The following is a 57,671-nucleotide window of genomic DNA, read 5'->3' as shown; positions in this document are numbered from 1 at the left end:
AGGAATATCGTAAAGATTTAAATGCTGGTAACATTGAGAAAATAAATAGTTGGGTATCAGATGATTTTATTGGTTACTTTGGGTATTACAGTGATAGAGACTATGAGGTATACCGAGGCGATACATATAAAGAAGATAATATTGAAACATTAAAAAGTTATGAAGGACAAAAACCTTATTGGAAATATAAAGATTTAACACATAGTTTAAGAATGGAGAACGAACTGATATTATCTGCTATTGTAGATTTTTATTTGCAGGATAAAAAAGTAGCATCAGTTTTAGCGATGGAAGTTTTTAAGAAAGAAATGGATGGGTGGAAGTTATATAGACAGCATATGGAAAGATATGCGGAATAATTTGAAAGATGCTGATTTTATGTAGATTATCAATATAAAAGTAGTATCTTGAACTATCTGTTACTTATCTACACTTGAAGTGGCGGACTTCTACGAATACTAACAAATTTGTCAGTGTACAACTCGCACATCTTTAATTTATCTTGTTTTTCGCTTTACTTCCATATGTGTAAATGTAGCTTAAGATTTTCCAGTACTAATATCAGTAATACATATTTACCAGGATAATGAAGTTTTAATAATATCACATGATTCGGAACGGAGTAGTTATTATTTATTTGAAAAATGAATGATGATAAAAGAGATAGGACGTAAACGACCCTATAGGAGTGTTTACGTCCTATTTTTTTGTTTTTAATTCTGAATTATAATATATGTTATATGTGGAGTAAAACAATATTTTGAAGGGGAATGAGTTGATAAATTGCCAAGAATAAAAAAAATAGGGCATTTTTGTCCTGTGGATGTTGAAGGATTTATTATAAATGATGCACATGTTGATAAAATTCAGCCTGTGTTTTTGGAGGTAATACAAGAAATAAAGGATACTTGTTGTCAATTGTTGCGGGATGATTTGCATAGTGTTTATATTAGGGGTTCTATTCCAAGAGGGATTGGAATAGAAGGGGTTGCAGACATAGATATGATTATATTAGTTCGAAAGGACCCTAAAGCTATAAACCTAAGCTGGAGAAAGAAGTTAGAAGTCCAAATTGCAAAGCAGTTTAATTGTATATCAGGAGTGGAGTTAAGTTTTTATAGTGAAAAAGAAGTAACAAATTCAGAGTTTTTTTCTTTTGTAGGCTTTATGATCCAGACACATAGTGTATGTATATTTGGTAAAGACGTAAAAGCATATTTACCTAAATATAAAGTAAGTCAGGAGATAGCGTATGAACATCTCATTCATTTACAGAAACAAATTGAACAAGCACACGAAGAGTTAATTCATAATAAGGACGTAGATGATATAGAGGATTGCTGTCGCTGGATTATGAAGATAGTAGTCAGAGCAGGTCTAGCATTAACAATTGATAGAGAAGGGCTTTATTCCAGGGACTTATATCCAGCATATAAGTTATTTAGTAAACATTTTCCCGAGCAAGAAAAGAATATGAGGAAGGCATTACAATATGTAATTGAGCCTATAAAAGATATAGAAGAAATTTCATCGTTTTTAGATACGCTTGGTGATTGGTTAATAGAAAGAGCGGAGGATTATTTGAATAATATACGATTTTAATGATTCATAATTTTATTATGTAAACAAAAGGTATTTAAGTAAAGAAGAGAGGCGAGGGATTTGGATTTTTATATTGTAGATGTCTTCTCACAAGGTAAGTATACAGGAAATCAACTTGCAGTATTTATGGATGGTCATCAAATTTCTAGTGAGGAAATGCAGTCAATAGCAAAAGAAATGAATTTTGCAGAAACAGCTTTTATCATATCTGGTAAGAGAAGAGATAATGGGTATGATGTACGTATTTTTACACCTAATGAAGAAATTCCTTATGCCGGCCATCCAGCTTTAGGAACAGCATTTGTATTACGAAAAGAAATTCTTCAACTTACTACAATGAAAAGTGTGATATTACATTTTCAAGGTGGCTCTGCCGAAGTCATATTTCATAATGACGACGGTGTGTTATGGATGAATCAAAATGAACCTAATTTTGGATCGGAAATTGATAAGGATATTATAGCTAACGTATTAAATATTAATGTTTCTAATATAGACTGTCGTTATCCAGTTCAAGAGGTATCAACTGGTTTACCTGTAATTGTTGTGCCATTAAAATCGTTAGCAGCAGTAAAAGAAGTAAATATAAACAAAGAAAAGTATTTTCATTTAATAGAGAATCTAGCGGCGAAAGGCATCATGGTATTTACTTCTGAAACGTATGAGGAAATAAATGATCTTAATGTTCGTGATTTTGCAGATTATTATGGTATACCAGAAGATGCAGCAACTGGAAGTTCGAACGGTTGTTTAGCAGCGTATCTTCTAAAATATCGTTATTTTGGAACAGAAAAAATAAATATGCGTGTTGAACAAGGATATGAGATAAATAGGCCTTCTTTAATACATATACAAGCTGAAGTAGTAGAGAGTAAAACTAATGTTCGTGTAGGTGGAAAAGTAGAAAGTATTGCAAGTGGGAAATGGATTGTATCATAAGGGGGATTAGAAATGTTACTAAAAACAATATTTTGCAAGGTGGAAGAAGAGAAAAGGGAAATGTTTTCGGAGGCGCAAGAAAAATGGCGTGATTTGCAGCATTTAGATGGATTTCATGGACAATTTGGTGGGTGGAATGAAGATGAGGCGTGTGTATATACTTTATGGGAAGATAGAAATGCATATCAATCGTTCATGAATGATGCTCATGATACAATTTTTCTAAATAGTAATCAAGAAGGTACATATATTTCCTGCAATATTGAGATGTTTCAAACGTTGTATGATATAACAGAAACGCCTTTGAAAGATGTAATTACACAAGGATCATTTGTAAGAGTTGCAATTTGTGATGTGAAAGAAGGGAAAGAGAAGCATTTTTCATTTATACAAGAAACAATTTGGAATAAAGGAATGGAAAATGCAAATGGAATGTTAGGTGGAGTAGTTGGAAAGTCTTTAAAAAATGAAAATCGTTACATAGTGCTAACTTATTGGAAAAATGAAATGGCGCATCAAAATTATGTGGAAGAGATTTTTCCTGAGTTATATAAATTAGCTAACACTCATGAAGATATAGAAGAGATAAAAGGAAAACAAGTGGTTTGTAAGGAAGAATGGCTTGTATATTAAGTGCGCAAAAAGTGCATAAATGAATGTATAATAAAGATATTTTCTTATAAACAAGAAATTAATAGAAGACGTCATATACCCTTTCATGTTAATATATTTAAGTTAAAATAGGAGGCTTACCCTTTTGTATTGTACGGTAGAAGCAGTGTGAGCTTGAAATTTTTTATGAAAAGGATGTGCCTAACTTGCGTATCAATAAATTTATTAGTGAAGCTGGAAAAGCGTCTCGACGTGGAGCAGATAAGTTAATTAATGAGAGAAGAGTAATTATTAACGGTAAGGTTGCAAAAATTGGAGACCAAGTAAATCCAGGTGATGATGTACGAGTAAATGGAGAGCAACTTCGTATTGCTCGAGACCATGTGTATATCGCTTTAAATAAACCAGTAGGTATTACATGTACAAGTGAAAAAGCAGTAAAAGGTAATATTATCGATTTAGTGAATCATCCTTTACGAATTAGTCACATTGGACGTCTCGATAAAGACTCAGACGGTTTAATTTTGTTGACGAATGATGGTGATATTGTTAATGAAATTTTACGTGCTGAAAACAAACATGAGAAAGAATATATCGTTTCAGTAGATAAGCCGATTACACCTGAGTTTTTAGAGAAAATGGCAGCGGGTGTTAAAATTTTAGGAACAAAAACGCTTCCTTGTGAGATCACACAGTTATCAAAATATGAGTTCAAAATTATTTTAACACAAGGGCTGAATCGTCAAATTCGCCGTATGTGTGAAGCTTTAGGTTATCAAGTATACACGTTAAAACGTACGAGAATTATGAATATAGAGTTGAATAATTTACCAGTTGGACAGTGGAGAGATTTAACGAAAAAAGAGAAAAAACGCCTATTTTCAGACTTAAATTACGAACCACAAGATTGGTAAAATTGAGAAGTGACACCAAAATTTTTTTGGTGTCACTTTTTTAAGTTAAATAAATAATATTATTTAACACTTGCAAAAATAAAATGAATAAGATATATTAAATAACAATTAATGGATGGACTTTTAAAAGCAAAGAAAAGGACACGAGTTATTTTAACCGGTTATACAGAGAAGGAAGGAAAGCTGAGAACTTCCTAACGCAGAAAAATAACTTACCACCTTAGAGCTGCACTGGGGAAATCAAGTATCTAGTGCCGTGTAAGCGACGTTATCGCAAAAGAAGCCATTATGTTTTTTGTGATGGGAATCTGGGTGGAACCACGGATATAAGCATATTCGTCCCTATATTTAGGGATGAATATGCTTTTTTGCATTCAATTTCATAATAAGCGAAGAAAAGGACACGAGTTATTTTAACCGGTTATACAGAGAAGGAAGGAAAGCTGAGAACTTCCTAACGCAGAAAAATAACTTACCACCTTAGAGCTGCACTGGGGAAATCAAGTATCTAGTGCCGTGTAAACGACGTTACCGTAAAAGAAGCCATTGTATTTTTACGATGGGAATCTGGGTGGAACCACGGGTATAAGCACGCTCGTCCCTATTTTAGGGATGAGTGTGCTTTTTATTATGAAATGGAGAGATGAAAAATGAAAGAACAGATGATTGAAATTAAATTTCCAGATGGTAGTGTTAAAGAATTTGTGAAAGGAATTACTTTAGAAGAAATTGCAGGCTCGATTAGCAGTAGTTTAAAAAAGAAAGCAGTCGCAGGAAAAGTTAATGATAAGCCTTTTGATTTATGTCGAAACATTGAAGAAAATGCGAAAGTTGAAATCATTACTATGGATTCAGATGAAGGGGTGAAAATTGCAAGACACTCTGCGGCACATATATTAGCGCAAGCTGTAAAAAGAATTTATGGTAATGTAAACCTTGGAGTAGGGCCTGTTATTGAAAATGGATTTTATTATGATATGGATCTTCCAAGTAGTGTAAACGTAGAAGATTTACCGAAAATCGAAAAAGAAATGAAAAATATTATAAATGAAAATGTAAAGATAGAACGAGTTGAGGTCTCTCGAGAAGAAGCAAAAAATTTATTTCAACAAATGAACGATCACTTGAAATTAGAGCTTTTAGAAGCAATTCCTAATGAGGAAAGTGTAACACTATATAAACAAGGTGAATTTGTAGATTTATGTAGAGGACCACATTTACCATCTACAGGTTATTTGAAAGCATTCCAATTAACTCACGTTTCAGGTGCATATTGGCGAGGGGATAGTAACAATCAAGTGCTTCAACGTATATATGGTGTTGCATTTGCTTCTCAAAAAGAATTAGAAGAGTATTTGCATTTTGTTGAGGAGGCTGCGAAGAGAAATCATCGAAAATTAGGTAGTGAACTTGAATTGTTTATGTTTTCTGAAGAGGCTCCGGGAATGCCGTTTTATTTACCGAAAGGGCAGATTATTCGAAATGAGTTAGAATCGTTTCTAAGAGAAATTCAAAAAGAGTATGATTACCAAGAAGTGCGTACTCCCTTTATGATGAACCAAGAATTATGGGAGAAGTCAGGGCACTGGGGACATTACAAAGACAATATGTATTTCTCAGAAGTAGATCATAAAAGTTTTGCATTAAAACCGATGAACTGCCCAGGGCATATGCTTATGTTTAAAAATAAATTGCATTCTTATCGCGAATTACCGATACGCATGTGTGAGTTCGGTCAAGTACATCGACATGAATTTAGTGGCGCTTTAAACGGATTATTAAGAGTTCGTACTTTCTGCCAAGATGATGCTCATTTATTTGTAACACCAGAACAAATTGAAGATGAAATTAAATCAGTTCTGGCGCAAATTGATTACGTCTACAAAACTTTCGGGTTCGAATATGAAGTAGAGCTTTCTACTCGTCCAGAAGATTCAATGGGAGACGATAAATTGTGGGAGCAAGCAGAAGCAGCATTAGAAAATGTATTACAATCATTAAATTATAAATATAGACTAAATGAAGGTGACGGTGCATTTTACGGACCGAAAATTGATTTCCATATTAAAGATGCTTTAAATAGAAGTCATCAATGCGGAACAGTCCAACTAGATTTCCAAATGCCAGAGAAATTTGATTTAAATTATATTGATGAGAATAATGAAAAGAGAAGACCAGTTGTCATTCATCGAGCAGTTTTAGGATCTTTAGACCGCTTTTTAGCAATATTAATTGAGCACTTTGGGGGCGCGTTCCCGGCATGGGTGGCACCAGTTCAGGTGAAAGTAATTCCAGTTTCAAATGCAGTCCATGTACAATATGCAAATGAGGTTGCAGATAAATTAGCTCAAGCTGGTATTCGTGTTGAACGAGATATGCGAGAAGAAAAATTAGGATATAAAATAAGAGAAGCGCAAATGCAAAAAGTTCCTTATGTTCTTGTTATTGGGGATAAGGAAATGGAAAACAAAGCTGTAAATGTGAGAAAATATGGTGAGGAGAAGTCAGAAATTGTTGCACTAGATGTATTTGTGGAAAGTATGAAAAAGGAAATAAAAAATAGAAAATAGAATTGATAAGAAAACACACCATTATAAAGTGGTGTGTTTTCTTTTTTACCTTACAAAAATGTAAGGTAAATGTAAGAGAAATCGAATGAACGAGTTTTAGAAAAGTGAGAAGATGAAGTAGGAAAAAGGTTCATGCTACTTATGTATCTCTTTGTGTTTGAAAAGTTAAAAAATTCTTAAGGATTTACATGAGAAAAAGATAAGAAATATATGAGAAATTAATATTATACAAAAGGGATGGAGTGAAAGAGATGTCAACAAATGTAGTTACTGTAGAAAGTGTAGAAAAAACGTATGGAAAAAGGAATGAGAATCAGTCAAAAGCGTTAAGGGGTGTATCGTTAAGTATTAAAGAAGGAGAATTTGTCGGGATTATGGGTCCTTCTGGATCTGGAAAAACGACATTACTTAATGTGATTAGTACACTTGATCAAGCGACAGGTGGTAGCGTTACAATAGCTGGCACAAATATTACTTCTATGAAGGGGAATGCATTATCGGATTTTCGCTCTCAAAAATTAGGGTTTATCTTTCAAGATTTTAACTTACTAGAAAACTTATCAATTTATGAAAATATCGCTTTACCACTTTCTCTGCAAGGCGTACCGTCAAGTGAGATTACTGGAAAAGTAAATGAGGTTGCAAAGAAATTAGGGATTACTGAAATATTAACAAAATATCCGACTGCTGTTTCTGGAGGGCAAAAGCAAAGGACAGCGGCAGCACGTGCTTTAGTACATAATCCAGCAATTGTATTAGCAGATGAACCGACCGGCGCACTTGATAGTAAAAATGCAAAAAGTTTATTAGAGGCAATGCAAGATTTACATGAAAATCACAATGTAAGTATTTTAATGGTTACACATGATGCGTTTAGTGCGAGTTATTGTGAGCGTATTTTATTTATTCAAGATGGTCTTCTATATAAAGAGTTAAAGCGTCAAGGAACACGAGAAAATTTCTATCAAGACATTTTAGGTGTGCTTGCTCATATGGGCTCAGCTGCTGAGTCTAAGTAAGGGGGCAAGACTATGTTATTCAAATTATCACGTCATAGTATGAAAAAGATGTTAAAAGATTATATGGTTTTACTTATTGGTCTAGTCATTAGTATTAGTATATTTTACATGTTCCAAACGATGGCAATGAATAGTGAATTTACAAAAGATAATAGTCTCATTAGTAGTATTAGGCTCGTCTTCTGGGTTGGTGCAATATTACTTTCTTTCATTACAGTTTTTTACATCATATATGCCAATTCTTTTTTACTTACATTAAGAAGAAAAGAACTCGGTATGTATATGATGCTTGGAGCTAAAAAGAAAAAAGTAGCGCAATTATTATTTGTTGAAACTTTTGGTATGGGTATTGTCAGTATTATTATCGGTATTCTAGTAGGAATAGTACTTGCTAGTGTAGCGGGGAATTTTCTAATGAACGGAATGGAAATTTCAGCAAAAGGTAATTATGCATCTGTATACACACCAGCTATATTAGTTACATCTATTTTCTTCTTAATATTATTTTTCATTACTGGTTTAATGAATAGTTTCCGATTATTACGTAAAACAGAATTAGAGTTAATACGTGAAGATGAAACGCAAGATGAAGTGAAGAAGAGTAAAACCCGTATTGTTATTATGACAGTATTAGGTGTATTACTAGTAAGCACAGGATATTATTTTATGGTGAATATAAGAAAATTTGCTGAGCTAGGCTTTATAATAGCGACAATCGTTACGACATTAGGAACATATTTCATTTTCAGCTCATTACTCCCACTTTTTGTGATGAAAGTTAAGGGGAATAAAAAACGAAATGAAACTGGTTTAAATAGTTTTACATATGCACAGCTACGATTTCGAGTAACTAGTTTATCGAGAGTACTAGGCACGGTTGCGATGTTAATTGCATTAGGTGCAGGGGCAATGACGGCAGGTATGGCGTTTCAAAAAAATGTCGGCATTATGACAGACTTCTCACGTGTATATGATGTCGTAATTCATGATCCAAATGAACAAGATAAAGCTGCATTAAAAGAAATGGAAATTGTTGAAGAAAGCAAGTACAAGTATAAAGTAGATGGAGAAGCGGTTTATTATTTACGTAACGACTTAACTGCGAAACCACCACTTGTTTCCGACCACTTTGATACAAAAACTTTAAAAGAGCCTGTTCGTAAACGTGTGGCTGAGCCTTTAACAGAACCTGTATATACTGCTTTGGAAGCTCCTGAAGTAGCGGATAAGCTTCCTCGTATGCCAAGAGATTGGGAAGATGCGATTGTAAGAGAGATACAAATTACACATAATCAATTTAACGGAAAACCTGTAAGAATTGCAGATGAAGAGCATTATAAAGGAATTCAAGGAACGGAACATAGTGTAACATTAGCAAAAGTAGACGATATGAAAAAATATAAACCTTTATTAATAGAAATAGACAAGAGACAAAAAGAACAAATTGAAAAGACAACAGGTACAAAAGTAGACTTATTTACGAAAATGACAATTTATCAATTTATGAACAGTTTCATGAGCGGGACAATGTTTATGGGATTCTTCCTTGGAATTGCCTTTTTAGCAATGATGGCAAGCTCCCTTATGTTCAAAATATTAACAGGTGCTTCTCGTGATGTACGACGTTATGAAATGTTACGAAAAATCGGTGTGAGACGTAGTATGTTAACAAAAAGTATATATAAAGAGATTTCATATTTATTTATCTTCCCAGCGATCATTGGAATTTCCCACGTGTTAGTAGGTCTTAACTTATTTAGCTTTATATTAGTTGACCCGTTTGTAAAAGTATGGATGCCAATAGGAATCTTTTTAGTAATTTATTTCATTTATTATTGGATTACTGTCCAACTTTATAAAGGTATGGTAATGCCGAAAGAAGAGGTAGCGAAATAGTTTAATAAAAGAGTCCTTGTTATGAAAACAAGGGCTTTTTTATGTGTGTTTATATAAAGACGTGTACGTGAGATGTTATCAAGCTCTAATGATTTAAATCCACGGGTGATATTGAATATTCGGAAAATATTAAGGGTTATTGTAGTAAAAAGTTAAGAAGTGTATGGGAAATTAATAATGTACAAAAAGATTGGGATGAAATAAATAGTTAGAATAATTAGCGAAAAGGTTTAGAGATTTTAGATAAATATCAACTCCAGCTTCGTGAAGCGAAGAGAAATGCAAAGACTCTTGTATTAATGAACAAGGGTCTTTTTTTAGGTTGTTTTTTATAAAGAAGGAAAAGATTGGATAATGGTCGAAAAAATATAATATGACTTCCGAGAAATGACTAAAATAATAATATTTTGTCGAGAGAAAGGATATTACGTATGAAAGAAATGCTACAGTTATTTCGCAACAAAATTTATGTACGCTTTTTTCTAGCAAATATTTTAGAGCGAATCGGTTCTATGATTGCTGGAATATCTTTAATGTTTTATTTGTTAGATCAATACGGAAAACAGCCAGTTTACGCAACGACGACGCAAATTATGATTGCATTACCTGCACTAATCTTTTTTCTATTAGTAGGGACAGTAGTGGATAGATTTGATAGACAACGTATTTGTACGGTAAGTAATATATGTTGTTCTCTCTGTAATATTGGAATTCTAATTTCGCTTTATTACGGGATGATTATACTTGTCTTTATATTTTTATTTTTGGAAAATGCATGTATTCAATTTTTCTCCCCATCTGAGCAGGCTATGATTCAGGGAGTAGTAGAATCAGATCAATACGGTGCAGCAGCAGGTATTAATCAAATGGTAACTAGTTTGTATGCTTTATTTGGTGTAGGAATTGCAACAATGGTATATTGGACATTTGGAATTTATGGGAGCATTTTAGTTAATACATTCACCTTTATTGCGAGTGGTATTTTAATTCAAACAATTTCAATTCCAGAAAGTGTTCGTTTGCCGAATGGTAGAACAAAATGGAAAGAAGTTAGCTTGAAGATGTTAATTACAGAGTTTAAAGAAGGTATCAAGTATATATATCAAAATGAAACTTTAAAAAAACTACTTTTAGGGTTTATCGTATTTGGATTATTAAATGGTATTTTAAGCGTATCCTCTACTTACATATTAAAATACAAATTAGCTCCAGAAACGTATGAAAGTTTAGCAATGGTTGGTGGAGTAGTTGGAGGGATCTCATTACTAATCGGAAGTGTAGTAGCAACGAGTATAGGTAAGAAATATGCACCAAAATCTATTATTGTTTTTGGGATGGCCGGCTCAGGAGTTTTCTTCGGTATGTGCTACTTTGTAAATCACGTATGGTCTTTTTATGTATGTATAGCTTTTGCGACTTTCTTTTTACCGTTTATTAATATTGCATTATCGGGCTGGATGTATAAAATTGTAGAAGAGTCATTTATGGGGCGCGTTCAAAGTTTACTTAGCCCATTAACGACCGGATTCCAACTGTTATCTCTTGGCGCAATAGCAATGTTGTTTCCGAAATGGATTGGTGCAGATACATTGTATATTATTTTATTTGGTTTATTATTATTTGTTACGTGTTTATATCAAGCTATTTTACCTAATGGGAAAAAGCGAGTGCAGGATGTAACTGAAGAGATGTAATATATCTGGTTTTTTATTTCTGAATATTCTATCAAGAAATCAAGGGGTAATAGTTATGTTGATGCGAATTGTTAGATGGTGTGGGATTACTTGTTTACAGTTATTTGCTGCAATTTTGTGTATACTCTGCCTAGGTGCACTCCCTCGTTTATTTAAAGGATTGCAAATTGATTTAATCGGTTTTGGGAACACGATTGTGTTTCTTGGAGGGAAGTTACTTCAACCGGGTGAAATTACATTTGGATTTCGAGACTCAAGAAAATTATTTCCACAAATTTGGATTCATTATACTGAAACGATGATCGTATTTCTCTCAGCTTTTTTACTGTCTTTGCTTATAGCATATGTACTTGTCGTTTGGGTATTGCAGCGTTCTCATATGAAGCAGAAAGTGTGGAATGGGGTTTTTCTTACTCTTGAAAGTATACCGGATATTTTACTTATTTTATTATCGCAACTTCTTGTCGTAATTGTTTTTCAAAAAACAGGACTTATGCCAATAAAACTTGCTGGAATAGGAGAAGAGAGAGTACGGTTGTTACCCATTATATGTCTTACGATACCAACAACGTTACTATTTATAAAACTATTGTTATTACGATTTAGAGAAGAAATGGAAAAAGATTATAGTATATTTGCGAAGAGTAAAGGGCTAAGTTTACGACATATTTTAACACATCATATTTCAAGAAATGTCTTGTTAACAACAATCTATTATGCAAAAACAAATATTTTATTCATGTTATCAAATTTATATATTATTGAATGGATATTTAATACGTACGGCATGTTTGTTTTTGTAAAAGAAAATTCAAAGTTAGAAATATTTACAGTAAGTTTAATAATATTATACGTACCGCTTTTTATACTATTTCGTTTATTACATACGTTCTTACAAAATGTTATAAAGGAGCGTGTGTAATATGTGGCAAGTTGTAAAAAAAGATGTGAGATTTTGGCTAGGTATTACTTTTTTAAGCGCACTTATGATTGTTAGTATTGGGAATACGTTGTTTTTCGATGGGAATATTCGTGAACTTACGATGATGTATAACGAAAAAGGAGAACTAGAGGCAGCTCCGTTTTCACCATCGAGTAAATTTTGGTTCGGTAGTGATGCGAAAGGACGCGACCTTGTCCAGTTAATAATAGAAGGAGCGAAATGGACAGTCGGTGCAAGTATCGTTATCGCATTTTTACGTGTGGCAATTGGTGGAGTTATTGGCTTATTACTAGGAATGTACAGTAAAAGATCATTTCCAGTTATTTCATCTTTTTTTGATCCTTTTAGTATTGTACCAATGGTTATGATTTCCTATTTTATGTTAAATGAAGTTTTAACGTTTGATAGTGGAGAAGAAGTTGTGCCGTTGTATTTGCGAGTGGCATTTCAAATTATAGTTCTTGCATGTCTTGCTGTACCAACAGTTATGTTGTATATAGCGCAAGAAGTAAAACGTATTAAGAAAGAAGAATTTATATTGGCAGCCACTGTGCTCGGTGGAAGTAAGTGGCAGAGGTTGAAGCGCCATATATGGCCGCATATGTTACCATCATTTCTTTTATTAGTAGCCCAACAATTTGTGAGTACGTTATTACTTCTCTTACACCTTGGTTTGTTGCAATTATTTTTTGGTGGAACAATAACCTTCAGTGGAATGGATCCAGATAGTGTAACGAAAGAATGGACAGGCTTAATTGGTCAAAATTTCCGTCACTTAACTACACATACATGGATTGTACTTATACCAATCGCCTTCTATAGTATGACAATCTTGTCAGGAAATCTTATTAGTAATAGTATGCAAGATGCGATTAAGCTAGGAAATGTTAGAAGAGCGAATCGGAAGAAGGAAGAAGTGAAAGTAGAGAAACAAATACAACCTACTGTGAATGATTTTTCTTTCTATAGAGAGGTACAAAAATAAAGAAAGATAGCTGAAGACAAATTGTTTTCAGCTATCTTTCTTTTATATTTTAAAGTGGTGGTAGATCAATCTTACCTTCTTCAAATAATTCTTTTATCATATGTTTCGTATAACCGGCCGCTTGACCAAATGTGATTTTTGCTGGCATTGGTGCTTCATTTACATCTACTACTACATCAATAATACACGGTTTATTTTGTTTTACTGCGTTTTCAAAAGCAGGGAGTAGTTCATCTAAATTCTCAACTCGATATCCAATTCCACCGCAAGCCTCTGCGTATTTAGCGAAATCAGGATTCGTTAAGTCTGTGCCGAATTCGATATTACCCATAACTTCTTGTTCGAATTTAATCATGGCGATCTTATTATTGTTTAATACGATGACAACGATTGGCAGTTTATATTTAACAGCTGTTACAAAGTCGTTCATTGTCATTCCAAACCCGCCGTCACCACAAACTGCAAACACTTGTTTATCCGGGAAAGCAATTTTTCCAGCAAGTGCACCAGGTAAGCCACAACCAAGTGTGGCAAGCCAGCTAGAAATGATAAATTGCTGGTTTGTCATACGGAAGTGCCTTGCTGTCCACACTGTTACATTTCCGACATCGACAGATAAGATTGCATCATCTTCTGCTACTTTCTGCAGAGCATGCATAACTCGCTGTGGTTTAATTGGGGTCGAAGAATCTTCTTCTTGATTGTGTAATTTTTCTTCCCACTTTTTCATCATTTCTTGGTGGTGTTCTAAGAACGAATGGTCTTCATGATTTTCTACATTTGCAATTAACCATTTTAATGTCTTATCAGCATCACCAGCTAATCCGATATCTGTCGCATAACGTTTCCCGATTTGAGCAGGGTCTGTATCAATATGAAGTGTTTTTGCTTTTTCGGGTAAGAACCCAGTGAACGGATAAGAAGTCCCAACCATAATTAAAGTATCCGCATGTTTCATTGCTTCATATGAAGGTTTCGTTCCGATTAACCCTAATCCGCCAATACAAAGAGGGTGTTCATCAGGGATGATTCCTTTAGCGGGTAATGTAAGTACGATTGGAGCACCGATATGTTCAGCAAATGCAAGTAAAGACTCTCTCGCATGTTTTGCGCCTTTACCAGCTAAAATAACAGGTTTTTTCGCTTCGTTTAATGCGTGTTTTGCTAAAGTTAAATCTTCATCTTGCGGAAATAATTCAGGTAATGTGAAAGAAGAGTTTGTAATACGTGCTCCATTTTTCACTTCGAATTTTGGGACATCATCTGGAATGGTAAGAACAGATACACCTTTTTTCGTATATGCCATTCGAATCGCTTGATTCACTACAGCGGGTAATTGTTCAGCGGACATAATTCGTTGATTATAAACCGCAACATCATCAAACATTCTTTCTAAGTTTACTTCTTGGAAAAATCCTGTTCCAAGTAAATCGCTTTCAACTTGTCCTGTAATTGCTAGTACAGGAGCTTGATCGAGTTTCGCATCATACAAACCATTGAGTAAATGGATTGCTCCAGGTCCAGCAATAGCCATACAAACGCCAAGTTTTCCCGTTAACTTCGCATAGGCTGCCGCTGCGAGTGCGCCAGCTTCCTCATGACGAACTTGAATGAATTTGATTTTATCTTGTTTTTTTCTTAAAGGCTCAATAATAGAGTTAATGGAATCTCCCGGCATACCATATATATGCTCTACACCCCAATCAATTAATAGGTCAACTAGTGCTTCACCGGCTGTTTTTCCAAACATAATCGTTCCTCCTTGTAATAGGTAGATACTATTATGTTTTGGAGAAAAAGGGAAAATATACAAATGATAAAACATATTTGTTTTAATGATGACCAGTAAAAAGGGCGAAGACTGTTATAAGTAAAAAGCCACTAATAGACCATGATAGAAACGCAAGGAAAGTTAACTGTTTTTTTGCTTTCCAAAGCATTTCATGAAGTGTGACATAACCTAGGGAACCAATTGCACTTCCCATAATCAGTCCTTGTAAAAGGGGAGCTTTCCCGTCCATCATAATGCCAAAAACAGTACCGGTACCTAGAATTAGGGAAAGTAATAAAGTAGTTAATAAAAATGAAATGTATTTATGCTTTGTAAAAAGAAATGGAATGATTAACGCTAATCCTTCTGGAATATGGTGAATAACAATCGCAAGTAAGAAAGGAATGGCAGAGTCATTATGATTTATAAAAGCTGTACCTAACGCAAAGCCACTCGGCATATTATGAATAAATATAGCGAAAGAAAGAAAAAGGAAGGTTTGCCATGCTTGTTGATCTTTTTTATGTATCATTGGATGATGGCAATAATTATCTAATAAACTCATAACTAATACTCCGATAGCAATCCCAAGTATAGGGCCAATTATTTCATAGCTTGAAAATGTTTCAGGAATAATTTCAAGCGATAATAATCCAAGTAAAATACCACCACATAATGCATATAAACGATGCATCTTTTCTTCAATTAGTTGACGTGTTGCAAATCCAACAGCGCCTCCTAATAATAACCCACCGAACGAAAAAAACGTAACGATCATTGGGATCCATAAACGTTCCATATTATCACACTCCGATTCTTCCACTTATTTTTAGCTTACGAAAAGGAAAGTTAGATTAGTCCAAGTAATTGTGTTTGATTATAGAGAAAAAACTAATAATTCGTTATAATTTATATATTAAATTTAAGTGGAAATATGAAATGGGGAATAAGTTTGCAAACTAAGTGGAGTCTATCAGAATATGAAAATCCAAAACGATATGATATAGAAAATAAAAGTTTGTCAGATTTTCCGTTTTTACTATCATGGGCACAAAAACTAAGTATACAAAATGAATGGATTCTAGATATTGCTTGTGGAACAGGAAGGGTTACAATTCCATTTATAGAAAGCGGATATCAAATGATTGGTGTAGATATACATGAAGGAATGCTTGCTGAAGCGAAGAGAAAATCTACGGAGTGTAAAAAAGTAAAATGGCTACAACAAGACTGCTTACAATTGAAGATTGAAGAAACGATTCCGTTAGCATTTATGGTTGGCCATGGATTCCAGCACTTTCTTATGAATACAGATCAAAATAAGTTATTAACATCTATTCATCATGTGTTAACTGAGAATGGTATATTCATATTCGATACACGATTTCCTTCAAAAGAAGAATTAATACAACCATCTACAGAAGAATATTGGACAACTATTAGTGATGAAAAGGGAAGAAAATGTGATTTATATACTGAAATGACATATGATTCAATTCAGCAATTACAGCACTACATAACAACAAGAAGGTTTTATAAGGATGATGTGCTAGTAGAGGAACTGAAAACAACGATTGATCTTCGCTATACGTATCCGCAGGAGTTAGAAAGATTACTAGTAGCGAATGGTTTTGAATTATTACATATATATAATGATTGGGAAGGAAATGAGTTAGGGGAAGATTGCAATTCTATGGTAGTAGTTTGCCGGAAGAAAAAATAGTGTTATTTTAAAAATATGAGTGTAAAAAGCTTTTAAGGAGAGAAAAAGATGTCTTGGTACTTAGATAATGTTTATGAATTAAATAAAGGAGCGCCATATACATTCTACCTTCCTAGCTCAGAAGTGTTGGAGAAATTAAAGGTTGGAGATTTGGTAAAGTTAATTTTTGTAACTAAAAATGAGGAAGAAGATGGGTTTAATGGTGAAAGAATGTGGGTGGAAATCACTGAAAGAAATAAGAAGAAGTTTGTAGGGAAACTCAACAATAATCCGTATCGTTTAGATTTAAAAATAGGTGATAAAATTTCATTTGGAATTGAAAATATATGTGATACGGAATATCACGATCCAGCTTCAAAAGATTGGGGTTTTTATTTTGATACGAAGGTAATTGTTAGTAATGATGTACTTGAAAAAAGAGAATTTAACTTTATGCTTAAAGAGGATTCAAGAGAAGAAGGTGACTCTGGTTGGTCAATATTAAGTGGCTATGAAAGTGATGACTTTGTAAATGATCCTAAAAACTTTCAAATTATTTCAGTTGGAGTCATATTGAATATAGATGATTCTATTTTAAAATTTCTTGAGGAACCAACTTTATGTGCATATGAAAGAAATGATGAAGGTAGATTCTATAAAATTGAAGACTATGATTGGGATGCTTATTTAAATGGATAGAAGAAGTGACTACGTTTTAAAGAAAGCAATATATATTATTTCGTGCTATGTGCTGGATGAAGGTTTTACAGATAATAATTCAAGAGCGTAGTAGTAAATGGAGGAAATAGTTATGCAGCAAATTAAAAAAATTGGACACTCATTTTGGTATATGACACCTGTTTCGGAGACGGATAGACCTATCTTAGGAATGGTTGTTGGAAAAGAAAAGACTTTGATGATAGATGCAGGTAATTCAGAAGCACATGCACAATTGTTTTTAGAAATGTTAAAAGAGAAAAATATCTCAAATCCTGATTTGGTAGCATTAACGCATTGGCACTGGGATCATATTTTTGGATTGCCTGTACTACAAAATGCATTGTCTATCGCACATTTTGAAACAAAAAAAGAGATGAACACAATTGTTTCTTATGAATGGACAGATGAGGCATTGGATGCACGAGTGAAGGAAGGTACAGAAATTGAATTTTGTGCAGATTGCATAAAAAAAGAGTTCAATGAACAACCGAGAGATATTGAAATTATTCCGCCGACCTTAACGTTCCAGAATCAACTTGAACTAGACCTTGGTGAAGTCACATGTGTGTTAAAACATGTGGGTGGAGATCATTCACATGACTCCGTTGTCATTTATATTAAAGAAGAAAAGATATTGTTTTTAGGAGACTGTATTTATGCAGATATTTTTTCTTCGAAGTGGAACTATACGACGAAACGAACGTTTAAATTGATACAAGAATTAGAGGGATTTGATGCCGAGACATATATTCTTTCACATGGGAAAGCTATAGCTCGAAATGAATTTTTGCAAGAAATTCGTTTATTAAAAACAGTAGGAACATATACGGAGATACATAAAGGTGATGTAGAGAAGATAAAGGCAGCGTATAAACAAGAACTAGATAGAGAATTAAATGAAGAGGAGTTAGAAACAATAACGTACTTTGTAAATGGTTATGAAATGGTTAATCTGTAAAACCTAACTCTAATTAAATTGATGCATATTCTGACCAAATACAATTTAACTACACAAAAAGAGTATTGGAAGTTAATTCAATACTCTTTTTAATAATTAAATATCTAGTCCCAACCAATTTCTAAATCTTTTTGCTGGCTCATCATCTGAATTTATACTACTTTCAGGACTGGTTGTGAAAGGTAACCACTGCCAATCCTCACATCCTACAAATGCTATCCTTGACCAATTCTCAATGAATTCAATGAAATTATTCGCAACTTTTTTTAGCTAATTCAGTAATATAATCGAAGAACACATCACGTTTTACATCATAAACGACATTTACTGGTCGTCCATTAGCAGTTTCCACTGTACGTCCTTGGCTGGATCCGGATATATGAACGATACTATTAATTGTTTGTGTTTTTGCAAGATCATTGTTTCCGACAAACGCAGTAGTTAATACATCCCACAAATAGTAGGTAGAGTTAGTTGAAAAGTGAACGAGAGGGGGGACCATCGCATAGCATTGACCAAGGAAGTCGACACCAATATATTTACGATCTTTTGCCCAGCGTTCACGTACGTCTATTGTTAGCGGAACTTGGTTTGTACTTTCTAGCGTCACTAAATCAATTTTTATTTTTGATCCCCATACATGAGCTACTGCTTCAGGATCCCAAAATGAATTCCATTCGGCTGTTCCATCGTGCTCAGGTTCATGCACATTGCCTGCAGTACGAAATGTACCCCCCATCCAAACTAGACGTTCAATTTTTTCTTCGATTACAGGTGCTTCATATAATGCACGGGCAAGGTCAGTTAGGGGCCCTGTAAATAATAAAGCTGTTTTTCCATCGGTTTGTAGAAGGGTCTCTATTATATGATGATGTGCAGGCTTAGCTGACGTGGGTGTTATCACTTTTCCAAACTCATTTAAAATTGGTAAAGCATCTACATAAAACGCATGCATCCGCCAGTCTTTTGGAAATGGATTTTTCCCACGAGAGTTTGATGCCGCTACCTCAATACTACTTTTACCAAAACGATCGATAATTTTACGACTTGCAGACATTGCTGGTTCTAAATAGCAATCTGCTGGTATAACAGAGACCCCGGTAAGTTCCACATTGTCCATCTGAAGTAATAAAAACAGTGAAACTAAATCATCTACACCACCATCATGATTGAAGTACACTTTTTTCATCATTGTAATCTCCGTCCTATAATATTTAGTCAAGAATTAAATACGAATTGGTGAAAAATCATCTATAATTTCCATCACTTCAATTTTTCCACTAATCAGTAGCTCAGGAAGTTCATTTCTAACATTTCCTTGCCAATACTCTCTAGCTTGTTCAATTTTTTGAGAAAAAGGAATACCATCTTCTTTCGGTAAAAGGTTTCCGTCACCTTCAAAAGAACTGCCGATTACTCGTAGTTTAACAATCTGCAAAACTTCTCGATTGTAAGAATCAAATAGCGCTTTCCATTTCAAAGCATCTTCATAGCTTTTGGCAGCATATAAGCAAGACAATCTTGAAGGGTATTCAGGATATTCTTGTAGTCTAACCATTTCTACAATGGTTTCTCTAACCGCTCTAATTGTTTGATCCATATAATCCATAACCACTTTAGCATTTTCAATATTTATATGTAATTCCTCATTGGTATAATGACTTTTTAAAATGTGAATGGAATCTTCACCATTAGAATTTAATTGTTCTCTTTCAAAAAAGAAGTGATATAGGGTATTAGTTTGATTTTTGTTAAAGTTAATGATTTGTCCGAGGTTCATTTTTTTTCTAGTAACAATGTGATAAACGTACAATTCATTCTCTCTCATAATCTTCCTCCTAGCGTTTTTTCATATACCTAAACGGAAATTATAGAATTATTTTATAAAAAGCTTTACGGATTGCCGTTTCTCTAGGGTCATCAAACATTTGCATACCAACCCGTGTCATTGCATATGAAAAACCAACTCGATTTATTGGATCAGCAAAACATAAAGAGCCACCTGCCCCTGGATGACCAAAGCATGAAGAATTTCCATAATTAGAACCGGTTGTTAACGGCTTGAAAAATCCTAATGAAAATGCCGTGTCGACGGTTTGGACAACATCACGCCAGCCATTTTTCGTTTGGATAGGTGGTTTGGACAATTCATCTAATGTATGTGGGATTATTTCTAAGTGAGGACTACCATTAGCAAATTCGCTATATATTTTGGCCATATCACGTACTACCCCAATACCATTTCCAGATGGGGATTCTACTTCTCGTAATTCTCTTCGGTTGAAATTATCATGAGCTAATAATCCTTTTGGATCTAACATACTACGTTTTGCTAATGATTTTGGATTCATAAATGCCCATAGTAAGCTTTTAGGAAAAGAGCTGAAGTTTTTAAATATATCAAATATAGATTGGATTCCTTTAATAGTCGCAATTCGTTCATCTGGAAGAGAAGAGGGGATGCCAATATACATTTCGGCATGCAAGGGCCCTGAAATTTCTTCATTGAAAAATTGAGTAAGATTTCTTCCTTTTGGATCTACATGACGAATTAACTCACTTATAAACCAGCCTATTGTCCAAGTATGATAACCATGTTTTGTACCAGGTTCCCAAGCTGGCTTCATAGTTTCTAAATGCGGGGCAACGTTTTTTGTATCAAAGTCACTAAGTGTATGTAATGGTAATTCATTAATACAGCATAATCCCGCTGTATGTGCAAGTAACTGCCGGACTGTAATGTTTTCTTTTTCATTTCTTCCAAATTAATTCCAGTAAGTAGATACTTTTTCATCGTAATCTATATACCTTTTTGAATGAGCTAAAGCTAATGCAAGAGCAGCAAACCCTTTTGTCCCAGAAAATATGAGAACTGCTGTATCTTCTGTCCAAAATTCCTTAGTTTGGTGATCACGATAACCACCCCATAGATCAACAACACACTCACCATTGTAATAGATACAACATGCCGCCCCTAATTCTTCACGAGTTGTAAAATTTTCTATAAATGCATCCTTAACTTTTTCAAACCCAGGTTTGACGAAACCGTCAATATGAATGGTTTGTTCCATTATTTAATCTCCTTATTTTTAAGTATTGATATCGAAAAAATGTTATATGTAGTAATACAACATTGGGATATATAAAACCTTTATGAAAAATAAAGTTATTAAACATGAGAATTTTGAGTAGAAAAGGGGAGATGTCTGAAATCGCTTTGAGAACATTCACAAAATGTTCACTTACGAAGAGGTTTCTACTATCGATATAATGACAAAGACTTAAACAGAAAGGATTATATAAATTTGTTTTGTATGCCGTTGTGAAAAATTAAAATTTTTAAAGGATAATGTATGTGTAGAAAGAATATATTTAACAAGAATATACGTTCGGCGTTATTGTTAGCCCCATACTGTAAAGGGAGCGAATACAATGGATAATAAATTAATACGGATAGGAACTACATACTTACCTGTAATTGATACGGTTAATGCATCAAAATGGTATGTAGAAAAGTTGGGTGCGGAGTTAAGCTATCAGGATTCAGTCAAAGCGATTATTAATCTAGCAAATATAAGTGTTTTTTTAGTGAAATCAAAAGAGAATCAAAGCTCGAATTTTTATGATATTAATGGTGAGGAACGATTTTCAATTACATTTGAAGTGGATGGATTAGATGCTTTACATGCATTGCATCTTGATTTTATTAAAAAAGGGATAAAAGTTGGTGAGATTGAAAATAGAGGTCATGTAGGTAGAAACTTTGTTTTTTATGATTTGGATGGTAATAAATTTGATGTATGGAGCGAGTTGAGTTCAAAATTTAAGAATAAACAAGGTATCTAGTCGTTAGAAGAATAATAAATATAGTAAAAAATGTTGTTTCTACATAAGTTAGCAATTAGCTTAGTTGAAAAATAAGTAAAAAAGACCTCGTAAAAGTGAGGTCTTTTTTGTATACGATATAATATATAAGCTATAGATTGATCATTTTCCAAATCGCAAATGAACAAACTTCAACATCTTTATTAAATTTACAATCCGCATCATTATACGTGTACTACCATCCCAATTTTTTTTTGTAGGTATATCTTTAAAGAAGGGGGAGCAGCTTAATACTTTTATATTAGAAGACCACTTTTCTATTGCCTTCGGATTATTGACATGAAAATGCATCATAGCACCGTTATTACCAGATTTTTTTACAGTAGCATTGGAAAGCTTTAGAGCAAACTTTGATTCCGCATCGAAATATAACTCTCCTTCAGGAAAACGCTTTGCCATAGCGACAATGATTTTTTTTAGTTCCTCTTCTTTAAAGTAATAAAAAACACCTGCGGATATAAAAAGGATTCCGTCCTTTGGATCATACTTTACATCGTCGAACCAAGAAGTATTAAAAAATGATTTAGCGATGCTTATATTTCGTGGTGAATCATCAATTAATGTTTTACGAAAAGAGATTGCATCGGGCAAATCAAGGTTATACCAATGTATTGTACCGTTATCAACTCTTGAAAATGTAGTATCTAGTCCAGCACCGATATTTACAATAGTAGCATTCGGATGTTTACTAATAAATTGTTTTATAGTATCATCAATTTTTCGTGCACGGGCAATGTAAGTTATGCATCCGTATTCACCAAAGGTGTCAGCTATTTTAGAGAAATCAAAATCGCAATCTTTAATAATTCGAATAGCCTCCATATCATCTAAAATATCTTTATTTTTTTCACTTCCGTTCGCTCGTCCCCAAAGTGGAATAAGCATAGTACCTTGGACTGAATGTAAGTCTATTTCTTTAATCATGAAACATCCTCCGTTTAATAATAAACAATAAATTATTGTATCCGTTTAGTCGTTATTTAGCATTTTCGAGAGCATTTTATTTGTTTTATAAAGTCCGTAAGTTAAATCACGTTGATCTTCTTCATTTAGTTTTTCAAGACTATCTGTGAAATTATTATAAATTTGTTTCCATCTCTCATAATGTACTTTTTCAGCTTTTTCTGTTAGGGAAATTAAAACGGCTCGTTTATCTACTGTGTCTTGTTTTTTTACAATGTATCCATTTTGCTCTAAATTACGAACTGTTACACTTAATTGCTGCTTAGGTATGTTTAAGTAATTTGCAATCATTTTCAAATTTACAGCGGCTTTTTGCTGGGCAATATACTCAACTACGTGTTGCTCTAAATGTGTAAATTCAGAGGATTTCTCAGATAACAGTTTGAAAGTACCTGACATATTTAATAATAAATTCATGTATTCGTTTAATAATTCTTTATTGGTCATTATTTTTCGTGTCCTTCATTTATTTAGTAATTATTTTATTACTATTTTTGCTTAAAATCAAATAAAAACATCTATTTTAGTAATTGTTTATTTACTAAAATAGATGTTTTTAAATCGTGAGAAATGCTGTAGAGGAAATGTTAAAGTATTTTTATGTGAGGAGAATGTAAAGATTATAAAATATTACTTTATACATAAACAACTAATGAATCTAATGTCTCTTTCAGATATTATGCTGTAAATAATTTTATGGTAAAATCTTTTACATAATTAAATAAAGGGGCAGTATTCAATGGGTAATTTCTCGAATAGTTTATTGGTATTGTTTGTTCTTATAGTATGTAGCTGTATAATATTTGGTGGATAATATAATGATAGATTGATAAAAAAAGAAGGCATCTCAAAGGTGAGATACCTTCTTTTTTCTTATAATTGTAATTTAGATTCAGCATTAGGTGATTGCTGAAATGTATATTTTGTATACTCACCATTGTTGGAGGAAGATTGTAAAATGTTATTTTCTTTCGGTATTCCTTCAAAATAAGCGCCGATACATCCAGTAGTACATCTATGTCCTGAAAGTAGGATGTTACATTTGGTATCATATTTTAATTCTAACTCTTGCATAAAGTAAAATACCCTTGCAACAAAGCTATGTATGTCTTCAACACCTTTATATATAGTTGAATCAGGAACCATTCCACTCATTTGAACTTCATATTTTTTCAACGTGTCTGCTTCTCCTAAGTCAAAAACATTTAATCTTGTATCTGGAATAGCTTTTATATTAGTAGCCATTTCTGCAGTTTGAATCGCTCTTGTTTGCGGGGAAGAAAACACATAGTCAAATTTAATATTCTGTAGTAATACCCCAAATTGCTCTGCTTGCTTTATCCTAAGCGCATTTAATGGTAATTCGGATTTTCCTTGTAATCGATTTTCTTATTGAACTTACTGGCAATTAAGTTGAAGAAGGGAAACTTATAGTAACCATAGAAAATATTAAATGAATTAAAATTCTTATGAGGTGAAAGTGATGGCAATAAAACAAACTGAAATTAAAGTAGTAGTTGGAGCAGGAGCATTTAACAATAATCCAGGTTGGATTCAAACTAAAGAAGATGAACTTAACTTATTAATTGAAACTACTTGGGAAGAACGATTTGAATATAATTCCATTACAGCCATTTTAGCTGAGCATGTATGGGAACATCTTACTTTTGAAGAAGGTGTAAAAGGGGCTAAAATTTGTTATGAATTTTTAAAACCATCAGGCCATATTCGTTGTGGTGTCCCTGATGCATTTTTCCCAGATGAAACCTACCAAAATATCGTTAAAGTAGGCGGACCTGGACCTAAAGACCATCCAGCTGCAAGCCATAAAATCGTTCATAATTATAAAACATTAACTGAAATGTTTGAAACTGCTGGATTTGAAGTAGTTTTACTTGAATATTGTGATGAAAATGGACAATTTTATTACAACGAATGGGATGCGAACGATGGTGTTATTTTCCGTTCAAAAAGGTATGATTCTAGAAATAAAGGAGATAAACTTGGTTTTCCATCGCTAATTGTTGATGCGATTAAACGATAAGTAATTCAACTAACACATGCGTTAGTTCTATAAGTTCATGAGTCGCAAATGCGGCTTTTTTTGTTTGTGTTGTAATTATTGCGGTAAAGATTCCTCCATTATGCTGCCCTATTAATATCTCTCAATATTCTAGCTAAAAATAATGTGCAATTTTTAAATATATAATCACCATATTAATACTAGACGTACAAACGTGAAAATTCTTGTTTTCTTCACTTTCGCATCCATAGATATGTTTATGCTAATTTTCTAAAAGAGTGATTGTATTAGGTTTGCTTAAGGGTCTACATCAATTAAAAGCACTCGCTCACCATGAGAAGCTAGATAGTATCCAATTTCTTTACAAGGAGTCTTTTCCCTTTGCCACCTTTTATATTAAGAATGGTTATTACATGTCTCATATGTCAGTTCCATTTATCTACTATTACTGAAACTAAAATTTCGTAAATCTTGATATACCTTTTTCAACAAATTAAAACCGATAATTACACTCAAGATATACTAAATAAACAATAAATAGAGAAATATATATGGAATCAATTGTATTTAGTTCATTGTGTTTTTAAACAGAAGGAATTTTATTTTTACTTATTGAAGTATTGTTCTAGTCAGTTTAACGCCGGTCAAAAGAGTTTTTACAGAGTAATTTAGTGGAATAGAAATCAAAGGATAATAGGGAGTATTTACATGAAAACTATTTTAAAGTACACAATTGAACCCCTTAAAGATTTTAATGAATTATTAGCCTTGTATGAATCTTTGGGGTGGAATTCTCTTAAATTAACGGTTAACGAGTTAGAACGAATGTGTATACAAAGTTGGTATGCAATTTATGTTTATGATAACAAAAAATTAGTAGGGATGGGGCGCGTTATATCAGATGGTGTAATTACTGGTATTATTTGCGGAGTATGTGTATTACCGGAATATCAGTCCAAAGGAATTGGAAAGGAAATAGTGGAACGATTAAACAGGTACTGTGAACAAAATAGAGTTATTCCTCAACTTATGTGTGTTGAGGATTTGAAGCCGTACTATGAATCTATTGGATTTGAGGAATTTTCGATTGGAATGACGAAATATATTAAACGATAGGGGGCTTTATTTAATAATTTTTTTTGTAGTCAAAACTATTTTTAGAGTTCAAAAATCTAATTATAAAGGGGACTAAAGTTATGGAGATTGCTAAGGGAGTAGAGATGTTGCATCTTGAATTTCATGGGTATATTATTCATCCAATTCTTTTGTGGGATGATGATATGGCAGTTTTAATAGATACTGGATTCCCTGGACAAATTGAAGATATACGAGTAGCAATGGATAAGGTTGGAGTGCCGCTTGATAAACTTAACGTCGTGATTTTGACGCATCAGGATATAGATCATATAGGTAGTCTTCCTGAACTATTACAAAACTGTGGAAGCAATATTAAAGTTTATTCTCACGAGCTAGATAAGCCTTATATTGAGGGGGATTTACCTTTATTGAAGGGTGCAAACGTAGAGAATCCACCGAAAGGAAAAGTGAGTGATACTTTGATTGACGGTCAAGAACTTCCGTATTGTGGCGGGATTCTTATTATTCATACCCCGGGACATACTCCTGGGCATATTAGCTTATACTTGAAACAAAGTAAAATTCTTATCGCTGGGGATTCAATGTATAGTGTAAACGGTGTTCTAGGGGGAGTTCATGCCCAAACTACTTTGGATATAAAAGAAGCACAACAGTCTTTGAAGAAATATTTAGATCTAGATATTGAATCAGTAGTTTGTTACCATGGAGGGCTAAGTAGGGGGGGAATTAATGAGCAAATCCAAAGATTATAGGGACTGATAATAACAAATTATCATTTCTTGTGAAGTTATTATTAACAATGAACAACTTTTTATATAAAGAAACTTATTAATTACAATAAATAAGAGCATGTTTTGAACATTACTTTTCAATAACATGCTCTTTTATCTAAGTTAACGACATTTAATTAATCAAATCATGTTTTAAGCAAACAGTTACTTTTGTATTAAGTAAATCTTAAACTATTTTTAATTCGATATTAGTTACTTAATCCATTCCAATAAAACGAAACAATTTGTTTTGCTAAGTCATCTATTTCTATAAGAATAGGATTGTGATTCTCATCCTTATAATTTCCAATCGATAATAATGCTACGAAAGCATGAGCAGCTAATTTAGGATTTCCTTTTTGTATTTCTTCATTGTGCATTGCGTTATAGATTACTTTTTCCAATACTTCATACATTTTATCTTCGGCATTTTTCAATTCTTTCAATTGTTCCTCAGATAAAGAGAGTTTTGCATCTTTCATAAAATTTTTCATATCAATGTCCATCGTTGCGTGTAAGTATACTTTAGCAAAGTCTAATAATCTTTCTACCAAAGACTTATTTGTAGAGAGTATTTGATCCATATTTTCTCTTATACGAACCATCATTTGAATCATTGTAGCGGTAAATAAATCAGCTTTTGTTGAGTAGTAATAGTATACAGTTGCCTTTGTAACGCCACATTCTTTCGCGACCTCATCCATCGAAACAACTTGATAATTTTGAGTGAGAAATAATCGAGTTGCACCTTCTAAAATCAGTTCCTTTGTAGCCTTTGTATTTTTATTTTGACGGGGCCTTCCGAGAGGGCGTTGTTTTTGTTCCAAATACATTCGCTCCTGACATTAATTATTGAGGTTATTATAACATAATTTTTAGTCATTCTTGATTAATTAACTGACCAGTATATATAATTAATAGTGGGATAAAAAGGAAGGTGGGTTTTTATGAAAAAACACCAGTTAAGCACGTTAGGGAAGCTTGTAGCAGGGAAGCATACGCAATGGATAACATTAGCGGTATGGATTCTTATTACATTAGTACTTTCATTTACGTTGCCCCAAGTAAATAGTACAAAGGATCCTAATCCGAAGAATCTACCTGAAACAGCTATGTCACAACAAGCTGAAGCACTTATGAAAAAAGAGTTTCCTAATAATGCAGGAAACCCGTTGTTAATTGTATGGCATAGAGATGGTGGATTGCAGTCAAAAGACTACAAATTAATACAGGACGTTTATAAAGAGTTAAAAACGGACCCTTTAAAAAAGCAATCATTGTTACCACCATTTGATACAATCCCTGAGCAAGTACTTTCGAAAAATGCATCAAAAGATGGTACATCATTTGTCACACCAGTATTCTTTAATAAAACTGCTGGAACGGATGTATTAAAAGGTAATTTAGAAGAGTTACGAAAAATAGTGAATAGTAAGGTGGATGAAGATCCATTCAAACGAAAAATTACCGACTCTGGCTTACATGTTCGATTATCTGGACCTGTAGGTATTCAAACGGATGCGGTAAGTTTATTTAGTCAAGCTGATGTGAAATTATTAGTTGCTACTGTACTACTTGTGTTGGTTTTATTAATTTTATTGTATCGCTCTCCAATTTTAGCAATCTTACCTTTACTTGTTGTTGGCTTTGCATATGGAATTATCAGTCCGACACTGGGCTTTTTAGCAGACAATGGATGGATTAAAGTTGATGCACAAGCTATATCGATTATGACAGTTTTACTATTTGGAGCAGGAACGGACTATTGTTTATTTCTTATTTCAAGGTATAGAGAGTACTTATTAGAAGAGAAAAGTAAATATAAAGCATTGCAACTTGCGATAAAAGCATCAGGCGGAGCGATTATCATGAGTGCACTAACTGTAGTACTAGGGTTAGGAACATTATTACTTGCACATTATGGAGCTTTTCATCGATTTGCAGTCCCATTTAGTGTCGCTGTTTTCATAATGGGAATTGCTGCATTAACAATTCTTCCGGCATTATTATTAATTTTCGGTAGAGCTGCATTTTTCCCATTTATACCGAGAACTGATGAAATGAATGAAGAGTATGCAAATAAAAAAAAGAAAGTAGTAAAAGTAAAAACTACAAAGGGGGCCTTTAGTAAAAAGCTTGGCGATATTGTTGTACGTAAACCGTGGACAATTATCATGCTAACCGTAGTTTTATTAGGAGGATTGGCTTCATTTGTACCACGTATTCAATACACATACGATTTGTTAGAATCCTTCCCGAAAGATATGCCATCACGCGAAGGATTTACATTAATTTCTGATCATTTTTCAGCTGGAGAATTAGCACCAGTAAAGATTGTAGTTGATTCAAAAGGAAAAGATTTATCTATTAAACAAGAATTAGAGAAATTATCTTTTGTTAATAAAGTGAAAGAACCAATGAGGGGAAAAGAAAACAATCAATTGCAAATGTATGAAGTTTCTTTAGCGGAAAATCCATATTCGATAGAAGCATTAGATCAAATCCCTAAATTAAAAAATAGTGTAGAAAAGGTATTAAAAGAAGAAGGCATTTCTAACGCTAAGAATCATTTGTGGATTGGCGGAGAAACAGCTTCCTTATATGATACAAAGCAAATTACTGAGCGTGATGAAGCAGTAATTATTCCGGTTATGATTAGTATCATAGCTCTACTTTTACTCGTGTATTTACGTTCAATCGTTGCGATGATTTACTTAATTGTAACAGTTGTTTTATCATTCTTCTCTGCCTTAGGAGCAGGGTGGATTTTACTTCATTTTGGTATGGGGGCTCCTGCAATACAAGGTGCGATCCCGTTATATGCATTTGTATTTTTAGTTGCCTTAGGAGAAGACTATAACATCTTTATGATTTCTGAAATATGGAAAAACAGAAAAAAACAAAATCATTTAGATGCAGTGAAAAATGGTGTTATGCAAACAGGAAGTGTGATTACATCAGCAGGTTTAATTTTAGCGGGAACTTTTGCAGTGTTAGGTACGTTACCAATTCAAGTTTTAGTTCAATTTGGTATTGTAACAGCGATTGGAGTTTTACTCGATACGTTTATTGTTAGGCCGTTACTTGTACCAGCAATTACAGTTGTTTTAGGGCGCTTTGCTTTTTGGCCAGGGAAACTTTCTAAAAAAAGAGAAGAAGTACAAAAAATGAATATATAATATAGAAGAGCCAAGGATATTTTCTTTGGCTTTTTTCTAAATGTAGATGAAGTTAGTTATTTTTTGAAGTAAGATCATCAGTTACAGCGTAGACAACATCTTCAATAGTCGTTTCTGACATTCCGTATAAGCCGTTCATTGCTTGTACTTCCACATTAAGATTTACAGTATTATTATTTTGAATAGATGTAGTGTTTTTGATAACATTTGCTTTTTGATTTGCATTTTTGTCATTTCAAGTATGTATCCTTCAAATATCATTTGATTTATTAATAGTGTGTGGATGGATTTCCAGAAATATGTGAATGAATTTTGGCGGATGTTATATAATTAAATAAAAACTTGGGGTTAAATTTAAACTGTAAGGAGTGAATAGTTGTGGTGAAAGCAAGAAAAATAGCCTTCTAAAATAAAAAAATTTTAGGAGGCTATTAATAATGAAGTTTCATGTAATTGATAGAGAAAATTGGAATAGAAAGCATTATTTTGAACATTATTTAAAATTAAAATGCACGTTTAGTATGACTGTGAATGTTGATATTGCAATATTATTAGAGGAAATACATCAAAAGGAAATTAAATTTTATCCGACTTTTATTTATTTAATTTCTAGAGTGATAAATAAATATAAAGAATTTCGAACATGTTTTAATGAGGATGGAGTTTTAGGGTATTGGGAGGAAATGATACCTAGCTATACAATCTTTCATAAAGAAAATAAGTCTTTTTCAAGTATATGGACAGATTATTCTATTAATTTTCATACTTTCTATAAAAACTATGAAGAGGATATAAGATGTTATGCTAATGTTCATGGTCTCTTCACGAAAGGAAATATTCCGCCAAATGTGTTTCCAATCTCTAGCATACCTTGGACTAGTTTTACTGGATTTAATCTTAATATTAATAATGATGGTGATTTTTTATTACCAATTATAACTTGCGGAAAATATTTCAATGATGGAAGCAAGGTTATGCTACCTATTTCACTTCAAGTACATCATGCGGTTTGTGATGGATATCATGCGAGTCGATTTATAGAGGATTTACAGGAGCAAGCTAATACTTGTAACGAGTGGCTTAAGTAATATCTAATTTTTAATTATATAAAATTGAAAATAAATAAAAAGAAGAGAACATGTTTATATTACATGTTCTCTTCTTTTTATTCATTGATACTAAGTAACAGTGGAAAATATAGGTTGATTTGTAGTTTAATAGTAAAGAGGGTGATTGATTTTAATTTTCTTTATTTTAAAACTATTTAAGGGTTCAAACGTTTTAGTAGGGGGCGAAGTAAAGTGAAATTCGTAAGTATTGAAAAAGATGAGATCCTAATTGATAATATGGCAAAATTGTATTGTAAAGCATTTGAAAAAACACATTTCAATGAAATGATCGAGCGAATGAAAAGACATATAGAATATCCAGGTTTTAAAGGTATATTAGCAATAAATGATGAAAATGAAGTAGTTGGTTTTACTTATGGTTATCGCTCTATGGAGGGACAGTACTATAATCAATTAATGAGAGAAGCGTTAAATTTAGAGCAAGTAGAGGAATGGTTACAAGATTGTTTTGAATTTGTAGAATTAGCAGTTCACCCACAATATCGAAATGAAGGTCTTGGAACGAAATTACATAATGAATTATTAGAAGGGATTTCAAATAGAACGAGCGTTTTAACAACACAAATTAACAATGATAAGGCGCGTTCTTTATATGAAAGATTAGATTGGGTGAATGTATTGGAGCCATTTCATCCAAGTAAAAATGATGTTCCTTATGTAATAATGGGAAAAGTATTAAAAACTAAAGTAAATTAATAACGTTTTTGTTCACATAAGTTATTGGTTTGTAATGATAAAGGGGAAAATGAAATGACGATAATATCTATAGAAAAAGCTACAATTTTAGATGCTGAAAAGTTAACAAAAATAATGACAAAAACATTCGATGAAGAAGCAAAACGTTTGCTATGCGGACAAGATGATGTAATTGATTATAACATTCAGCCACCTGGATACTCTTCAGTTGAAATGATGAAATATTCGATTGAAGAACTGGATTCTTTCAAAGTAATAATGGATAAAGATATTATCGGGGGAATTATAGTTACAACCTCTGGAAAGTCGTATGGAAGAATTGATCGTATTTTTGTAGATCCTGTTTATCAAGGAAAAGGAATTGGATCAAAGGTTATTAAATTAATAGAAGAAGAATTTCCAAACATAAGGATTTGGGATCTCGAAACATCGAGTAGACAAATTAATAATCACCACTTTTATAAAAAGATGGGCTACCAAACAATTTTTGAATCGGAAGAAGAGTATTGTTACGTGAAAAGAATAAAGACAGCTTCACACGAAGAGAACGTAGTTAAAAGTGAAGATATGAAAAATAGACAATACGAAAACTGTAATTTAGCAAATACAGAGTATTATCAAGTGAATTTAAAAAATAGTTCAATTGTTGGTAGTAATGTAATGAATATGAATATGAGTAATTGTAATGTAAGTCAATCAAAGTTTAGAAATATAAATTTTAGAGGGTCCTCATATGCAGATTTAAATCTTTCTGGTAGTAAGTTTAATTTGGTGACATTAGATGGAGTCCAATTTAAAAATACAAATCTTGGAGACGAGAAGGAACCTATCTCATTCGATACATGTGATTTGGAAGGTAGTACAATAAGTAATAGTAAGCTTCAAAATCTTAAAATAGAAAATTGTGATATAACTGGTATGAAAATAAACGGTATTCCAATAGAAAATCTACTTGAGTTGTATAATCAGGTGAAAAATTAAATAGACCCTAAGTATGTTAGATGTTCAAAATTAAAATGTTTTGCTGAAATAATTATATAAAAATAACATAAAGAAAAACGTATGAGAAGGATTATAGCGAAGGATATTAGAATCTGTTATTTATAGGGAGGGAAGAAAAATGGGAATCAACGTTAGAGCAGTAGAAATACAAGATGCTAGAGCAATTCATCGTATATGTATACAGGATGACGTTTTACCTTATATGGTTTTCTTACCTAGCATGCGTGTAGACGCTATGGAAAATAGAATTCGAAACTTAGCACCAAATCAATTTGAATTTGTTGCAGAGTATGATGGAGAAGTTGTTGGATTTGTTGGTTTAACCCAAAGTCCAGGACGTAGATCTCATTCGGGTGATTTGTTTATAGGGGTAGACAGTGAATATCATAATAAAGGAATTGGTAAAGCGCTTCTTACAAAAATGCTTGATTTGGCTGATAATTGGTTAATGTTAGAGAGAGTGGAACTTGGTGTGTTAGAAACGAACCCTAAAGCGAAAGCCCTATATGAAAAATTCGGATTTGTAGAAGAGGGGGTAAAGATAGGGAATTTAAAGGCTCACGGAAAGTTTATTAATGAAGTTATGATGAGTCGTTTTAGATCTGATGGTTTACTTGTACATAATGAAAAAGCATGACAATATAATGTCATGCTTTTTCATTACAACTCGGCTGTAATAAAAATAATGCTAATCCAATAAAAATAATTGTAATTCCAAGTGCTTGTTGTAAAGAAATTGTTTCACTTAAAATGAAATAGGCTAATATACAAGTCCCAATCGTTTCTCCTAAAATACTCATAGAGATCACAGTAGCACTCATCCATTTTAATAACCAATTAAAAATCGTTTGACCTAAAATTGTAGCAATGAAAGCTAATCCAATAAAGGACAACCAAGTTTGTGTAGAGTAATGGAAGAAAGATATTTGCTGCATGTAAGCAAATATACCGAGAAAGCATGCACTACTTCCATAACTAATTATCGAATACGGTATAAGAGATAAATCTTTACGAATGTGTTGACTAATGAAAAAGTAAGCGGTAATGATTCCGGCAGCAATAAACGCTAAAATATCTCCGTATAAAGCTTCTCCACTAATTTGGAAATCTTGCCATCCAATCATGATACTTCCTGAAATGGCAATGAGGCAACCAATAACAGCTCCTTTTGTAAATCTCTCCTTAAATAAAAAATAACCACCAATCATTGAAAATAACGGTTGTAACGTTACGATAACTGTAGAACTTGCTACAGAAGTATATTGTAAGGATTCAAACCATAGTACATAATGTGTAGCTAAAAATAGCCCAGAAATAAATCCGAATCCCCATTGTTTTTTCGTTAATGTTTTTAGCTCGTTTCGATTGTTTTTGTTAAATAGTAATAATGGTAACAGAATCAGTGCGGCAAATAACAATCGATAAAAAGCAATGATTGCCGCAGGAGCATCTGCTAATTTTACAAAGATCGCTGAAGTTGATAAGGCGAATACACCGAAAAATAAGATGAAATATGATAGAGTAGGTGATTTCAAAGTTTGTCCCTCCAATAGGATGTTTATTATAATGAACTGAATGAGATATAATGTACAAAGGTAAGTATATAAGTCTCGGAGACGATAGAAAAGGATTATTTGCCTTTGTTTAGTAAGTCAGCACAAAGGCAATGAAATATACATTATGATGGACGAAAGGGAGTAGTTACTTTGATTAACTATCGGCTTGGACAAACTGTTTTAAGCTATCGTAAAAAAAATAATATGACAATTCGTGAGTTTGCTGATTATGCAGGAATAAGCACATCTCTTATTAGTCAAATTGAAAGAGGGCATGCCAATCCTTCTTTAAGTGTTTTGGAATTAATAGCGAAAGCATTAAATGTACCGCTATTTACACTATTTATTAATGATATTGATACGGATTCACTTATTTCTAAGAAAAAAGATCGAAAAAAAGTATATCGGGAAAATAATGATCACATTGTATATGATGTATTAACACCGGATTTTATGAAAGCACGTATTGAAATGTTAATGATGGATTTAAATAAACAAGCAAATACAACGGAAAGCCACTATTCACATGAAGATAAGGAAGAGATTGCTGTTGTCATGAAAGGGGAAGTGTATGTGGAATTAGAAGGAAAAGAATATTTTTTAGAAGAAGGCGATGTTGTACGTATCCCGCCGAACGTGAAGCATCGGTTTTTGAATAAAAGTGATGAATCGAATTACATTTTATTTGTATTGACGCCATCCTTAGGATGAGTATAAAGTGATTTTTATTACGGGGGATAAAAAGATGGAAAATAAAAGTGTTTTAAAGGGTGGCCTTTCAATTATTTCTCAATGTAAAAAACAAACAAATGATATTTGGCATGCGCATTTCGGAGCAGCTGCAATTGCTAGTTATTTTTTCATAAAAGATAATAATATTGAAGAAGAGATATCTCGTAATATTTATTCACAAACAAAAATGATGCTGAACAAGCAAAACTTAGGAGAAATAACTGATAATAAAGAAGAAAATGAATTTCAAAATGCTAAAGAAATGATTATAAAAACTCTGGAACATACGATGGATGAACTTCATTGGGTGGGGCATAACGTCATTTATGCAGCGCTAAGTTTATTAGCCATGAAAGAGTTGCGAAAATGGGGGAATCATCAAGATATTGAAGGGATAACTAACCTGCTATTATCGTTTCAAAAAACAATTCCCGGTAGATCATGGATTGGTTTTACGACGAAAGAAGTAAAACAATTAAGTATAAATGATGAGATTCAAAGTGGATTAAGAAATCCAAAGCAATTATCTAAATTCATTTTAAATGAGCTATCGAAGTTTAATATTATTTATCGAGCGGAATCACATCATGATTTAATTGGTCATATGCTTACTTTTTCCCACGCCATTAATATAATGTATGATTTAGGACATAGAGATATATTTCAACGAGGGATACGTCCACTTTTAAAACTAGTATACGTACTGCGTGCTAGTCAAAAGCTTATGCCGAATACTGAAATAAATTTACACTCACCTATAGATCGTTTACCTTTAATCGAATCTGAACGTGCTCATGTTTTACCAACAGAAAATCGATTTTGGCTAAAAGACTTTAGTAAATTGAATTGGGATTTTGGGCATGTTTTCAAATTTTCATATAGTTATTTTGATCATATAAAGAGGGATCCAGAATATAAAGATATAACATTAGAAAAATTTAGGTATGTTATTAATTCCTAATGTATTTTAATGATCTGTATAAAGAGGCTAAATTTAAGTTTCTTTGTTGGTAGTATATTATTTTTAAATATGTAAGATTTTACATGCGTTTTTCACTTTTACTAATTATGTAAGTAGGCTATACTAAAATACATACATTTTATTATTGGAGAGAAGTAAAACGACATGGAATTAGCGAAATTGGAAAAAGTAATTGAAATAAAAAAAGAAGAATTAATATATTTAGTATCGGATTATGGAATTCAACATGAAAAAGTACTGGCATTAAGTCAAGAAATAGACAAATTGATTAATTACTTTATGTTTTTAAAATAGAGAGAACTATGACTTCATTTGAAACTGTTATAGTTCTTTTTTATTTATTGATTTAAAATGATGGTTATTTACTGATTAAATTTATATAAATGTATTCGTATATAGTGTCAATTTTTTTACAGAATGATCAAGCTGCTAGTCGAATATAAGGACTTTTGGGTATAATAATAAAGGAATTATTAATTGTATCGGTTAGGAGCGCAGCAAATATGAAAACAGTCGTTGTCATCGGTGGAGGTATTACTGGACTTTCTACTATGTTTTATTTAGAAAAATTAAAGAAGGATTATAATATAGATTTGAATTTAATCCTTATTGAGAAAGAAGAGTATTTAGGTGGTAAGATCCACAGTGTGGAAGAAAATGATTTTATTATGGAATCAGGGGCAGATTCTATCGTTGCTCGTAATGAATATGTTATGCCGCTTGTAAAAGAATTGAATCTAGAAGATGAAATGGTATATAACGAAACAGGTATTTCCTACATATATTCTAATAACATATTACATCCCATTCCGTCTGACACTATATTTGGGATCCCTATGAGTGTTGAATCATTATTTAGCAGTACGCTAGTCTCAACGAAAGGGAAAATTGTTGCTTTAAAAGATTTTATAACGAAAAATAAAGAGTTTACGAAGGATACATCACTTGCTGTATTTTTAGAAAGTTTCTTAGGGGAAGAGTTAGTTGAAAAACAAATCGCTCCTGTGCTTTCAGGTGTATATTCTGGTAAATTGAATGAGCTTACAATGGCATCTACATTGCCTTATTTACTGGACTATAAGAATAAATACGGAAGTATTATTAAAGGTTTTGAAGAGAATAAAAAACAGTTTCAGTCAGCAGGAAATAAGAAGTTTGTATCATTTAAAAGTGGACTATCTACGATTATTAATCGCTTAGAAGAAGTGTTGACTGAGACTGTCGTTAAAAAAGGCGTTGTAACGACGACTGTAAGTAAACAAGGAGATCAATATGAGATTTCTTTGGCAAATCATGAGACAATTCAAGCAGATTATGTTGTTTTAGCAACTCCGCATGATATTGCACAAACTTTATTACAGTCTAATGAGTTAAACGAGCATTTTAATAAATTTAAAAATTCATCGCTTATTAGTATTTACTTAGGTTTTGATATACTAGATGAACAATTACCAGCAGACGGCACAGGGTTTATCGTAACAGAAAACAGTGATTTACATTGTGATGCTTGTACATGGACAAGCCGAAAGTGGAAACATACATCGGGTAAACAAAAGCTGTTAGTAAGAATGTTTTATAAGAGTACAAATCCGGTATATGAAACGATCAAAAATTATAGTAAAGAAGAATTAGTTCGAGTAGCTTTATATGATATTGAAAAGAGTCTCGGAATTAAAGGTGAACCAGAAGTAGTCGAAGTTACGAACTGGAAAGATTTAATGCCGAAATATCATTTAGAACATAATCAAGCGGTTCAATCATTACAAGAAAAAATGACGATTCTTTATCCAAATGTATATTTAGCTGGTGCTTCATATTACGGCGTAGGAATTGGTGCTTGTATTGGAAATGGGAAGAATATGGCCAATGAAATAATGGCTACATTAAATGAACAGTCAAAATAATACTGTAGAATACATATGTAAAAACTGTCCCTCCAGCATAATGGAGGGACAGTTTTTTATTTATTTCACTTGAATTGAAACTTTTTTATTTTTTATATTATTTTCTTTTATTGTTAATGTTATTGTTCCAGACTCTTTAAATGAATATGGTGAGAGATGATAAATCTTTTTTATACTATGTTTTTCTTTTAGTTTATTTGTTGATATTGATACTATATTTGGCCTCCATACTTCTTGTTTGCCTGAAGGATAATCTATGAATATTTCTGGATTTTTAAACTGTAGTGTTTCCCAAGAGACAAAATACAGTTTAATTTCTGCATCTTTTTTTGGTAATTTCTCTGAGAAATAACCGAATTCGCCAACATTACCGAAAACAGTGTGATTTTGATTTTGTAATTGTATATCTAAATGACTAGGTTGATACGTTACTGCGTGATAAATCCCGTATGAAAGAGAAAGTGCGGCAGCGATTAAAATACCAACTGAAAATGTCTTAAAGCTATTTCCTTTAAAACTTGTCATCATGAATGAGTTTGGTGTGAATTTTTTTGCGAATAAAAAAATGAGTAAAATAAATAGAAGTGCTAAGCCAATGAAAATATACATAAAGTTTATACACCTCCGTAAGAAGAGTTACAACCTCCTAAATTATAACAAAAAAGTATATGTTATAATTTAGGAGATTGTTTTTGCAGGGGAAAAATACATCTGTGTCTATCTCTTCGTTAATGAGTTAGATACACTTCTCAGACTTACCGGATTTTTAAGTGAGAATGGAGACAAACAGCACGTTGTTATTGGATGTTAGTTGCGTATAAAGAAAAAACAAAGAGAAAATCATCTCTTTGTTTTTTCTAATTTCCAAGAGCCAAATATTAATAAGCTACCAATAATAAAACAAATGACAATATTGACTGTTATTAAAACAGGGAACATCGGAATTTCGTTATGGATTCCTTTCCCAGTAAGGACTACGAATACGTCATTTAATGGTATACGATAAATGAAACTAAGTACTAATATAAACGTAATTAATAAAATTTGATTTATCATACTTCCTAGTTTAGACCAGCGATTACGAAGTAATAAGCTAGAATCTTTAAGGGAACTAGTAGCGGCGTATGCGAAACGATTTAATTGTCTTGCTTGTAAAGATGAGAAGAAACCGATTAGTAAACCACCGATTGGTAATGTCCATGATAGCATTGTACATAGTATACCTAATAATGCGCCCACATTTGTTACTATTATCGGGTGATAAGAGTTAAAGTGATGGAATAGTTTGGATCCTAAAAATAAGGATAAAATAATCCCGATTCCATATGGTAAATAAACGCCATAAATCATGAAAGTGCTGCTTTCCTGTGACAGTGCAAAGAATGTGCCGTACAATAAGAAAAAATTAACGATCATTCCTTGTGTAAATCCAAAGTAATAAATAAATTTAGGTAATTGAAACTGAAATTTTACTTTAGTGATGTATACAGTTAGTAGTGCTATTGCAACAAGGATGGTGACGATTAATAGTACAAGTAGCAGTTGTAAATTTATTTCACGAGTTGCTTTCATAAGGAAAAGTAGCGTGGTAAAGAGAATGAATAATAAAAATGAAGGTACTGAAAAATGGAATGAGTTCTCTACTGTGACTTCGTATGTTGGCATTTTTCTTAAGGATAAGTAACAAATACAAAGAGCGATTCCGTAAAATATAAAAGCTAAACTTGGATGGTTAGAGTTAGCAGTAAATAAAATAAGTGGAACAATCAATAAAACTGTTAATAGTGCAAAAAGATATTGATTCATTTTCATTTTACTACCAAATAAAAATTTTTCATGATATTGAGTTGTTGTATAAAGTGGTAATAAAATACTTGATGCGATTCCCATAAAAAGGGCAGAGAGTTCAATCCAAATTGTTGAAAAAGTAGCTAAAGACCCGCATAAAGTTCCGATTATCGCAAGCGCAAGAAAGTGTAATAATTGTTCACGTGCGTTTATTTTTGTTTTAAAAGAATGAATAAGAAAAGCGCCTGTATATTTAAAAGTGTAGAAGATAATGAGAGGGAACCAACCATTTAATAGTGTGTTGTATGAATTTCCAATAATGATAAAAAGGAAATAAGGTAAAAAGATAATTGTGTTCATGAGAGCGTATGTAAAATAATTATATTTTGTCATAAAAATAACCTCTTTGCAGTTGTTAATGATTTGAAATTCAATTTATAGTAATTATAGCATAAGGCGAAAATGGTAATCAAAAAGCAAGAAGGTATATTCTTAGTTCATATAGAATAAAAAGGATAAGTGTCATTAGAAATGTTTGATTAGTGGGACATTTAGGACTTTCCTAATTATAAATATTTTTTCTGCTATAATAAATTAGTAGAGAGAAAGGAGTGATCCTATGGCATTTCCTGTGTTAGAAACAGAACGCTTGCGCTTAGTTGAAATAGAACAATCGTATTGTCAAAAAATATATGAAATATTTTCATTAGATGAAGTAACTTGTTATTATGGTATGAATTCTTTTACTGAGTTCGGACAAGCTTCACGTATGATTGAATCTTTTTCGAAAAATTACTATGAGAAAAAGGCAATACGTTGGGGAATCGTATTAAAAGAAACGAATACTTTAGTAGGGACAATTGGATTAAATAATTTACAACTTTGGAGTAAACGATCTGAGATTGGATATGACCTACATCCTCGTTATTGGGGAAACGGCTATGCTTCAGAGGCAGCTAGGGAAATCATTACTTATGGATTTCAAGAGTTAGGTTTATTTAGAATTGGAGCTATTACATATCCTGAGAATATTACTTCTTGCAATATGTTATCTAAAATAGGCTTCCAAAAAGAAGGCTTGTTACGTGGGTACATTCATCAAGGTAATCAACAACATGATGCATTAATGTATTCTATTGTAAGAACAGATGTTGAGGATATTCATTATTAATAAAAAGCCCCTCTTATTTAAAATAAGAGGGGCTTGTAAAAATTAACCTAACTTAGGTAATAAACGTTCTCCGCTTTTCATGTTACTTTTACATAAAGGGCATTTAGGCTCTTCTTCAAATGAAAAGTTCTTTCTCATCCATCCTAAACAATCCTCTGATTCACATTCCCAAACAGGGGTTTGTTCTGGTGGTACTTCTGCTACATCGTTCTTTCGATTGCGATACATGTAACCACTCCTTTTATGTAAAAAATTTTAGTTATATATTAAAAAGGTTGTTAACCGAGCTGGTAACAACCTTTTTATTGTTTAAATTATAGCTTTACAACGTTTTTAGCTTGAGGTCCACGGTTACCGTCTTCAACTTCAAAGCTAACTTCTTGACCTTCGTCAAGAGACTTGAAGCCGTCGCCAGTGATAGCTGAGAAGTGAACGAATACGTCGTTACCGTCTGCAACTTCGATGAAACCGAAACCTTTTTCGCTGTTAAACCATTTTACTTTACCTGTTAATGTCATGGTAATGCCTCCTAAAATTTAAAAAGATTACAATATGATCGGCCTTATTTGAATGAAAATAAAAGTTCACATATTATCAAAAACCCATAAGGAGTACAAAATATCCCTGATTGATACTTGATAATATGCAAAGAAAGTATAGTGTTAAATTGACCTTAATTACTATCTTACAACAAATGGTGTGAAATAGCAAGTGTTGGAAAAATAAAGAAAAAATAGGGTGATTTATAGCAAAAGGCACAAAGACATCTCTTTTATTTATATATTATTCCTAATTTGGATTTATGCTAAAAATTGATGTAAGAAAAAATGTAGAGCAAATATTAATAATGTATTCTTTGTGGTAAAATATGGTTTATTCATTGATGGTAATTAAATATTATAAAAGGAGGAGAGAGAGTTGAAAAATGATTCATTTAATATAATTGAGGCAGCAAAAATAGGGATGAGAAAAGTACACCCAATTTTTGCTGTAATATTAGCTATTATATTTTTGACTTTAGGCGAACTTTTTATGTTGTTTATGCTATTTTTACCGAAAGCTGAAACGACATTCATGAAAGGGATTTATGATAATGTTAGAATGCTGTTAACATTTGGAGGAGCTATATTCATTTTATTTATATGGGTTCGTTTTGTAGAAAAAAGACCTTTTTCGTCCATTGGTTTTTGGAAAGAGCAATGGATGAGAAAGTATTTGAAAGGTGCGTTAATAGGGTTTGTATTTATTTCAATACCAGTTATTCTACTACTATTAATGGGAAGTGTAAAATTACAAGTACAACATATTACCTCAACAGTGATAGTAGGAATAGTAGGATCTTTAGTTGCATTTTTAATACAAGGGGCAACGGAAGAAATTATTGTACGAGGTTGGTTATTCCCGGTTCTTTCTGTTAGAAGTCGTATATGGGTTGGCATAATTGTTACTTCTTTTTTATTTGGGTTTCTTCATCTACTCAATCCAGGAATTACAATGTTATCTATATCGAATATAATATTAGTTGGTGTTTTCGCAGCTTTATACGTATTGAAAGAAGATGGCCTGTGGGGAATATGTGCATGGCACTCAATTTGGAACTGGGCTCAATATAATGTATATGGTTTTGCGGTTAGTGGTACAACTGTATATTCCACTCCAATTTTTAAGTCTATAACAAATGGACCAGAAATATTGCATGGAGGCTCATTCGGAATTGAAGGTAGTATTATTACAACAATTATGCTCTCTATCGCTTCAATTGTTTTATGGAGACAGTTATGGGGTAGAAAAGCGAAACAACGAGATTTTAGTTAATGAAAGTGGGAGAAACTATGGGGATTTTAGCGTTTGAAGGAGCGAGTGCTGTTGGTAAGAGTACAACGTGTCGTGAATTAGAAAAAAATTATGGTGCTTATATTATACCTGAGGTTAATTTTTTATTTGAAAGACCAAAAAATGAACATAGAACATGGTATTTTGAAAAACAAGTAGAGCGCTGGAATATAGCAATGCAGAAGTCGCAGCAATATGAGTTAGTAATACTTGATGGGGATATATATCAGCCACTTAGCTATAATTGGTGTTTCTATTTTGATGTATTTAATCAACCGTTATCTTTAATAGAAAACTTTTATAAAGAAAAGATGATAAATAGGGAAATTGGTTTTCCAGATCAATATTTTTATTTATACACGAATGATGAAGAACTTAGAAAACGGAAAGAATCTGATGAGACGAAAAGAAGAAGGAACTTTGAAAAACATTTACATATATCAAAATCATTTCAGTATTATTATGAAAATTTAAATAACGTTACAGAAGGATACTGCAAGTTAATCGAAGCGAAAAGCGTAAGAAATAATGAATTGGAAATTGTGAAAAGGTTAAAGGACTTGAAAGTGAATGAAGAAAGACGTTTTGATGTTTCGAGGCTAGCTGCTATTACGAAGTGGTTAAAAGAGAATCGTGCATATTAAAAAGCGACGGGTGCCCTATAAGGCACCCGTTGTTTTTTTTATTTAAATGCCAGGTTAATACATCTACTTTATGTATTAACCTGGCATAAAGTTAAAGTAAATATAATTGTAAGAAATAAAATTTGGTTATTCGACAGAATAATCTTTTAATTTACTTAGAAAAGAAATACAATATAAGGAAATCTATAAAAGCTTTCCTATGTAGTTTAGGAGGAATAGGTGTATCAAAAGTGTTAAAAGGTTTATTGAAATAATTCTATTAAAGTAACTAATTATTACTGGTGAAAGGAGACTAAATTTAAGCATGAAGAAAGTTATTATTTCGGATCTAGATGGGACTCTATTAAGAAGTGATAAAACCATTTCAGAGAAATCTATTAATATTTTGAGGGAATGTAAAAATAAAGGGAGTGAACTGATTTTTGCCACGGCAAGACCTCCAAGAGCCATTAACCAGTATATTCCAAGTGTGCTAAAGAATGATATTATCATTTGTTATAACGGGGCTCTTGTACTTAAAGGTAATGATACTTTGTATAAAAAGGAGATTTCTAGAAATGTCATTTTAGAAATTATAGAAAAAGCAAAAAAGTATAACTTAAATAATATTTGCATTGAAATAAATGATAAGCTGTACTCAAATTTTGATGTTACTGATTACTTTGGCAATGTACCGAATGAAGTTATAGATGTAAGAGAGCTAGACTTCAAAGAAGCTTTTAAAGTGATTCTTTGTACGAAGGATTCAATAAATAAGAATTTAATTAAAGAACTTCCTGCCGAATGTAATGCAGTCATTACAGATAATGGAACATTGTGTCAAATTATGCATGCGGAAGTTTCAAAATGGAATAGTATTCAACATGTTCTTCAGCACCTTAATTACGAGGCATCTGACGTAATTGCATTTGGAGATGACTATAATGATATGGAAATGATAGAGAAGTGCGGTATTGGTGTAGCGATGAACAATGCTGTTGAGGAATTAAAATCAGTCGCTAAATTTATTGCAAAAAGTAACGATGAGGATGGCGTTACTACATTTTTGGAAAGTAATAATTTTATTTATGTTAATTAGTGTGAGGAAATGAATGGCAGTAAATTGTAAAAAAATGAGATGCTACACCTGTTTTTGATAGATATAAACTATGAATAGGGATATTTGGGAGGAAACAAGCGGGATGAAAACACTATTTAAAATATTAGGGATCATAGCTGGGATGGCGGTAGTTGGAGTAGGATTAACGTATGGTATGCTGTATTATATGAATCATAGTAAACCGACAGCAAAAAAGACATCGCCGGCAGCTCCGGCAGTAGAAGTGTTAGCTGATAGTAATGTGAAAGCGGAAGATGCAAAGCTTTTAGAAAATGGGAATTATTCGTTACCGAATAGTGGTTTTAATAAAAATTTTAAATGGACTGATGAGAACATACAGACTGCATTACATGAAATGACACATCAAAAAACGAAAGCAGATCAAAAGTGGGGCTATATTTTTATAACACAAGAACGTATTGAAAGTTTACTTGATATTGTAAATAGCAATGATCTTGTACAAAGAAGTGCATATATAGATATTTTAGAACGATGGAAACAAGGAAAATATGAAAAGGTCGATGCTGATCACAACAAGATTTGGAAATTGCAAAGCGGGAATTTAGGAGAAGGAAAAGGAATTATGTCACAAGCGGAACAAAAAGAATTAATTAATCAAGTATTTATGCAAAAAGGTACATATTCAGGTAGTAAATTAATTGCAGGTGGGGGACAACCTAATAAATAAGATACATATCGATTTTGAAACATCTTTGTTGTTAAAAGCGCAAAGGTGTTTTTTATTGACATTAGAAATAAATGGGAATATATTAGCGTGATGATATTCTCACTTTCTATAGAAAAGTTAGGAATTGCAATTGCTAGTTTACTTGTTTTTCCAATCGTATATGTTCTAGTTAAAGAAAAGGAAACATCTAATAAAAAGAAGATGAGTATCTAAGTTATCTTTTAGAAAAATGAGTTGATATTCTTCAAAGGGTATCAACTCATTTTTTCTTTAACGCATTATCCGAAAGAAGTCTCCTTCCTCAAGCGTTGTGAAGGACAATAGTCCAACGGTAGGTGGGAGATGCATTTCGATTTGGTGTAGCCAAAAAAAATTGTTTTTTCTATTTATTTCACCTCTGATATAATCAGTCTTATAAGAGGTAAAGTTTGGTATAACAATGAAATTAGATAATAATAACGCAGTGTTCATGTTGTGCTATCACCTTTGGTGGCTCGCCATAGATAAAGTAAAACAGTTTATGGGAAATCAAGGCGAAAAGTGAGATGAACTGATATGAAAAAGCATAATAAGGCCTACAAATTTCGTCTGTATCCAACAGAAGAACAGGCATATCTGATACGTAAAACCTTCGGGTGTGTACGCTTTGTGTATAACAAAATGCTGGCTGAACGGAAAGAAGTATATGAAAAGTACAAAGAGAACAAGGAAGAACTAAAGAAACAAAAATTACCTACTCCTGCGAAATACAAAGCAGAGTATGAATGGCTGAAGGAAGTCGATTCATTAGCGTTAGCAAACGCTCAACTAAACTTGCAAACCGCGTATAAGAATTTTTTTAGTGGGCAAAGTGATTTTCCTACATTCAAAAATAAAAAAAGTAGAAAATCATATACAACGAATAGGGTAAACGGAAATATTATGTTATTTCATGGTTATATCAAATTACCGAAACTGAAAATGGTGCGACTGAAACAACATAGAGAGATACCGCAAAACCATATCATCAAATCATGTACAATTTCTATGACACCTACTGGTAAATACTATGTGTCCATCTTGATTGAATATGAAAAAGAGATTGTACAAAAAGAAGTAGGAAGTGTGGTTGGATTAGATTTCGCAATGGCTGAATTGTACGTGAGTAGCGAAGATGAGAAAGCCAATTATCCTCGCTTTTATCGTCAAATGCTAGACCGATTAGCAAACGCACAACGAGTATTAGCAAGACGTGTGAAAGGTTCAGCGCGTTGGAATAAACAACGCATTCGTGTAGCTAAGTTGCATGAAAAGGTGGCAAATCAACGTAAGAATTTCCTTCATCATAAGTCTAAAAAATTGGCTACTCATTTTGATGTTGTAGCAATAGAAGACTTACATATGAAAGGAATGTCACGAGCACTTCGCTTTGGTAAAAGTGTTGCGGACAACGGTTGGAGGATGTTCACGACATTTTTAACATATAAGCTACAAGAACAAGGAAAACAACTTGTAAAAATAGATAAGTGGTTTCCTTCTACGAAGATGTGTAGTAGTTGTGGAAACAGAAAAGATATGTCACTATCTGAACGCACGTATGAGTGTTCTTGCGGACTAAAAATAAGTCGTGACTATAACGCAGCTATGAATATCAAAAAGGAAGCTATACGCTTATTAGCGTTGGCATAAATAGTAACAAAATTAACCTTTGGAACAAGGGAGTTAGCTCGGCTGTCCTAAGACGAATTCGTTAGCTATCAAAAGTAACGATTAACCGAGAAGCCCCCACTTCAAGTAAGCTCGTAAGAGATACTAAGTGGTGGGTAGTTCACTAGTGTAAGAAACGATTGTAAAATGGGTGATATCCATCTAGTTTTATGATAGATCACATGACTTTGAATGACTGCTGGAGTTTCGATAGGTTGAAAATATAGTTGCTCTTTCTGACAATTTTCTTGTACAACGATATAAGGGAGAATAGAGATTCCTAACTCGCACATAACGGATTGTTTAATCACTTCAACATTGGAAGTCTCAAATGTTTTATCAGGAATATTCCCGCTTTGACGTAAATAACGATCTACCATCGGTCTATAGCCGCAACTTTGTTCTGTAAATATAAACTGAGTTTTCTGTAATAAACGGAATGGATCAGTGTCGGCAGGGGAATGAGCAGGTAAAATCCATCCAAATGCTTCATTACAAAAAGTATGTGTAATAAAATCATTATGTTCAATAGTTTCTCCAATTAAGAAGATAATATCGGTTTCTCCTTCATGTAGTTTTTTCATTGCTTGTTCATTTGTATTTGTCTCAAGAACGATATTTACTTTCGGATGTTCTTGTTTGTAAGTACGTAATAATTGTGGTAAACGATATACTGCCAATGATTCGTTAGATGTAATACTTAATGTCCCTTCCAAATGATTACTATTTTGAGGGATTTCTTGCGCTTTTTCATAAATAGCAAGTAATTCTAGTGCGTATGGATGAAATTGATGACCTGCTTTTGTAAGAAGTACTTTTTTCCCTAATCGATCGAAAAGAGGAATGTGTAAATCATTTTCTAATACTTTAATGTGCGCTGTAACAGTAGATTGCGCATAACCTAATGCATGAGCAGCTTTGGAAAAACCACCATATTTAACAATGGCACAAAATGTTTTAACATGCCTTATCTCCATAAGTGATACCTCTTTTATTATCATGATTTGTGAATGATTATATCATGTATTTCAATTTTTCAAATGATTAAATTTCTTTTAAAATTAAATTGTGAAAAAATTCATTCAAGCGATATTGGAGGAGAAAACATGAGTGAAAAGGGCTATCATGTAGCTATAGTTGGGGCTACAGGTGCAGTAGGTCAAAAAATTATTGAACTGTTAGAACGAGAAACAAAGTTTAATATAAAAGAAATTACATTGCTTTCGTCAAAACGCTCTGCTGGTAAAACAGTACAATTTAAAGGGCAAGAAATTATTATACAAGAGGCAAAAACAACTAGTTTCGAAGGGGTAGATATTGCATTTTTTAGCGCAGGCGGAGAAGTTTCTAGACAATATGTAAATCACGCAGTTTCTAGCGGTGCTATTGTAATTGACAACACAAGTGAATACCGAATGGCACATGATGTACCACTCGTTGTTCCAGAAGTAAATGCACACACTTTAAAGGAGCATAAAGGTATCATTGCAGTTCCGAATTGCTCAGCGCTACAGATGGTAACGGCCCTTCAGCCGATTCGAAAATCATTCGGTTTAGGACGGATAATCGTTTCCACATATCAAGCTGTATCAGGTTCGGGAATTCATGCGATTCATGAATTAAAAGAACAGGCTAAGTCGATGCTCGCAGGTGATGAGGTGAAGAGTACTATATTGCCTGCGAAAAAAGATAAAAAACATTATCCAATTGCGTTTAATGTATTGCCTCAAGTAGATATATTTACAGAAAATGATTTCACATTCGAAGAAGTAAAGATGATTCAAGAAACGAAGAAAATTTTAGAAGATCCAAATTTAAAAATGGCAGCCACTTGCGTCCGAGTTCCAGTTGTATCGGGACATTCAGAATCGGTTTATATTGAACTTGAAAAAGAAGCGACCGTTGCAGAAATTAAAGAAGTACTATTGAATGCACCAGGTGTTATTTTACAAGATAATCCTAATGAACAAATTTATCCAATGCCATTATATGCAGAGGGGAAAAGAGATACATTTGTAGGAAGAATCCGCAAAGATCCTGATACGCCAAAAGCATTCCATCTTTGGATAGTCTCTGATAATTTATTAAAAGGTGCAGCTTGGAACTCAGTTCAAATCGCAGAGACATTGGTGGAAAAAGGGATTATTTAGTGTAGGGTTATTTGAAAATTAAAAACGGTAATAACTGGGGAAATGTTAATTGGTATGCTTTCCTAGTTCTTACTTAATGAGTATTTTACTAACTTCAATTAAATATTAATTGAAGTTAGTTTTTATTGTATTTTTATAAATATCAACTTTATCTGCAGAAAATTTTAAAGCTTTAGGTTCTCCATTAATTGTAAGGTTAATATTAATTGTTAAAGGCATTTCGACCTTTTTCACTACATCTTCTATAGCAATATACTCATCTTCTTGTTCGTTATAAAAAACAACGGAACTAATTAATACCTCGTTATTTTCAATATCAATACTACACATCATGGGGAATTTCTCGCCATTATTTAGTATTAATTTTCCCGATACTATTGAACCGTTTAACTCTTCTGTAAAATTTATTGTTTCTGCTGGTTTTACCCACGTCTCATCGCACTCTTCGTTTTCCTCTTCATCTAGTGCCCATTCCCATATTGGGTTTTGTTTTAAGTCTTCAATAGTTAATTCGTTAATTGGTTTGCTATTACTCATTAATATATTCTCCTCTTACCCTGATAAATGGATGATTAAAACAACCTATTCTTTAATTGTAAAATGTGGCTTTTTGTAATTCTATAAATACAAGTTTGCTCGTTTTAATAAATAGTGGATTGCCAATAAGAAGTTTCACTGTAGAGTTTTATCCATTTGAAATAATTTAATCTAATCTTGAAAGGTTGTACTAAAAGCCTATTCTTACGGTGATTTTAACAAGGTTTTAATTAGACAGCAAATAATGTCTTATGAAAAAGAAAACCGTGGTTGTAATGGAAGTATAGCAAAAAACATCAAGAATAAATAAAAGTATTTTGGTAGGATATGGATATATTCAGTGTAAAGGGGAGATTATGGTGTATCAAGTAAAGGGGTACTTTTCATCGCTAAAAGGAAGTCATTATAAAATTGGAAAACAGCAAGGGGAATTTGTGAAAAATCATCCGTATCTCATTCCACAATTTATACAGCAAGAACATTTAATATCAAATAACCATTGGACAGAATCTAGAAATGTACTAAACCAATATTGTCCAGGAATTAATGAAGAAATTGAAGGGTTTTGTGAAGTATTGAAAATTCCTTCTAGCAATATGATGTATTATTATCAAACACTATTAAAAGCAGGTTGTAGTCATTGTGCAGTATTACCACAAAAGACGGATTCAGAGCATACGTGTGTATTAAGAAATTACGATTTATCACCAAAAATAGATGATATGCGTTTTTGCTCGACGCATGTTGAAGGTGCGTATGTACATAGTGGTTTTTCTACTCAATATTTCGGACGAACAGAAGGAGTTAACGAGCATGGGTTATCTGTTACATTTTCTGCATGTGGTCAACCTGTAGGGAATATTGAAGGTTTAAGAAAGCCGATGGTAAGTGGCTTGCAATGTTTTGCGGTAATTCGAGTATTATTAGAAAGATGTAAAAATGTGCAGGAGGCAAAGTTACTAATAGAAGAAATGCCAATCGCAAGTAATATTAATATAATCGTGACTGATCCTTTAGAAGCGGCACATATTGAAATATTTGATGGGCACAAATCAATAAAAACAATTGAAGATAATAATCATGCTTTTATTGTATCTACGAATCATGCGGTTAGTTTATCCATTAAAAAGCTAAATAATAGAAAGCTAGAACAATCTACGAAGAGATATCACATTTTACATGAGCATTTAAACCGAAATGAACATGTGAGTATGGAATCTTTAAAAGGATTGGTAGAGTGTGAATATCCTATAGGATTGACAGTGCATAACTATGAAGAATGGTTTGGGACGTTGCATTCTGTTTTGTTTGATTTACATGACCGTTCAATGAATATTTGCTTCGGATCGCCACTTTTCAACGAGTGGTACTCATTGAAAGTTGGAGAAAGCCTTCCGTTTTCCGAGGTGAGTGTGAACTTTAAAAATAGTAAATATACTGATTTTTGGAGAGAAGACAAAAATGAATGGATTCCTAAAGATTAAAAAGGGGTAAAATGGAGGGGCGGAAATAGACAGGAGGGGTTGCCATTGCTACAAGCTATGTTACCAATTGTTCTTATCTTTTCTCTAGTCGCTTCGATGTATATAATTTATCAAAAAAGAAAAAAAGCGGGGATAAAAGGATTAAAAAGTGCAGTAACTTCTATTTGTTGCTTTTTAATTGCAATATTAAATTTGTTTGCATATTGGCTTCATTTTGGAGGTGTTTTTACTTGGATATTTTCAATCGTATTATTGCTAGTGGGGGCATATTTTACAAAATATATTCCACTCTCTAAAAAGGTACATTAAAATTGTATGAGTTTATACGTATCGGTTTTATCCCATATTAACGGCCAGCCCGATTGTTGTGGGCTAATAATCAGTGGGGGATGAGCAAAACCCCCCACTGATTAAAGTTTCACTATATTTCGTAATGAAAAGAGATTATTCTATTAAGTCGATGTGCATCGGCTTAATAGAATAATCTTTTTTTTATGTTTATTTTTGTAGAGAATGTACTGTTATTTTTAGTTGTTCAATAAATTCACGGGTTGCAGCGCACATATATTTATCTTTTCTAAAAATAAGTCCTATATCTATTGTTGGAATGGGGTTTTTAATTCTAATAGCCTGAATGTGTTCGTTTTGCAAAAAGTCTATATACGGTTTTGGTAAAACTGTAATTCCCATACCTTTTGAAACCATTTGAATTAAAGCTTCCATCGTACTAATTTCTAAAATTGGTTTCGGTTTAAAGTTAAAGTTTTGACAATGGGATGTAATTAGTTCTGTTAAAAAGAAATTTTTAGGTAAAAGAATTAAAGGATAGTCCTGTAATTCTGCAATTGATACACAATCACGTTCAGTTAAAGTATGACCAGTGGGTACGACTAATGTAAGTTCACTTTTATAAAGCGGGATCGATACAACTTCTTTATCTTGTACCGGAAGAAATGTAATGCCAATATCTAATTCATTTTGTAATAATTTTTCACGAATTTCTCCTGTGCGAAGACCTAGTACAGAAAGCTTGATATTTGGATATAGATTATTGAAGTTCAATATGGCTGGCGGTAATAAATAATTTACGACGGTTAATAAAGAGCCGATTGCTAAGGAACCATACTGTAATCCATTTAAATCTTGAATGGCAGAACGGGCTTGTTCGACTTCATGAAAAATTGTTTTACTATGCGATATTAAAATTCTTCCTGCTTCAGTTAAAGATATTTTTTTACCAATTCGATCGAAAAGTGGCATTCCCACTTCATGTTCTAATGCGCGTATTTGTTGACTTAGTGAAGGTTGTGAAATATTTAATTTCTCGGCTGCTTTTGTGAAATGTAATTCTTTTGAAACAGCTAAAAAGTATTCTAATTGCCGTAATTCGATGGGAATCACCTCAAGTTTAATTATAGGATATACCTATCATTATTATATAAATAATTGAATTGAACAATGGTTTTAAGGGATTTATAATCACCTTATCAGAAATGAATTGATTATAAAAAATGGATAGGGGGGTGAAATAATAAATCAATTTTTTGAAAAGTTATGCCGATAGTAAGAGGAGGAATTAAAATGACTAAAGCGTATGAAGTATTATCTCTAAATATAGGACTACCAAAAGAGGTTATTTATGGTGGGAAGTTAATTCAAACAGGGATAAATAAAAAGCAAGTAAAGGAACCGGTTTTTTTATCCTTTTTAAAGTTTAATGGAGATGGACAAGCGGATTTAGTTCATCATGGAGGGGTAGATAAAGCGGTTTGTGTTTATTCTGGTGACCATTATCCGTACTGGGAAAAAGAGTTGAATCAAGAGCTTGTATATGGGGCTTTCGGTGAAAATATAACAGTAAGAGGAATGCGTGAAGAGGATGTTTGTATCGGAGACACGTTTCAATTTGGAGAAGCGACTGTACAAATAACGCAGCCAAGACAACCATGTTTTAAATTAGCGAAGAAATATAACATTCCAAAGCTACCATTATATTTTCAAGATACAGGCTATACAGGGTTTTATTTTCGAGTATTAAAAGAAGGATGGATATCGCCAATTGATACTTTAAAGTTGTTGAAGCCTGATCCAAAAGGTGTGTCAGTTTCGTTTGCTAATCGCATAATGCATAAAGAAAAACAAAACTTTGAAGGACTCAAAAGAATTTTAGAAGTAAATGCACTTTCAGCTAGTTGGAGAAAAACGTTTGAAAAGCGTATAAAGGGAGAAGAAATTAATACGAAGGAACGACTTGAAGGAACAAAAGAATAAATGAATAATAATTTTATAAATGGTGCATTTGTAATAGTAAAAGTTAATTAGAAAGCACTATTTTTATATAATAAACAAATTAATATTTAAAAATCTTAATATTAATTTGTTTTACTTATCTTTAAATAGTCAAAAGAAAAAATAAATTCGACTATTTTTTATATTTTATGATACTATATTGATTTGAAAGACCTATTATTCTAGGAGTAGGTCATATAAGTATATTTAATTTAATGGAATTGATGTATGGAGGGACAACATGGGGAATGTTGATAATTTTGCAAATCTTCTATTAGAAGAACCGAAAAGGGAGTAGTTATTTCCTTTATTTGAAGAAGTGTTTGGGATTACAAATCAAACATGGCATGATTTTTCAGCGAAAGGATATTGGGATTATACATACAAAGCATTATCATTTTTACAAGATGATAGTGTGATTGCAAATGCTGCGGCATTTTCACTTCCACTACTAATTAATGGTGAAAAAATAAGTGCAGCCGGTATTCAATCAGTAATGACACATCCGGATTTTCGTAGACAAGGACTTATGACACAATTGCTTAATAAGTTGATAGAAGAAATAGATAAGCAATGTGAATGTATTCTCTTGTTTACTGAAAATCCGAAACTATATACATCATTTGGTTTTCAAATTGTGCAGGAATATTTGATGACTGTACCATACGATAAAAAAAATAATAAAGATTCTTTGCTTAGAAAGTTAGATTTTTATAATGAAGAGGATAGACAATTAATAAGTGAAACCATTGCTAATAGCCAAAGGCTTTCTAATATGTTTTCAACATTAAACTACCAACCTTCTTTTTATTTAAATATGTATGATTCGAAATGGAATGAAAAACTGTATTATTCTAAGAAACTAGATACGATGATCGTTTATGAAGTAGAAAATGAAAAGCTAAAATTATTTGGAGTATTTGCTCTGGTACTTCCAATTTTAGATGAGTTATGCGTGGAAATTTCTGAATCGTTTAAGGAGATTGAATTTTATTTTTACCCAGATCAATTAGGAATTGATGATGTGCAATTAACAGAATTACAATCTAGTAAATATTTAATGGTTCGAAGTAATAAAGAGCTAGATTTTAAAGGTTATAAATTCCCGGTCTTAACGGAGTTTTAAATAGTAATTCAAACGCTTTTTTATGGAGGAATTATGAAAACATCATATATACCAAATCATATTGAGCAACTTACTGTAATGAACACACCTAAATACGCCAAACTGGAAGACAATCATACATTCATAGTCCATTCGAAAGAAGAAACAGATTTTTGGCTGAAAACACATTATGGTTTTGAAGTAATGAATGGCCATGTATTTTATGATGAGATAATGACAGATTTTCAGGCTGAAGTTCAATTGCGCATGAATCCAAATGCGATATACGATCAAGCGGGTCTTTTTGTTATGACTTCGGAAAACTGTTGGTTAAAAACATCTTTAGAATATATTCCTGAAGGTCCATCTCATCTAGGGGCTGTCGTAACGAATAATGGATATTCTGATTGGTCAACGCAAGACTATCCAAATGAGTTTGCGAGGAAACAACTAAGTTTTCGAATTATTCGAAAACTTAGTGATTATTCGATATATGTGAAAACAAATCAGCAATGGGAACAAATAAGAATCGCTCATTTGATGGAGGATATAGGTAATGTGCCTGTGAAAATAGGATTTTACACGTGTAGTCCTTCTAAAAATAATGGATTCGAGACCGAGTTTTTCGATTTTACAATTGAACAAATATAGATATAAAAACCGCATTCTTATTAAATGAGAATGCGGTTTTTATTAAGTTAAAGAGTATTCGTATCAACTGCCAGAAAAAATTCTCTGTGGATTAAAGTTCCATTTTATTGACTAAAAATGATTTAATACTTATCATTTAATAATGTTAAATATTAATTTGCATAATAAACTAGAAATAGTAAGGAAATAACAGTCTATATGACTTAAAGAAGGAGGGAGTTGAATTATACAATAATAATTTCATAAAAAAGGAGATTATGTATGAAATCATTCCGCAAGTTATTACAATATTTAAGACCATACATGTTCTTCGCTATAATCGGACCATTATTTATGGTACTGGAAGTTGCGATGGACCTAATTCAACCGACTATAATGCAGCATATTATTGATGTTGGCATTGCAAATCGGGATTTGAATTATGTAATAAAAATGGGGCTTCTAATGATAGGGGCGGCGGCGCTTGGATTAATTGGTGGGCTTGGCTGTATGATGTATTCTACAAAAGCAGCTGTTAATTTTGCTACAGATATAAGAAAAGAAGTGTTTACAAAAATTGAAACATTTTCTAGTAAAAATCGTGATTCATTCGGAACAGGTAAATTATTAACAATCGTAACAAATGATATTACATCAATTCAATCAGCGATGACTATGATGTTACGTGTCCTTGTTCGTGGTCCGTTATTGTTTATAGGGAGTATAATTATTGTTTTTGTAACAGCGAGAGAGTTATTTCCTATTTTACTTGTAGTTGTACCGATTTTATTAATTGCGATTGTACTCATTGCGAGTCAAGCGAGCGGATCGTTTAAAAAGGTGCAAGAAGCATTGGATAAAGTAAATACAAAGTTACAAGAAAATTTATCTGGAGTACGTGTTATAAAAGCGTATGTAAGACAGAAATATGAAATCTCACAGTTTGGAAATGTTAACAAAAACTTAACGAAGATAAATATTCGGGCTGTGCAGCTCATTTCGTTAATGATGCCGATTATTATGCTAGTTGTAAATGGCGGGATTGTTGCAACTTTATGGATAGGTGGAGAAAAAGTATTTAATGGTACACTCCAAGTAGGGGCTATTTTAGCTTTTATTAACTATTTAAATATCATTTTAATGTCACTTATGTCTATTAGTATGGTATTTATTCAAATTGCACGTGCTTTTCCATCTGCGGATCGTGTACAGCAAGTTTTAGATACTGAAGTGGACATTGTAAGTGAAACAAATGCATTTGACACAGAGCATGTAGAAGGAAGTATTGAGTTTAATCATGTTAGCTATAGCTACATAAAAAATAATGAATATGTTTTAAAGGATATTTCATTTAATGTTCGTAAAGGTGAAAAGGTAGGGATTATCGGTTCTACAGGAAGCGGTAAGTCTACATTAGCAAAGTTACTACCACGTCTTTATGATGTTGATCAAGGAGAAATATGTATTGATGGTATAAATGTAAAAACATATGATCTCCAAAAACTTCGCGCATCAATCGGCTTTGTACCTCAAAAGGCAGTGTTGTTCTCCGGGAGTATAGAAGAGAATATGCGTTATGGCAAAGAAAATGCCTCACATGATGAATTAGAAATAGCTGCTTCATCTGCCTGTGCGACTGAGTTTATTAATAAGCTAGAGGACTCTTATCAATATAACTTAACACAAGGTGCAACGAATTTATCTGGTGGTCAAAAACAACGCTTATCCATTGCAAGAGCGCTTGTGAGAAAGCCGTCAATTCTTATATTAGATGATTCTACATCAGCAGTTGACGCAAAATCCGAGGCAAACATACAAGAAGCATTAAGAACAGAGTATAAAGGAACAACGATATTATTAATTGCATCCAAAATCTCTTCTATAATGGATGCCGATAAAATTCTTGTACTAGATAACGGTGAATTAGTTGGAAATGGTACACATGAACAACTGTTAGAACAATGTGAAGTCTATCAGGAAACTTATCTTTCCCAAGGTGGCAATATACAGAAAGAAGGCGGGAAAGAAAATGCGTAATTTTCAAGGACAATTTGCTAATAAAGGTGGACGTAACGCACCGAAGATGGGAAAAGCGCAGAATACTAGAGGAACTGTAATGCGGATATGGAACTATATGGGGTATCAAAAAGCCTCGCTTATGTTCGTTATTTTTCTAGTATTTGTTACTACATTACTCGGATTATTAGGTCCGTATTATATGGGAGTAATTATTGACCAATACATTGTGCCAAAAGATTTAAGTGGTACTGCGAGAATGTGTATGCTACTTATCGCAATTTATGGTATAACGGTGCTTCTAAC

Annotated in this window: 57 protein-coding genes, 4 pseudogenes and 2 other annotated features (2 of these 63 cut by a window edge); of the genes and pseudogenes, 42 read left to right on the top strand and 19 right to left on the bottom strand. The window is 32.7% G+C overall.

Annotation, left to right across the window (positions count from 1 at the left end):
• The 11 genes from MR109_RS16535 to MR109_RS16485 all read left to right on the top strand — a co-directional run.
• Positions 1 to 359 carry the 3' portion of a DUF4440 domain-containing protein gene (locus MR109_RS16535; protein WP_002171900.1) on the top strand. The gene continues 28 nt to the left of window position 1, outside the view, so 359 of the gene's 387 nt are visible here — the last part of the coding sequence; its start codon lies beyond the left edge, outside the window; it ends in the stop codon at positions 357 to 359.
• Positions 360 to 783: 424 nt separating this feature from the next.
• Entirely contained in the window at positions 784 to 1,602 is an 819-nt protein-coding gene (locus MR109_RS16530; RefSeq protein ID WP_242273117.1) for a nucleotidyltransferase, read from the top strand.
• Positions 1,603 to 1,662: 60 nt separating this feature from the next.
• Complete coding sequence (locus MR109_RS16525; protein ID WP_242273114.1) at positions 1,663 to 2,541, top strand: PhzF family phenazine biosynthesis protein; 879 nt, start codon at positions 1,663 to 1,665, stop codon at positions 2,539 to 2,541.
• Positions 2,542 to 2,553: 12 nt separating this feature from the next.
• Positions 2,554 to 3,174, top strand: a complete 621-nt coding sequence (locus MR109_RS16520; protein ID WP_025150720.1) for a DUF4937 domain-containing protein — start codon at positions 2,554 to 2,556, stop codon at positions 3,172 to 3,174.
• Positions 3,175 to 3,359: 185 nt separating this feature from the next.
• A complete protein-coding gene (gene rluF, locus MR109_RS16515; RefSeq protein WP_025150719.1) occupies positions 3,360 to 4,067 on the top strand; it encodes a 23S rRNA pseudouridine(2604) synthase RluF in 708 nt (235 codons plus the stop codon).
• A gap of 123 nt (positions 4,068 to 4,190) precedes the next feature.
• Positions 4,191 to 4,414: a binding site (T-box leader), on the top strand.
• Positions 4,415 to 4,450: 36 nt separating this feature from the next.
• Positions 4,451 to 4,673: a binding site (T-box leader), on the top strand.
• Positions 4,674 to 4,717: 44 nt separating this feature from the next.
• The gene (thrS, locus tag MR109_RS16510; protein ID WP_242273111.1) at positions 4,718 to 6,637 is read left to right on the top strand and encodes a threonine--tRNA ligase; all 1,920 of its coding nucleotides are present in this window, start codon (positions 4,718 to 4,720) and stop codon (positions 6,635 to 6,637) included.
• 251 nt (positions 6,638 to 6,888) lie between these two features.
• Entirely contained in the window at positions 6,889 to 7,656 is a 768-nt protein-coding gene (locus MR109_RS16505; RefSeq protein WP_000106429.1) for an ABC transporter ATP-binding protein, read from the top strand.
• 12 nt (positions 7,657 to 7,668) lie between these two features.
• Entirely contained in the window at positions 7,669 to 9,552 is a 1,884-nt protein-coding gene (locus MR109_RS16500) for an ABC transporter permease (protein WP_242273109.1), read from the top strand.
• Between the two features lie 431 nt (positions 9,553 to 9,983).
• Positions 9,984 to 11,246, top strand: a complete 1,263-nt coding sequence (locus MR109_RS16495; RefSeq protein WP_242273106.1) for an MFS transporter — start codon at positions 9,984 to 9,986, stop codon at positions 11,244 to 11,246.
• A gap of 55 nt (positions 11,247 to 11,301) precedes the next feature.
• Positions 11,302 to 12,168, top strand: a complete 867-nt coding sequence (locus MR109_RS16490) for an ABC transporter permease subunit (protein WP_242273104.1) — start codon at positions 11,302 to 11,304, stop codon at positions 12,166 to 12,168.
• Between the two features lies 1 nt (position 12,169).
• Positions 12,170 to 13,174 (top strand): ABC transporter permease, encoded by a 1,005-nt coding sequence (locus MR109_RS16485; protein ID WP_002171908.1) that lies wholly within the window; start codon positions 12,170 to 12,172, stop codon positions 13,172 to 13,174.
• A 49-nt stretch (positions 13,175 to 13,223) separates the two neighbouring features.
• Here MR109_RS16485 and MR109_RS16480 read toward each other — a convergent pair whose 3' ends face one another.
• Entirely contained in the window at positions 13,224 to 14,924 is a 1,701-nt protein-coding gene (locus tag MR109_RS16480; protein WP_242273102.1) for a pyruvate oxidase, read from the bottom strand.
• Positions 14,925 to 15,006: 82 nt separating this feature from the next.
• Positions 15,007 to 15,744 carry a ZIP family metal transporter gene (locus tag MR109_RS16475; protein ID WP_242273100.1) on the bottom strand — a complete coding sequence of 246 codons (738 nt, stop codon included), beginning with the start codon at positions 15,742 to 15,744 and terminating at the stop codon, positions 15,007 to 15,009.
• A 135-nt stretch (positions 15,745 to 15,879) separates the two neighbouring features.
• Here MR109_RS16475 and MR109_RS16470 point away from each other — a divergent pair, with 135 nt between their 5' ends.
• The 3 genes from MR109_RS16470 (at position 15,880) to MR109_RS16460 (ending at position 18,325) form a co-directional block, all read left to right on the top strand.
• On the top strand, positions 15,880 to 16,668 hold the full coding sequence (locus MR109_RS16470) for a class I SAM-dependent methyltransferase (RefSeq protein ID WP_242273098.1): 789 nt from the start codon (positions 15,880 to 15,882) through the stop codon (positions 16,666 to 16,668).
• Positions 16,669 to 16,716: 48 nt separating this feature from the next.
• Positions 16,717 to 17,346, top strand: a complete 630-nt coding sequence (locus MR109_RS16465; RefSeq protein ID WP_242273097.1) for an immunity protein Imm33 domain-containing protein — start codon at positions 16,717 to 16,719, stop codon at positions 17,344 to 17,346.
• Positions 17,347 to 17,458: 112 nt separating this feature from the next.
• A complete protein-coding gene (locus MR109_RS16460; RefSeq protein ID WP_242273095.1) occupies positions 17,459 to 18,325 on the top strand; it encodes an MBL fold metallo-hydrolase in 867 nt (288 codons plus the stop codon).
• A 96-nt stretch (positions 18,326 to 18,421) separates the two neighbouring features.
• Here the strand turns inward: MR109_RS16460 and MR109_RS30225 are convergent.
• From MR109_RS30225 to MR109_RS16445, 4 genes and pseudogenes are all read right to left on the bottom strand, one after another.
• A pseudogene (locus MR109_RS30225) lies at positions 18,422 to 18,589 on the bottom strand (SMI1/KNR4 family protein); the annotation flags it as partial.
• A complete protein-coding gene (locus MR109_RS16455; protein WP_242273094.1) occupies positions 18,576 to 19,517 on the bottom strand; it encodes a nucleoside hydrolase in 942 nt (313 codons plus the stop codon). The pseudogene MR109_RS30225 and the gene MR109_RS16455, both read right to left, overlap by 14 nt.
• Before the next feature lie 33 nt (positions 19,518 to 19,550).
• The gene (locus MR109_RS16450; RefSeq protein WP_242273091.1) at positions 19,551 to 20,153 is read right to left on the bottom strand and encodes a DUF2441 domain-containing protein; all 603 of its coding nucleotides are present in this window, start codon (positions 20,151 to 20,153) and stop codon (positions 19,551 to 19,553) included.
• Positions 20,154 to 20,193: 40 nt separating this feature from the next.
• Positions 20,194 to 21,396: pseudogene (locus MR109_RS16445) on the bottom strand (serine hydrolase domain-containing protein).
• Positions 21,397 to 21,757: 361 nt separating this feature from the next.
• On the opposite strand from MR109_RS16445, the gene MR109_RS16440 reads away from it, so the two are divergent.
• Positions 21,758 to 22,171 (top strand): VOC family protein, encoded by a 414-nt coding sequence (locus tag MR109_RS16440; protein WP_242273089.1) that lies wholly within the window; start codon positions 21,758 to 21,760, stop codon positions 22,169 to 22,171.
• Positions 22,172 to 22,312: 141 nt separating this feature from the next.
• On the opposite strand, the gene MR109_RS16435 is transcribed toward MR109_RS16440, so the two are convergent.
• From MR109_RS16435 to MR109_RS16425, 3 genes and pseudogenes are all read right to left on the bottom strand, one after another.
• Positions 22,313 to 23,134, bottom strand: coding sequence for a class I SAM-dependent methyltransferase (locus tag MR109_RS16435; RefSeq protein WP_242273087.1), 822 nt, complete (start codon positions 23,132 to 23,134; stop codon positions 22,313 to 22,315).
• Positions 23,135 to 23,179: 45 nt separating this feature from the next.
• Positions 23,180 to 23,620 carry a MarR family winged helix-turn-helix transcriptional regulator gene (locus tag MR109_RS16430; RefSeq protein ID WP_242273085.1) on the bottom strand — a complete coding sequence of 147 codons (441 nt, stop codon included), beginning with the start codon at positions 23,618 to 23,620 and terminating at the stop codon, positions 23,180 to 23,182.
• 426 nt (positions 23,621 to 24,046) lie between these two features.
• Positions 24,047 to 24,550 (bottom strand): annotated as a pseudogene (locus MR109_RS16425) (histidine phosphatase family protein); the annotation flags it as partial.
• A gap of 106 nt (positions 24,551 to 24,656) precedes the next feature.
• Between MR109_RS16425 and MR109_RS16420 the strand changes: the two are divergent.
• From MR109_RS16420 to MR109_RS16410, 3 genes are all read left to right on the top strand, one after another.
• On the top strand, positions 24,657 to 25,217 hold the full coding sequence (locus tag MR109_RS16420) for a class I SAM-dependent methyltransferase (protein ID WP_242273083.1): 561 nt from the start codon (positions 24,657 to 24,659) through the stop codon (positions 25,215 to 25,217).
• Positions 25,218 to 25,904: 687 nt separating this feature from the next.
• Entirely contained in the window at positions 25,905 to 26,312 is a 408-nt protein-coding gene (locus MR109_RS16415) for a GNAT family N-acetyltransferase (RefSeq protein WP_242273080.1), read from the top strand.
• Positions 26,313 to 26,392: 80 nt separating this feature from the next.
• Entirely contained in the window at positions 26,393 to 27,046 is a 654-nt protein-coding gene (locus MR109_RS16410) for an MBL fold metallo-hydrolase (RefSeq protein WP_242273079.1), read from the top strand.
• 227 nt (positions 27,047 to 27,273) lie between these two features.
• On the opposite strand, the gene MR109_RS16405 is transcribed toward MR109_RS16410, so the two are convergent.
• Positions 27,274 to 27,891, bottom strand: a complete 618-nt coding sequence (locus MR109_RS16405; RefSeq protein WP_242273076.1) for a TetR/AcrR family transcriptional regulator — start codon at positions 27,889 to 27,891, stop codon at positions 27,274 to 27,276.
• A 120-nt stretch (positions 27,892 to 28,011) separates the two neighbouring features.
• On the opposite strand from MR109_RS16405, the gene MR109_RS16400 reads away from it, so the two are divergent.
• Positions 28,012 to 30,243 (top strand): MMPL family transporter, encoded by a 2,232-nt coding sequence (locus MR109_RS16400; protein ID WP_242273075.1) that lies wholly within the window; start codon positions 28,012 to 28,014, stop codon positions 30,241 to 30,243.
• A 52-nt stretch (positions 30,244 to 30,295) separates the two neighbouring features.
• On the opposite strand, the gene MR109_RS16395 is transcribed toward MR109_RS16400, so the two are convergent.
• Positions 30,296 to 30,445: a DUF4021 domain-containing protein gene (locus tag MR109_RS16395; RefSeq protein WP_242273176.1), complete on the bottom strand. Its 150-nt coding sequence runs from the start codon at positions 30,443 to 30,445 to the stop codon at positions 30,296 to 30,298.
• Positions 30,446 to 30,680: 235 nt separating this feature from the next.
• On the opposite strand from MR109_RS16395, the gene catA reads away from it, so the two are divergent.
• From catA to MR109_RS16375, 4 genes are all read left to right on the top strand, one after another.
• Complete coding sequence (gene catA / locus MR109_RS16390; protein WP_242273073.1) at positions 30,681 to 31,331, top strand: type A chloramphenicol O-acetyltransferase; 651 nt, start codon at positions 30,681 to 30,683, stop codon at positions 31,329 to 31,331.
• A 213-nt stretch (positions 31,332 to 31,544) separates the two neighbouring features.
• On the top strand, positions 31,545 to 32,069 hold the full coding sequence (locus MR109_RS16385) for a GNAT family N-acetyltransferase (protein WP_242273071.1): 525 nt from the start codon (positions 31,545 to 31,547) through the stop codon (positions 32,067 to 32,069).
• A 54-nt stretch (positions 32,070 to 32,123) separates the two neighbouring features.
• Entirely contained in the window at positions 32,124 to 33,050 is a 927-nt protein-coding gene (locus MR109_RS16380) for a GNAT family N-acetyltransferase (protein ID WP_242273069.1), read from the top strand.
• 139 nt (positions 33,051 to 33,189) lie between these two features.
• Positions 33,190 to 33,708 carry a GNAT family N-acetyltransferase gene (locus MR109_RS16375; protein WP_242273066.1) on the top strand — a complete coding sequence of 173 codons (519 nt, stop codon included), beginning with the start codon at positions 33,190 to 33,192 and terminating at the stop codon, positions 33,706 to 33,708.
• Positions 33,709 to 33,718: 10 nt separating this feature from the next.
• Here the strand turns inward: MR109_RS16375 and MR109_RS16370 are convergent, their stop codons facing one another.
• Positions 33,719 to 34,606 carry a DMT family transporter gene (locus MR109_RS16370; RefSeq protein ID WP_242273064.1) on the bottom strand — a complete coding sequence of 296 codons (888 nt, stop codon included), beginning with the start codon at positions 34,604 to 34,606 and terminating at the stop codon, positions 33,719 to 33,721.
• A 171-nt stretch (positions 34,607 to 34,777) separates the two neighbouring features.
• Here MR109_RS16370 and MR109_RS16365 point away from each other — a divergent pair, with 171 nt between their 5' ends.
• From MR109_RS16365 to MR109_RS16350, 4 genes are all read left to right on the top strand, one after another.
• A complete protein-coding gene (locus tag MR109_RS16365; RefSeq protein WP_098475792.1) occupies positions 34,778 to 35,338 on the top strand; it encodes a helix-turn-helix domain-containing protein in 561 nt (186 codons plus the stop codon).
• 34 nt (positions 35,339 to 35,372) lie between these two features.
• Positions 35,373 to 36,320, top strand: a complete 948-nt coding sequence (locus MR109_RS16360) for a hypothetical protein (RefSeq protein WP_242273062.1) — start codon at positions 35,373 to 35,375, stop codon at positions 36,318 to 36,320.
• A 165-nt stretch (positions 36,321 to 36,485) separates the two neighbouring features.
• Positions 36,486 to 36,635 carry an aspartyl-phosphate phosphatase Spo0E family protein gene (locus MR109_RS16355; RefSeq protein WP_071719846.1) on the top strand — a complete coding sequence of 50 codons (150 nt, stop codon included), beginning with the start codon at positions 36,486 to 36,488 and terminating at the stop codon, positions 36,633 to 36,635.
• A 209-nt stretch (positions 36,636 to 36,844) separates the two neighbouring features.
• The gene (locus tag MR109_RS16350) at positions 36,845 to 38,245 is read left to right on the top strand and encodes a protoporphyrinogen oxidase (protein ID WP_242273060.1); all 1,401 of its coding nucleotides are present in this window, start codon (positions 36,845 to 36,847) and stop codon (positions 38,243 to 38,245) included.
• A 60-nt stretch (positions 38,246 to 38,305) separates the two neighbouring features.
• Here MR109_RS16350 and MR109_RS16345 read toward each other — a convergent pair whose 3' ends face one another.
• Positions 38,306 to 38,854 carry a hypothetical protein gene (locus MR109_RS16345; RefSeq protein WP_242273057.1) on the bottom strand — a complete coding sequence of 183 codons (549 nt, stop codon included), beginning with the start codon at positions 38,852 to 38,854 and terminating at the stop codon, positions 38,306 to 38,308.
• A 231-nt stretch (positions 38,855 to 39,085) separates the two neighbouring features.
• A complete protein-coding gene (locus tag MR109_RS16340) occupies positions 39,086 to 40,426 on the bottom strand; it encodes a hypothetical protein (protein ID WP_242273052.1) in 1,341 nt (446 codons plus the stop codon).
• A 226-nt stretch (positions 40,427 to 40,652) separates the two neighbouring features.
• Here MR109_RS16340 and MR109_RS16335 point away from each other — a divergent pair, with 226 nt between their 5' ends.
• On the top strand, positions 40,653 to 41,204 hold the full coding sequence (locus tag MR109_RS16335; RefSeq protein WP_002171934.1) for a GNAT family N-acetyltransferase: 552 nt from the start codon (positions 40,653 to 40,655) through the stop codon (positions 41,202 to 41,204).
• Between the two features lie 42 nt (positions 41,205 to 41,246).
• On the opposite strand, the gene MR109_RS16330 is transcribed toward MR109_RS16335, so the two are convergent.
• A complete protein-coding gene (locus tag MR109_RS16330; protein WP_000286200.1) occupies positions 41,247 to 41,432 on the bottom strand; it encodes a cold-shock protein in 186 nt (61 codons plus the stop codon).
• An 86-nt stretch (positions 41,433 to 41,518) separates the two neighbouring features.
• Positions 41,519 to 41,722, bottom strand: a complete 204-nt coding sequence (cspD, locus tag MR109_RS16325; RefSeq protein ID WP_000176365.1) for a cold-shock protein CspD — start codon at positions 41,720 to 41,722, stop codon at positions 41,519 to 41,521.
• Between the two features lie 445 nt (positions 41,723 to 42,167).
• Here cspD and MR109_RS16320 point away from each other — a divergent pair, with 445 nt between their 5' ends.
• From MR109_RS16320 to MR109_RS16300, 6 genes are all read left to right on the top strand, one after another.
• Positions 42,168 to 43,019, top strand: a complete 852-nt coding sequence (locus MR109_RS16320) for a CPBP family intramembrane glutamic endopeptidase (RefSeq protein ID WP_374202577.1) — start codon at positions 42,168 to 42,170, stop codon at positions 43,017 to 43,019.
• On the top strand, positions 43,019 to 43,681 hold the full coding sequence (locus MR109_RS16315) for a nucleoside/nucleotide kinase family protein (RefSeq protein ID WP_242273046.1): 663 nt from the start codon (positions 43,019 to 43,021) through the stop codon (positions 43,679 to 43,681). Before MR109_RS16320 ends, MR109_RS16315 begins: the two co-directional genes overlap by 1 nt.
• Before the next feature lie 304 nt (positions 43,682 to 43,985).
• Complete coding sequence (locus tag MR109_RS16310) at positions 43,986 to 44,759, top strand: Cof-type HAD-IIB family hydrolase (protein WP_071719841.1); 774 nt, start codon at positions 43,986 to 43,988, stop codon at positions 44,757 to 44,759.
• A 103-nt stretch (positions 44,760 to 44,862) separates the two neighbouring features.
• Entirely contained in the window at positions 44,863 to 45,468 is a 606-nt protein-coding gene (locus MR109_RS16305) for a PRK06770 family protein (protein ID WP_071719840.1), read from the top strand.
• A gap of 87 nt (positions 45,469 to 45,555) precedes the next feature.
• Entirely contained in the window at positions 45,556 to 45,681 is a 126-nt protein-coding gene (locus tag MR109_RS30070) for a hypothetical protein (protein WP_255300139.1), read from the top strand.
• A 342-nt stretch (positions 45,682 to 46,023) separates the two neighbouring features.
• A complete protein-coding gene (locus tag MR109_RS16300; protein ID WP_242273045.1) occupies positions 46,024 to 47,136 on the top strand; it encodes a transposase in 1,113 nt (370 codons plus the stop codon).
• A gap of 101 nt (positions 47,137 to 47,237) precedes the next feature.
• Here the strand turns inward: MR109_RS16300 and MR109_RS16295 are convergent, their stop codons facing one another.
• Positions 47,238 to 48,155, bottom strand: coding sequence for a LysR family transcriptional regulator (locus MR109_RS16295; protein WP_242273042.1), 918 nt, complete (start codon positions 48,153 to 48,155; stop codon positions 47,238 to 47,240).
• 105 nt (positions 48,156 to 48,260) lie between these two features.
• On the opposite strand from MR109_RS16295, the gene MR109_RS16290 reads away from it, so the two are divergent.
• Positions 48,261 to 49,304 carry an aspartate-semialdehyde dehydrogenase gene (locus MR109_RS16290; protein WP_242273039.1) on the top strand — a complete coding sequence of 348 codons (1,044 nt, stop codon included), beginning with the start codon at positions 48,261 to 48,263 and terminating at the stop codon, positions 49,302 to 49,304.
• A 105-nt stretch (positions 49,305 to 49,409) separates the two neighbouring features.
• On the opposite strand, the gene MR109_RS16285 is transcribed toward MR109_RS16290, so the two are convergent.
• Positions 49,410 to 49,841, bottom strand: coding sequence for a hypothetical protein (locus tag MR109_RS16285; protein ID WP_242273037.1), 432 nt, complete (start codon positions 49,839 to 49,841; stop codon positions 49,410 to 49,412).
• A gap of 359 nt (positions 49,842 to 50,200) precedes the next feature.
• Between MR109_RS16285 and MR109_RS16280 the strand changes: the two genes are divergently transcribed.
• Both MR109_RS16280 and MR109_RS16275 read left to right on the top strand, forming a co-directional pair.
• Entirely contained in the window at positions 50,201 to 51,325 is a 1,125-nt protein-coding gene (locus MR109_RS16280; RefSeq protein WP_242273034.1) for a C45 family autoproteolytic acyltransferase/hydrolase, read from the top strand.
• A 45-nt stretch (positions 51,326 to 51,370) separates the two neighbouring features.
• On the top strand, positions 51,371 to 51,634 hold the full coding sequence (locus tag MR109_RS16275; protein WP_071719781.1) for a hypothetical protein: 264 nt from the start codon (positions 51,371 to 51,373) through the stop codon (positions 51,632 to 51,634).
• Positions 51,635 to 51,823: 189 nt separating this feature from the next.
• Here MR109_RS16275 and MR109_RS16270 read toward each other — a convergent pair whose 3' ends face one another.
• The gene (locus MR109_RS16270) at positions 51,824 to 52,726 is read right to left on the bottom strand and encodes a LysR family transcriptional regulator (protein WP_242273032.1); all 903 of its coding nucleotides are present in this window, start codon (positions 52,724 to 52,726) and stop codon (positions 51,824 to 51,826) included.
• 180 nt (positions 52,727 to 52,906) lie between these two features.
• Between MR109_RS16270 and MR109_RS16265 the strand changes: the two genes are divergently transcribed.
• The 5 genes and pseudogenes from MR109_RS16265 to MR109_RS16245 all read left to right on the top strand — a co-directional run.
• A complete protein-coding gene (locus MR109_RS16265) occupies positions 52,907 to 53,596 on the top strand; it encodes an MOSC domain-containing protein (RefSeq protein WP_242273030.1) in 690 nt (229 codons plus the stop codon).
• 259 nt (positions 53,597 to 53,855) lie between these two features.
• A pseudogene (locus tag MR109_RS16260) lies at positions 53,856 to 54,740 on the top strand (GNAT family N-acetyltransferase).
• A 33-nt stretch (positions 54,741 to 54,773) separates the two neighbouring features.
• Positions 54,774 to 55,370 carry a DUF1349 domain-containing protein gene (locus MR109_RS16255; RefSeq protein WP_242273028.1) on the top strand — a complete coding sequence of 199 codons (597 nt, stop codon included), beginning with the start codon at positions 54,774 to 54,776 and terminating at the stop codon, positions 55,368 to 55,370.
• 261 nt (positions 55,371 to 55,631) lie between these two features.
• A complete protein-coding gene (locus tag MR109_RS16250) occupies positions 55,632 to 57,386 on the top strand; it encodes an ABC transporter ATP-binding protein (RefSeq protein ID WP_242273026.1) in 1,755 nt (584 codons plus the stop codon).
• Positions 57,379 to 57,671, top strand: the start of a protein-coding gene (locus MR109_RS16245) for an ABC transporter ATP-binding protein (RefSeq protein ID WP_242273024.1). Its footprint extends 1,504 nt past the window's final position; 293 of the gene's 1,797 nt are visible here — the first part of the coding sequence; it begins with the start codon at positions 57,379 to 57,381; its stop codon lies beyond the right edge, outside the window. The genes MR109_RS16250 and MR109_RS16245 overlap by 8 nt, the downstream gene beginning before the upstream one ends.

Source organism: Bacillus cereus group sp. BfR-BA-01310 (assembly GCF_022664325.1).
Classification (GTDB): domain Bacteria; phylum Bacillota; class Bacilli; order Bacillales; family Bacillaceae_G; genus Bacillus_A; species Bacillus_A paramycoides.
The sequence above is the reverse complement of the archived record's forward strand: the minus strand, read 5'-3'. Positions and strand labels throughout refer to the sequence as shown.

What these genes read in the sequence shown, in the direction of transcription:
- MR109_RS16520 (WP_025150720.1), top strand. Translation starts at nt 2,554, where the DNA reads ATGTTACTAAAAACAATATTTTGCAAGGTGGAAGAAGAGAAAAGGGAA.
- thrS (WP_242273111.1), top strand. Translation starts at nt 4,718, where the DNA reads ATGAAAGAACAGATGATTGAAATTAAATTTCCAGATGGTAGTGTTAAA.
- MR109_RS16505 (WP_000106429.1), top strand. Translation starts at nt 6,889, where the DNA reads ATGTCAACAAATGTAGTTACTGTAGAAAGTGTAGAAAAAACGTATGGA.
- MR109_RS16500 (WP_242273109.1), top strand. Translation starts at nt 7,669, where the DNA reads ATGTTATTCAAATTATCACGTCATAGTATGAAAAAGATGTTAAAAGAT.
- MR109_RS16495 (WP_242273106.1), top strand. Translation starts at nt 9,984, where the DNA reads ATGAAAGAAATGCTACAGTTATTTCGCAACAAAATTTATGTACGCTTT.
- MR109_RS16490 (WP_242273104.1), top strand. Translation starts at nt 11,302, where the DNA reads ATGTTGATGCGAATTGTTAGATGGTGTGGGATTACTTGTTTACAGTTA.
- MR109_RS16485 (WP_002171908.1), top strand. Translation starts at nt 12,170, where the DNA reads ATGTGGCAAGTTGTAAAAAAAGATGTGAGATTTTGGCTAGGTATTACT.
- MR109_RS16480 (WP_242273102.1), bottom strand. Translation starts at nt 14,924, where the DNA reads ATGTTTGGAAAAACAGCCGGTGAAGCACTAGTTGACCTATTAATTGAT.
- MR109_RS16475 (WP_242273100.1), bottom strand. Translation starts at nt 15,744, where the DNA reads ATGGAACGTTTATGGATCCCAATGATCGTTACGTTTTTTTCGTTCGGT.
- MR109_RS16470 (WP_242273098.1), top strand. Translation starts at nt 15,880, where the DNA reads ATGAAATGGGGAATAAGTTTGCAAACTAAGTGGAGTCTATCAGAATAT.
- MR109_RS16465 (WP_242273097.1), top strand. Translation starts at nt 16,717, where the DNA reads ATGTCTTGGTACTTAGATAATGTTTATGAATTAAATAAAGGAGCGCCA.
- MR109_RS16460 (WP_242273095.1), top strand. Translation starts at nt 17,459, where the DNA reads ATGCAGCAAATTAAAAAAATTGGACACTCATTTTGGTATATGACACCT.
- MR109_RS16455 (WP_242273094.1), bottom strand. Translation starts at nt 19,517, where the DNA reads ATGATGAAAAAAGTGTACTTCAATCATGATGGTGGTGTAGATGATTTA.
- MR109_RS16450 (WP_242273091.1), bottom strand. Translation starts at nt 20,153, where the DNA reads ATGAGAGAGAATGAATTGTACGTTTATCACATTGTTACTAGAAAAAAA.
- MR109_RS16440 (WP_242273089.1), top strand. Translation starts at nt 21,758, where the DNA reads ATGGATAATAAATTAATACGGATAGGAACTACATACTTACCTGTAATT.
- MR109_RS16435 (WP_242273087.1), bottom strand. Translation starts at nt 23,134, where the DNA reads ATGATTAAAGAAATAGACTTACATTCAGTCCAAGGTACTATGCTTATT.
- MR109_RS16430 (WP_242273085.1), bottom strand. Translation starts at nt 23,620, where the DNA reads ATGACCAATAAAGAATTATTAAACGAATACATGAATTTATTATTAAAT.
- MR109_RS16420 (WP_242273083.1), top strand. Translation starts at nt 24,657, where the DNA reads ATGGCAATAAAACAAACTGAAATTAAAGTAGTAGTTGGAGCAGGAGCA.
- MR109_RS16415 (WP_242273080.1), top strand. Translation starts at nt 25,905, where the DNA reads ATGAAAACTATTTTAAAGTACACAATTGAACCCCTTAAAGATTTTAAT.
- MR109_RS16410 (WP_242273079.1), top strand. Translation starts at nt 26,393, where the DNA reads ATGGAGATTGCTAAGGGAGTAGAGATGTTGCATCTTGAATTTCATGGG.
- MR109_RS16400 (WP_242273075.1), top strand. Translation starts at nt 28,012, where the DNA reads ATGAAAAAACACCAGTTAAGCACGTTAGGGAAGCTTGTAGCAGGGAAG.
- catA (WP_242273073.1), top strand. Translation starts at nt 30,681, where the DNA reads ATGAAGTTTCATGTAATTGATAGAGAAAATTGGAATAGAAAGCATTAT.
- MR109_RS16380 (WP_242273069.1), top strand. Translation starts at nt 32,124, where the DNA reads ATGACGATAATATCTATAGAAAAAGCTACAATTTTAGATGCTGAAAAG.
- MR109_RS16375 (WP_242273066.1), top strand. Translation starts at nt 33,190, where the DNA reads ATGGGAATCAACGTTAGAGCAGTAGAAATACAAGATGCTAGAGCAATT.
- MR109_RS16360 (WP_242273062.1), top strand. Translation starts at nt 35,373, where the DNA reads ATGGAAAATAAAAGTGTTTTAAAGGGTGGCCTTTCAATTATTTCTCAA.
- MR109_RS16355 (WP_071719846.1), top strand. Translation starts at nt 36,486, where the DNA reads ATGGAATTAGCGAAATTGGAAAAAGTAATTGAAATAAAAAAAGAAGAA.
- MR109_RS16350 (WP_242273060.1), top strand. Translation starts at nt 36,845, where the DNA reads ATGAAAACAGTCGTTGTCATCGGTGGAGGTATTACTGGACTTTCTACT.
- MR109_RS16345 (WP_242273057.1), bottom strand. Translation starts at nt 38,854, where the DNA reads ATGTATATTTTCATTGGCTTAGCACTTCTATTTATTTTACTCATTTTT.
- MR109_RS16340 (WP_242273052.1), bottom strand. Translation starts at nt 40,426, where the DNA reads ATGACAAAATATAATTATTTTACATACGCTCTCATGAACACAATTATC.
- MR109_RS16335 (WP_002171934.1), top strand. Translation starts at nt 40,653, where the DNA reads ATGGCATTTCCTGTGTTAGAAACAGAACGCTTGCGCTTAGTTGAAATA.
- MR109_RS16330 (WP_000286200.1), bottom strand. Translation starts at nt 41,432, where the DNA reads ATGTATCGCAATCGAAAGAACGATGTAGCAGAAGTACCACCAGAACAA.
- cspD (WP_000176365.1), bottom strand. Translation starts at nt 41,722, where the DNA reads ATGACATTAACAGGTAAAGTAAAATGGTTTAACAGCGAAAAAGGTTTC.
- MR109_RS16320 (WP_374202577.1), top strand. Translation starts at nt 42,168, where the DNA reads ATGAGAAAAGTACACCCAATTTTTGCTGTAATATTAGCTATTATATTT.
- MR109_RS16315 (WP_242273046.1), top strand. Translation starts at nt 43,019, where the DNA reads ATGAAAGTGGGAGAAACTATGGGGATTTTAGCGTTTGAAGGAGCGAGT.
- MR109_RS16310 (WP_071719841.1), top strand. Translation starts at nt 43,986, where the DNA reads ATGAAGAAAGTTATTATTTCGGATCTAGATGGGACTCTATTAAGAAGT.
- MR109_RS16305 (WP_071719840.1), top strand. Translation starts at nt 44,863, where the DNA reads ATGAAAACACTATTTAAAATATTAGGGATCATAGCTGGGATGGCGGTA.
- MR109_RS16300 (WP_242273045.1), top strand. Translation starts at nt 46,024, where the DNA reads ATGAAAAAGCATAATAAGGCCTACAAATTTCGTCTGTATCCAACAGAA.
- MR109_RS16295 (WP_242273042.1), bottom strand. Translation starts at nt 48,155, where the DNA reads ATGATAATAAAAGAGGTATCACTTATGGAGATAAGGCATGTTAAAACA.
- MR109_RS16290 (WP_242273039.1), top strand. Translation starts at nt 48,261, where the DNA reads ATGAGTGAAAAGGGCTATCATGTAGCTATAGTTGGGGCTACAGGTGCA.
- MR109_RS16285 (WP_242273037.1), bottom strand. Translation starts at nt 49,841, where the DNA reads ATGAGTAATAGCAAACCAATTAACGAATTAACTATTGAAGACTTAAAA.
- MR109_RS16265 (WP_242273030.1), top strand. Translation starts at nt 52,907, where the DNA reads ATGACTAAAGCGTATGAAGTATTATCTCTAAATATAGGACTACCAAAA.
- MR109_RS16255 (WP_242273028.1), top strand. Translation starts at nt 54,774, where the DNA reads ATGAAAACATCATATATACCAAATCATATTGAGCAACTTACTGTAATG.
- MR109_RS16250 (WP_242273026.1), top strand. Translation starts at nt 55,632, where the DNA reads ATGAAATCATTCCGCAAGTTATTACAATATTTAAGACCATACATGTTC.